Origin of the sequence: Pantoea sp. EKM103V, from assembly GCF_011800365.1 — a bacterium.
Taxonomy (GTDB): domain Bacteria; phylum Pseudomonadota; class Gammaproteobacteria; order Enterobacterales; family Enterobacteriaceae; genus Pantoea; species Pantoea anthophila.
This window is the reverse complement of record NZ_JAALFQ010000005.1, coordinates 173,014-230,684: the sequence shown is the minus strand read 5'-3', so window position 1 is coordinate 230,684 and position 57,671 is coordinate 173,014. Positions and strand designations below refer to the sequence as shown.

The following is a 57,671-nucleotide window of genomic DNA, read 5'->3' as shown; positions in this document are numbered from 1 at the left end:
CCCGCTCTGCAGCAGGGTGAGCTGGATGTGGTGCTGACCTCCGATATTCTGGCGCGCTCCGGCCTGTTCTACTCCCCGATGTTTGATTATGAAGTGCGGCTGGTGCTGGCAACGGATCATCCGCTGGCGCAGGTGGAGCAGATTGCCCCGGAAGATCTGGCTGATGAGGTGTTGATGATCTATCCGGTGCAGCGTCAGCGTCTGGATATCTGGCGTCACTTCCTGCAGCCTGCTGGCGTCAGCCCGGCACTGAAAAGTGTCGATAACACCCTGCTGATGATTCAGATGGTTTCCGCGCGCATGGGTATCGCGGCGCTGCCGCACTGGGTGGTGGAGAGTTTTGAGAAGCAGGGTCTGGTCGTGACCCGCACGCTGGGTGAGGGGCTCTGGAGTCGTCTTTACGCCGCCGTGCGCGAAGGTGAACAGCGGCAGCCGGTGCTGGAAGCCTTTATCCGTTTCGCCCGTCAGCACGCCTGTGAGCATCTGCCGTTTGTGCGTGATGCTGCGCTGCCCGGTGCGGTGTTGCAGCGGTAACCGGTCGGGCACAAACCTGCGCGAACGCTGGCAAAATCCCCTATAATGCGCAGCCTGTCGACTGACCATGAGAAGATCTCACCATGACTAATAACGATATTCTGCGCAGCGTGCGCTACATGCTTAATCTGAGCGATGCCGGAATGGTGAAGATTTTTGCGCTGGCGGAATGTGAGGTACCCGAGACGGATGTTCAGGCGTGGCTGAAAAAAGATGACGACGCCGCGTTCCGTCCCTGCCCTGATGTGCTGATGGGTTATTTTCTGAATGGCCTGATTTTTTACCGTCGTGGTAAAAGCGAAGAGGCGCCTGCCCCGTCGATCGAGCGCAAAATGAATAACAACATCTTTATGAAGAAACTGCGTATCGCGTTCGATCTGAAAACGACCGACATTCCTGACGTGCTGAAGCGCGCAAACTTTACCGTGTCGCAGGCGGAAGTAGGGGCGATTTTCCGCAAGCCTGACCATAAGAACTACCGCGAGTGTGGCGATCAGATTCTGCGTAACTTCCTGAAAGGGCTGGCGATGATCCAGCGTCCGAAGAGTGATAAGCCTGCCTGATAACGTGCCATCCAGTCGGAAATGGCGGGCTGCTGCGTAAAGACGGCGTGAATCCATCCCTGGAGCCTCGACCGCCGCATCCATGCGGCGGACGCTTTACTTCTCAGCCCGCCATTCCCTCCTTCATGCTCGCACTGAGCCACGCATTTAACAGCGATGAGCCACGCATTTAACAGCGATGAGGCTGTCACGCCTCATGGGCTGGCGCGTCAGAAGAGCGAAGCGTCCGGGCCAGGGATGGCCCGGCCGATCCACAGGGAGGTGAGATTCCTTCGCGATCGGACGCGCCAGCCCGGGAGGCCTCACCTGACCCACAGCCACTGATTAGGTGCGATTCTCCTTTAAGATCGGCTGCTGCGCCCCACCACCCAGCGCTTATGCACCCACAGCGAGGCGAGGATCACCAGCGCACCCGCAATAAAGCTCGGCCAGTGCGGTTTCTCCTGCCAGATTGCCAGATTCACCAGCAGCCCGGCGGGAACGTGCATGTTATTCATAATGCCCAGCGTGCCGGCATCGACCTGCGTTGCACCATAGTTCCACATAAAATAGCCCAGACCGGAAGCCGCAACGCCCAGCCAGACCAGAATACCCCACTGCAGTGAGGTGGTCGGTAACTTCTGCGGATTACCCCAGGCGCACCACGCGATCACGGCAATCACGACCGCACCCAGATAGAACCAGGAGAAGGCGGTGTGCTGCGGCATCGGACGGGTCTCCTGCAGACGCTTATACCCAACCATTCCCGCCGCAAAACAGATGTTTGCCAGCTGCACTAACAGCAGCCCGAACCAGAAATGATCGCTGACTTTGTCATAACGGATAATCGCCGCACCGGCCACCGCCAGCAGCGCACTGAACACATAACCGATGCGCAGCGGACGACGGCTGATCAGATCGTAAATCAGCGTCACATACAGCGGCGTCATCACCGTAAACAGCAGGAATTCTGAAACGCTCAGATAGAGATAGGCTTCAAAACTCAGCAGATACATCACCCCGAGCTGCAGCATCCCCACCAGCATATAAAGCAGCAGCGTTGAAGGGCGGTAGCCGCGCCAGCGCAGGAAAGGCAGGAAGACCAGCGCAGCCAGCGCCAGACGCATCAGCACGGAAAACCAGCTGTCCACCTGCCCGGCAAGGTATTCGCCAATCAGACTGAACGAAAAGGCCCACAGAATAGTGGTAATAATTAATAAGAACACGGTCATGACCCTGAAATTAACAGGCCGCCAGTGTAAACAATGTGCTGCCATCAGGCTGTGAAATCTGGTTGACATGTGACTATAAAACATTCGATCAGAATCTTTAGGCAGCAGACCGTTTACACAGACTGACATAACTGTCGACAGAACCGCTTTTCCGCCAGACAAAATGCGCGAAATGATCCATCAGGTGAACACTTTCGCTCTCAACTGTAATAAAACTGTAACAAATGTGTCATTCATCACAGTAACGCTGCGCAACTAACACTATTCTTTGCGCGAAATGGAACATCGGATGGCCATTTTCTCCTCTTTTCCTGCTTCAACCTGCCGGGAATTCAAAAACCATAATGTGCCCTGGAGGGCCTCACTGATGCTGAGCATTTTTAAACCTGCGCCACGCCAGCCACAGGTGGCAGAGGATCGTGTCGATCCCCTCTACCGTCGTCTGCGCTGGCAAATTTTCATCGGGATCTTCTTCGGTTATGCCGCCTACTATCTGGTCAGAAAAAACTTTGCGCTCGCGATGCCCTATCTGGTCGAGCAGGGTTTTTCGCGGGGCGACTTAGGGTTTGCCCTGTCGGGCATCTCCATCGCCTACGGCTTTTCAAAATTCATCATGGGATCGGTGTCGGACCGCTCAAACCCGCGCGTCTTCCTGCCGGCTGGCCTGATTCTGGCCGCGGCGGTGATGCTGATCATGGGATTTGTGCCCTGGGCGACCTCCAGCATCATGGTGATGTTTGTACTGCTGTTTATCTGCGGCTGGTTTCAGGGGATGGGCTGGCCGCCGTGCGGACGCACCATGGTTCACTGGTGGTCACAGAAGGAGCGCGGCCGGATCGTCTCGGTCTGGAACTGCGCCCATAATGTGGGCGGCGGTATCCCCCCGCTGCTGTTTCTGCTGGGCATGGCGTGGTTTAACGACTGGAAAGCGGCGCTCTACATGCCCGCTTTTGGCGCGATTGCCATTGCGATTCTGGCCTTTGCGCTGATGCGCGATACCCCGCAATCCTGTGGCCTGCCGCCGATTGAAGCGTATAAAAACGACTATCCGCCCGACTACGATGCCAGCCATGAAGAGGAGCTGACAGCAAAGCAGATCTTCATGAAGTACGTGCTGCCGAACAGGCTGCTGTGGTACATCGCGCTGGCCAACGTGTTTGTCTATCTGCTGCGCTACGGCATCCTCGACTGGTCTCCGACCTATCTCAAAGAGGTGAAACACTTCACGCTGGATAAGTCCTCCTGGGCCTACTTCCTGTATGAATATGCGGGGATACCGGGGACGCTGCTCTGCGGCTGGATGTCGGATAAGGTGTTCCGCGGCAATCGGGGGGCGACCGGGGTGTTCTTTATGACGCTGGTCACCGTCGCGACCATCATCTACTGGCTCAATCCGGCGGGTAACCCCGGCGTCGATATGGCCTGTATGATCGTGATTGGCTTCCTGATCTACGGTCCGGTGATGCTGATTGGTCTGCACGCGCTGGAGCTGGCCCCGAAAAAAGCGGCAGGAACGGCAGCGGGCTTTACCGGCCTGTTCGGCTACCTGGGAGGCTCGGTGGCCGCCAGCGCCATTGTCGGTTACACCGTCGACTACTTCGGCTGGGATGGGGGCTTCCTGGTGATGATCGCAGGCTGCGTGCTCGCCGTTATTCTGCTGCTCCTGACCATGGTCAGCGAACACAGACACAAACAGAAAATCGCCTGACGGCATAAAAAAAGGGCCGGATAACCGGCCCTTTTCATTCAACTACTTATGCGAGGTAGAGTGCGCGCAGCGTCTGCGGCACCGCATCATCCGCATTCGATCCAATCACTTCCAGCGCCGGCAGCGTATCTTTCAGCCGCTGATGAGCGTTCTGCATGATACAGCCCTTGCCCGCCATGCTCAGCATCTCCACATCGTTCATGCCGTCGCCGAAGGCGATACAGCTTTGCAGCGAATGACCCAGCTGCTTCGCCACGGCTTCCAGCGCATGCCCCTTCGACACGCCGCCCGCCATGACCTCCAGACAGGTGGGCAATGAGAAGCTGACGTTAACGCGATCACCCCAGCGCGCTTCAATGGCCTGCTCCATCGGGATCAGATGTTCAGGGTTTTCGCAGGTGAAGAAGACTTTGCTGATGTTATCGGTTGGCAGCAGACCTGGCTCATAGACCTGATAATTGAACACCGACTCGCGGAAGTAATCCTGTTCCGCCGGACTTGAGCGGCTGACAAACCACTCATCATCCCGGTAGACGTGAGTCAGGATTTCGTTGTGATGATATTGCAGGCCAAACAGATCGCTGGCGATGTCGGCATCCAGATTGTGACTGAAGACCAGTTCGCCCGCCGCGTTGTGAACGCGCGCGCCGTTTGAAGTGATCATATAAGCCGGAATCGCCAGGCTGTCGCGCATCTGTCCGACATCGATATGATGGCGGCCGGTCGCGAAAACGAAGTGGATATCTCTGGCGACCAGCTGCTGCAGCGTTTCGCGTGCAAATGGGGTCAGGCGATGTTCGGGAGAAAGCAGCGTGCCATCCAGGTCGGATGCAACGATGTGGTACATGAAAACCTCGGGTATCGGAGTCTGCCGGCTTTCGCCGGTCGGATAAATAACGTCAGTGATGCGCTGAAAAGAAGTCGACCACTGCATTGAGCGCTTCGGCACGCATCGCGTCTTTTTCAAACAGGATCTCATGACGCGCGCCGTTGATCACCCGCGGCGTGTTGCCCTCACACGGATGACCCGCCGCAGCCATCGCGGCACAAAACAGGTCCTGCGAACGGTTATCGACCACCCGATCCTCGCTGGCCTGTAACAGCAGCAGCGGCGTGGTGATCTTATCCACCTGGCTGATGATGTTGCGACCGGCATGGATGCCTTCGCGCACCCAGTGATAGGTCGGCCCGCCAACGCGAATCGCCGGATCATCAGCATAAAAGCGCAGGTTACGCCGGTAACGCTCAGCACTGTGCGTCAGCCGGTTGATGCCAAACGGATGCGCGCGCCAGCGTCCGGTGCCGAGCGCATAGCCATCGCGCACCGCCGGTCGTTTCTCCGCCCAGTCGAGTATCCGGTGGGTCAGGAAAGCAGGCAACGGCAGCGCAATACCAAACATCGGGGCCACCAGGGCAACCGCATGAAAAGCCTGCGGCTGCCGCGCCAGAAACAGCGTTAATATTGCGCCCCCCATCGAGTGAGCCAGCGCATAACGCTGCTGATAGTGACCGCTGACGATCTCTTTCAGATAGAGGGTTTCGAGATCGTCGACATAGTGGGTAAATTCCACCACGTGGCCGCGGTGTGAGTCCTCCAGCAGACGATCGGAGCGCCCCTGGCCGCGATGATCGAGGATCACCACATCGAAGCCACAGTGAAACAGATCGTAGGCCAGCTCGGGGTATTTGATGTAACTCTCGATGCGGCCGGGCACAATCAGGATGACACGCGTGTGTTTCGGTGACGTGAACCGGACGTAACGCAATGTCAGATTGCCGACGCCGGTAAACTCACGCTCTTCACGGCTGTGCCAGAAGTCGAGCAGCGGACCGGTTGCAAAGGCAGCAAAGGCTTTTTCGCGTCGCAGCCAGCTGGCTTTGTGTGGATTCATTCGCCCTCCTGATGACCGGATAAAGAGTCCCTGTTGCCGTACGCAGGCCGTAGCGCCGCGCTTATTTCTGGCGTATTGTGTCACACTTCCGCCCCTAAAGAGAGCGCAACCCATGACCATCGAATGGTGGCTGACCTATCTGCTCACCACCACAATTCTCAGCCTGTCGCCCGGCTCCGGCGCGATTAACACCATGAGTACCGGCATCAGCCACGGCTATCGCGGCACGGTGGCCTCCATCTCCGGCCTGCAGGTCGGGCTGGCGCTGCATATCGTGCTGGTAGGCATCGGGCTGGGGGCGCTGTTTTCCCAGTCGCTGCTCGCCTTTGAGATTCTGAAATGGGCCGGTGCGGCCTATCTGGTCTGGCTGGGTATTCAGCAGTGGCGCTCAGCGGGCGGTATCGACCTGGACGCGGTCGCTAAAGCGATGCCGCGCCGTCGCCTGTTCAAACGTGCCGTGCTGGTGAACCTGACCAACCCCAAAAGCATCGTCTTTCTGGCGGCGCTCTTCCCGCAATTTATTCAGCCGCATCAGCCACTCTTTATGCAGTATCTGGTGCTGGGCGTGACGACCGTAGTGGTCGATATCATCGTGATGATTGGCTACGCCACGCTGGCGACCCGCATTGCGGGCTGGATTAAAGGGCCAAAACAGATGAAGCTCATGAACCGTATTTTCGGCGGACTGTTTATGGCGGTCGGCGCCCTGCTGGCCAGCGCCAGGAAGATCGCCTGATCCTGACGCGCCGGCCCGCCAGGGCTGGCGCGATCGCTTCTCTCTCATCACACCGCCGGCACGGCACGCAGCACGATGATGCCCGGCACTGACCGCATATATTCCCTGAACGGCGCATCGACAACCCGGCGGTTTTCAGCCCGCGAGGAGGCGTTCCTGAACCACAACCGGCCATCGTGCCGGACGGCAATCCCCACATGTGAGACATCCAGCCCCGCCGCGGGCGTATAAACCCCGACATAATCGCCATTCTGAATCTGGTCAAGCAGCCGGGGCGTAAGGGCGCGGGCCGGAATGTAAGTGATCGGACGCGGCATCACGCCCAGACCCGGCACTTTTTCTGTTCCGCTGGCCTGACGATTGAGTGGTTTCATCACCGTCACCGCCGCCGGGCTCAGTGTGCGGGTGACGTCATCGGCAATCGGCGGGCTGTCAGCAGCCCAGTCAGAAAAAAAGTGGCGCCGTTTCAGGTAGCTGACCTCGCCATCCCGATAACGGGTGCGGATAAGGCTGGCTTCAAAGCTGGGGCGATCGTGGCTTTGGCTCAGCGCCTGCACATAATCCAGCAGCGTAAAGCAGTCTACCCCGTAGAGGTTGATCACCAGCGCTTCGGGCGTCGCAGGCGAGCCGATCAGCGTATGGGCCTGATAAGGTGTCCCGAGAAAAGCCGCAGAGATCCGGCTAATCCTGTCACCCTGCGGCAGGCCGGGCGCAGGAAGCTGCGCCAGCATCGACGTCACCTTATCCGTCCGGATCGACTGCGATGCCGGATAACGGGTCGCCGCCGGTGACGCGCAGGCGCTGATGCCCGCACTCATTAACAGCAGCAGCAGCGCTTTCATTCTCATCATCCTGTTCCTGCAAAAATATGCCCGGTTACCGACCTTACCAGAGGTGATGCCTCGGTAGATTAACACCGGGTGACGATTGAGTGACGGTTAAGGTAACGGGATAAACGGTGAAGCAGAGTGTGATCGCTGTCACATGAGGAAGAGACGATGGGAGGTGAGAGCCATGCCGGACGCGCCTCGTGCACGCCGGCATCCGCGATGCTTAGCGGGAGATAATCAGATGGATGCCGAAACCGGCAAAGAGTACCCCTGCCATACCATCCACCCATTTTGCCAGGCGCTGATATTTCGCACGCATCCACGGCAGGGCAAAGATTGCCGCCACCAGCGCAAACCAGGCAAAAGTTTCCGCGATGATCAGCAGGAACAGACCCCAGCGCTCCGTCGCGCCGACATCATCCCCGACAAACAGCGAGAAGACGCTGCCGAAGTAGATAATCGCTTTGGGATTTGAGAGATTCGTCAGCAGCCCTTTGAGGAAGCTCATGCCGCGTTTTGGCAGCTCGACCACCGGCTCATCCTGCTGCGGCTGTTTATGGCGCTGACGTGCCGAGCCCATCAGCTGCCAGCCCATCCACAGCAGATAGAGTCCGCCACCGACCATGATGATCTGATGCAGCCAGGCCATTTTCTCCAGAATCAGATGCAGCCCCATCAGCGCCACCCCCGCCCAGACAACGATACCGAGCGTAATGCCCAGCACGCCCATCATCGCCTCTTTGCGTGAGCGGCTGGCAGCCGTCTGTGAGACGAAAAAGAAATCCGGGCCGGGGCTCATCAGCGCCACCAGGTGTACCAGCGCCACAGTGGCAAATAACATCAGCATAATCAGTGTCCTTTACTCTTCATCGAGATGCTCTTTGATCATCACCAGGAAAGGTTTGCCAAAGCGCTCCAGTTTGCGGTGACCCACGCCATTGACGCTGAGCATCTCTGACGCGCTGACCGGCATCTGTTCTGCCATTTCAATCAGTGTGGCGTCATTGAACACCACGTAAGGCGGAATATTCTCTTCATCGGCGATCGCTTTTCGCAGCTTACGCAGCTTGGCAAAGAGCTTGCGATCGTAGTTGCCACCGTGAAACTTCGCCGGACTGCTGCTCTTCGTCTTCGCGGTAATCAGGCGTGGCACCGCCAGCATCAGGGGGACTTCACCGCGCAGCACCGGGCGGGCGGCTTCGGTCAGCTGCAGCGCCGAATGCATGGCAATGTTCTGCGTGACCAGCCCCAGATGGATCAACTGACGCAACACGCTGACCCAGTGCTCGTGACTCTGATCTTTGCCGAGTCCATAGACCGGCAGTTTGTCATGGCCCTGTTCCCGGATACGCTGATTGTTGGAGCCGCGCAGCACCTCCACGATATAGCCCATGCCGAAACGCTGTCCCACGCGGTAGATGCCGGAGAGCGCCTTCTGCGCCTCGACCAGACCATCATACCGTTTAGGCGGATCGAGACAGATATCGCAGTTATCGCACGGCTGCTGGCGCCCCTCACCAAAGTAGTTGAGCAGCACGAGGCGGCGGCAGGTCTGCGCCTCCGCAAACGCGCCCATGGCGTTGAGCTTATGGCGTTCAATATCCTGCAGCGGCCCCGGCACTTTCTCTTCCAGACACTTACGCAGCCAGGCCATATCTGCCGGGTCGTAAAGCATCATCGCCTCGGCGGGCAGGCCATCACGGCCGGCACGGCCGGTTTCCTGGTAATAGGATTCGATGTTGCGCGGGATATCAAAGTGAACCACAAACCGGACGTTGGGCTTGTTGATGCCCATCCCAAAGGCCACCGTCGCCACCACGATTTGCAGATCGTCACGCTGAAACGCTTCCTGCACTCTGGCGCGCTGTTCGCTGTCGATACCGGCATGATAGGCCCCGACGCTCAGCCCCCGGCTCTGCAGGCGCGCGGCGGTGTCTTCCACCTTCGCCCGGCTGTTGCAGTAGATAATGCCGCACTTGCCGCGCTGATCCTGAACGTAGCGCAGCAGCTGATCGGTGGGCTTAAATTTTTCCACCAGGGTGTAGCGGATATTGGGACGGTCGAAGCTGCTGATCTGGATCAGCGGGTCCTGCATGTGCAGCAGGTTAACGATGTCGTTACGGGTGGTTTCATCGGCGGTCGCGGTCAGCGCCATCACCGGCACCTCCGGGAAGCGTTCACGCAACCGGCCCAGCGCGCCATATTCCGGACGGAAATCGTGCCCCCACTGCGAGATACAGTGCGCCTCATCCACCGCCAGCATCACGGGCTGCCAGTGTGCCAGATTGTCGAGGAAGTTATCCATCATCAGGCGTTCAGGGGCGATATAGAGCAGCTTCACCCGACCGGTGCGGCAGTCAGCCATCACCGTCTGCTGCTGTTCGCGCGTCATGGTGGAGTTGAGACACGCCGCGGCTACGCCGTTTGCCAGCAGCTGATCGACCTGATCTTTCATCAGTGAGATCAGCGGCGAGACTACCAGCGTCAGGCCTTCGCGCACCAGCGCCGGGATCTGATAGCAGAGCGATTTACCGCCGCCGGTGGGCATGACCACCAGACAATCGCGCCCGCTCAGCGCCTGATTGATGATCGTCTGCTGACCGGGACGAAACTGCTGGTAGCCGAAGGTATCCTGCAATACCTGCTGCGCCAGCGCTTCCTGATTGAGAACTGCCGAGGTTGCCACGCGATTCCTGTCGTACGTTAGGGATTAGAACAAGTCGTTGAGCGTTACACCCACACCCAGACGCGTCTGGCGATGGTTGTAATCGATCAGTGATTCACCGTAGCCGCTGAACACCTGCGTATAGAAGCGGACATGCTCACTGATTGGGTAGCTCCAGGCCATCGTCGCACCGCCATAACCGCTGTTCCAGTTATAGTTGCCTTCAACGCTGAAGATACTGTCGCCCAGCTTATAGCCCAGCCGGGTGCGGTAATAACCCATATATTTGGTGATATCGGGGTTGTCGTCATTATTTGCCCCGTCCGGGATGCGATACCAGGGTTTGATCTCCGCCAGGAAGTTCCCGTTCTCCGCCATCAGCCGCGCATAAACGCGGTTCCAGCTGCGCGAAGTGGGATCGCTGCGTCCGTTAGACTCATGATTCAGACCCAGTTCGACATCCCGCAGTGTCCAGCCACCCAGCGAATAATCCGTGGCCCAGCCAAGGAAAATCTGCGGCTCATAATTGGTCTCACGGAAGGGCGAGGATTCACCGCGATTCGACAGCTGCCACCAGGAGCGCTGGGTGTAAGAGGCGGCCAGCACCGAGTTATCACCCAGAATACCGCGCCACAGCGGAAACGCCAGGCTGAGCTGGAATTTCACTTCATCTTTGCGGGCATTTTCTCCCCAGTTATAGGAGGAGATCGCCTCTTTATTCAGGTCGCTGGTGTAGGTGTAGAGCAGATAGTTGTTCTCGTAAGGATAGAGAACAAACGGATTATCATGCTTCTCCAGCAGGTTAGCAATGATGCTGCCCTGAACCTGTGGCGCGTCATGAACCTCTTTGATCTGAGCTTCATCTGCCTGCGCCAGCGCAGGAATTATCAACATTGCCGCCAGCAAGGCGCGATGCTTACGCATAAAATTCTCCGGTGAGCGCTGCGTATCAAAACAACTGAAAGGGTGTCGTAAAAAGCAGGCCATTCTACACGCAAATGGCAGTGAGCAAGAGTGCTGATTTCTTAAACTGGAAACCCCCTCGCAGGCGGCATAGAATACACAACTCATTCAGATTGCGCGCCCCTCTGGCCCGATTTTTTCAGGACACATCATCATGTCATCACCCGTGCTGACACCGCAGGACGCTCGCCAGCTGGTCGGCGAAATTTTCGTTTATCACATGCCCTTCAATCAGGCGCTGGGTCTGGAACTGATGCGCCTGGAGGCGGACTACGCCGAAATCAGCTTTGCCAACAAAACCATGCTGGTGGGCAACCAGGCACAACAGATCCTGCATGGCGGGGTGATCGCGTCGGTTCTGGATGTGGCGGCTGGTATGGTCTGCGTCAGTAACGCGCTGACCCGTCAGGAGAGCATCAGCGAAGCCGAGCTTCGCCAGCGTCTCTCCCGCATGGGCACCATCGATATGCGCGTTGACTATCTGCGCCCCGGACGCGGCGAGCGCTTTACTGCCACCAGCAGCCTGCTGCGTGCCGGTAACAAAGTCGCCGTGGCGCGCGTCGAGCTGCACAACCAACAGGGCGACTATATCGCCACGGCAACCGCCACCTATCTTATCGGCTAAGCACGCCATCTGGATCTCATATGGATACGCAACAAACCCGCCAGGGCGTGGGTTTCGCCCTGGGGGCTTACTTTATCTGGGGCATCGCGCCGGCTTACTTCAAACTGGTGAAGCAGGTTCCGGCCACGGAAATCATGACGCACCGGGTTATCTGGTCTGCGCTGTTTATGCTGCTGCTGATTACGCTGAGCCGCAGCTGGCCCGTCGTACGCAGCGTGTTATCTCAGCCAGCAAAAGTGCTGATGCTGGCGCTGACCGCGCTGACCATTGGCGGCAACTGGCTGCTGTTTATCTGGGCGGTGAATAATCAGCATATGCTGGAAGCCAGCCTGGGTTACTTTATTAATCCGCTGATTAATGTGGTGTTCGGCATGCTGTTTCTGCGCGAGCGTTTCCGCCGTCTCCAGTGGCTGGCGGTGCTGCTGGCCACCCTCGGCGTGCTGGTGCAGCTGTGGCAGTTCGGTTCGCTGCCGGTGATTGCGCTGGGGCTGGCGCTGAGCTTCGCCCTGTATGGTCTGGTGCGTAAAAAGATTCAGGTCGATGCTCAGAGCGGCATGCTGATTGAGACCCTGTGGCTATTCCCCCTGGCGGCCATCTATCTGTTCGGCTTTGCCGACAGCCCCACCAGCCATCTCTCCGCTAACCCGCTGAGCCTCAACCTCAGGCTGGTCGCGGCAGGGATTATCACCACCATTCCGCTGATGCTGTTTGCGGCGGCCTGCAGCCGGCTGCGTCTCTCCACGGTTGGCTTCTTTCAGTATCTCGGCCCGACCCTGATGTTTATCCTGGCGGTCGTTTTCTACGGGGAAACCATCACGCCAGACAAGATGGTCACCTTTGGCTTCATCTGGCTGGCGCTGCTGGTGTTTGTCTGTGATGCGGTGGCGTTTTCATTCCGCACCCGTGCGCGCGTAGCGTGAAATAAAGCGCGCCATCGCCGGACCGGTCAGCAGGATGGTGAACAGACGCAGCGTCTGTAACGCCATCACAAAAGCCATGTTGACCTGGGTGCCCGCGGCAATAATCGCCACCGTGTCCAGCCCGCCCGGACTGGTGGCGAGATAGGCGGTCATCAGATCGATATCCAGCATCTGCGTCAGCATCCACGCCAGCCCGCCACATAACAGCATCAGCCCGAAGATGGAGGCGAGCATCTGCGGCAGCGTGCGCAGCGCCAGCAGGAAAATCGGACGGGTGAACCGGAGCCCGACACTCCAGCCGATCAGCGCGTAGGCCAGAGCCAGCAGCCACTCCGGCACCTGGAGTACCGCAACACCGCTGCCGTTCAGTGCTGCCCCCGCCAGCGCGGGCAGCAACAGCGCCCCCGACGGGATGCGCAGCCGGGTGCCCAGCCACGCGCCCGCCAGCATCACTGCCAGCGTGATGACAAAGCCGCGATTCAGGGCGGGAAACCAGAGCAGCGAGACGCTGTGTGCCTCGTCCCCCAGACCGATACGTGCCACCAGCGCCGCCGCCGAGGCGACAAACAGCACCCGCAGATACTGCATGAACGCCACCAGACGCACGTCGGCCCCAAAGTCGCCCGCCATCGCCACCATGGCGGATGCGCCACCCGGTGACGATCCCCAGGCACCGGTCGGGCCAGGCAGCTGACTGAAGCGCACCAGCAGAAAGCCCGATACGCCGCTGGCCGCCAGGGTCAGCAGCAGCACCGCCAGCACCACCGGCCACTCCTGAATCAGCGGCGTCAGAATCGACAGCGACAGGCTCTGTGCAATCATGCAGCCCAGTACCGCCTGCGCCAGCAGGAACAACCGCCTGTCGATGCGCAGCGTTGCGCCTGATAACCCCATCACCACGCCGACCACCATCGGGCCCAGCAGCAGCGCCGCGGGCACCTGAAAGTGGTGCAGCAGCGTCCCCAGCAGGACCGACACCAGCAGCAGCAGCGCCCACTGCGCGCGTAAGGATAAAGCGTCCATAAAAGTTAATTATTTGTAAAAACAAGGGGGACAGAGTACGCAGAAATGGCGACCGGAGCCAGCAGAACGGGCCATCTACGATGGCCCGGAACGTTTTACAGCCAGTTTTTACGTTTGAAGTAGAGATAAGGTGCCAGGCCCGCCAGGATCATCAGGCCAATCGCCGCCGGATAGCCAAAGCTCCACTTCAGCTCCGGCATAAACTCGAAGTTCATCCCGTAGCTGGAGGCCACCAGCGTCGGCGGCAGGAAGACAACGGAGACCACCGAGAAGATCTTGATGATGCGGTTCTGCTCAATGTTGATAAAGCCCATCGCGGCCTGCATCAGGAAGTTGACCTTCTGGAACAGCGATTCGTTGTGCGGCAGCAGCGACTCGATATCGCGCAGGATTTCACGCGCCTGCTCCAGCTGGTTGCCCGGCAGACGCGCTTTGCGCACCAGGAAGTTCAGGGCGCGCTGGGTATCCATCAGGCAGAGACGCACTTTCCAGCCGATATCTTCCAGCTCTGCCAGGCGTGACAGCGCCTGATCGTACTCTTCGCCCTGCTGACCTTCCATAATCACCCGGCTGAGTTTCTCCAGCGCGCTGTAGATGTTTTCGATCTCATCCGCCAGCTGTTCGATTTTGGTCTCGAACAGGTCGAGCAGCAGCTCAAACGCGTTACCGTCGATCAGGGTCTGGTTTCGGGCGCGCATGCGGTAGAGACGGAAAGCGGGCAGTTCGCGTTCGCGCAGGGTATAGAGGCGGCCTTCACGGATGGTGAACGCCACGGTGGAGTTACCGGCGTGGTCGTCCGCATCTTCATAAAAGAAGAAGGAGTGGATGTGCAGACCATCTTCATCTTCGAAGAAGCGCGCCGACGCCTCGATATCTTCCAGCTCAGGTCGGGTTGCCAGGCTCTGGCCCAGCTCACACTGCACCCGGTCACGCTCGCCCTCTTCCGGCTCGATCAGATCGACCCAGACGGAGGTGGTCAGCTTGTCGTTTTCGTCTTCCAGCTCCAGTCGCGTCAGGCGGCTGTGGTCCAGTTTAAATGCGCTCAGCATAGCAATACTCCCCATTGCAGACTAAATGGGACAAGGCAATCCGCCGTTCCTCAACACAGAACGGGCGGCCTGAACACGGAAACAGAGTTTCAAAGGTAAATCAGTGCTGACTCGTGCGACGGGATCAAAAAGGGAGGTCGCTGATAACCGCTAAGGCTACCCGCGTAAAGAGGTAGCCTTAGATGTTATGCCTGGTATCCAGGTCATTGAGCCAGCATCGACTGGGCGTGTCCAAGGCGTTGTCCTCTCATGATAATAGTGGGCGCATGTTACGCTGAGACGAAAAAGCCGTCAACCGCACGCTAAAGCGTTTCCAGCTTCGCGTAAGCCGCCACCAGCCACTTGATTCCCTGCCCCTGAAACGCCACCTGCAGGCGGCTGTGCTCGCCGCTGCCTTCCAGGTTAATGATGGTGCCTTCACCAAATTTGGCATGATGAACACGCTGGCCCAGCGAGAATCCGCTGTCATTTTTGGTCACCGGTGCCCCCATCCGCTGATGGCTGACCGGACGACTGACGCTGGCGCGCAGCCGCACTTCTTCAATGCACGTTTCGGGCAGCTCACCGATAAAACGGGAAGGACGGTGATACACTTCCTTACCATAGAGTCGGCGGGTTTCGGCGTAGGTCAGCGTCAGCTTGAGCATCGCACGGGTGACGCCGACATAAGCGAGACGACGCTCCTCTTCCAGCCGGCCCCCTTCATCCAGCGACATCTGGCTCGGGAACATCCCCTCTTCCATGCCGACGATGAAGACCTGGCTGAACTCCAGCCCTTTTGCCGAGTGCAGCGTCATCAGCTGAACCGCATCCTGCCATTTGTCCGCCTGACCTTCGCCCGCTTCCAGCGCCGCATGAGATAAAAACGCCTGCAGCGGCATCAGATCTTCATCTTCGTCCTGATAGCTGAACTGGCGGGTTGCCGTCACCAGCTCCTCAAGGTTTTCGATTCGCGCCTGACCCTTCTCGCCTTTCTCCTGCTCATACATCAGCCACAGACCGGAATCTTTGATCACCCGATCGGTCTGCACATGAAGCGGTAATTCGGCGGTTTCGGTCGCCAGGGAATCGACCAGCTCACAGAAGCGTTGCAGCGCCGAGGCGGCCCGGCCAGCCAGCGCACGGGTTTGCAGCAGTTCGCGCGTCGCCTGCCACAGTGTCATCTGACGTTCGCGGGCAGTCTGACGCACCACGTCGAGCGTCCGATCGCCCACGCCGCGCGTCGGGGTATTGACCACACGCTCAAACGCCGCGTCGTCATTGCGGTTCGCGATCAGACGCAGATAGGAGAGCGCATCTTTGATCTCCTGACGTTCAAAGAAGCGCATGCCGCCATAAATCCGGTAGGGCATGCTGCTCTGCAGCAGTGCCTCTTCCAGCACGCGCGACTGGGCGTTGCTGCGGTAGAGAATGGCGCAGTCATTGAGCGCCCCGCCGTTCTCCATCCAGACCTTGATGCGGTTAACCACGAAGCGCGCTTCATCCAGCTCATTGAAGGCGCAGTAGATAGAGATCGGTTCCCCATCGCTGCCGTCGGTCCAGAGCTCTTTACCCAGCCGGCCATTGTTATTGGCGATCAGGGCGTTGGCGGCTTTCAGGATGTTATTGGTTGAGCGATAGTTCTGCTCCAGACGGATGGTTTCCGCGCCGGGGAAATCCTGCAGGAAGCGCTGAATATTTTCGACCTGCGCGCCGCGCCAGCCGTAGATCGACTGGTCATCGTCACCCACGATGATCACCCGGCCGCTGTCACCCGCCAGCATCCGAATCCAGGCATACTGAATGTTGTTGGTATCCTGGAACTCATCCACCAGCACGTTGGTGAAGCGTTCGCGGTAGTGATTCAGAATGTGCGGCTTGTTGAGCCATAACTCATGCGCGCGCAGCAGCAGCTCGGCAAAGTCCACCAGACCGGCGCGGTCGCACGCTTCCTGATAGGCCTGATAGATGCGCAGCCAGGTCTGCTCGATCGGATTGCCGTAGCTTTCGATATGCTTTGGCCGCAGGCCTTCATCTTTTTTGCCGTTGATGTACCACATGCCCTGACGCGCAGGCCACTGCTTCTCATCCAGGTTCATCGATTTAATCAGGCGCTTAAGCAGGCGCAGCTGATCTTCACTGTCGAGGATCTGAAAGTCCTGTGGCAGACCGGCATCAAGATGATGAGCACGCAGCAGGCGATGCGCCAGACCGTGGAAGGTCCCGATCCACATCCCGCCCTGGCTGGTGCCAATCAGCTGCTCAATACGGTGACGCATCTCCGCCGCCGCTTTGTTGGTAAAGGTCACCGCCATAATGGAATAGGGTGAACAGTTCTCTACCGACATCAGCCAGGCGATGCGATGCACCAGCACCCGCGTTTTGCCACTGCCCGCGCCTGCCAGCACCAGCAGGTTACTGCGCGGGGCCGCTACGGCCTCACGCTGATTGTCATTTAACCCATCGAGCAGTTCAGAAACGTCCATAAGCACCGGTTACCAAAGAGAAAACGCCGTCATCGCGCGCGATATTGCGCCTGCCATAGGCAAGGCGGGCGGCAAAGCTGAAAGCGGCAACGACTGGATAAATTTACAGCCATTATAGCAGTGAGGTGAGTGATGCCAACCGCGAAATTTCGACATGCGGCAACAGGCGCGCGTCCGGGATATGCATCAGGTTGCCCTGCCGCAGGTTAATCCAGCACGCCTGCAGCCCGCCGCGCAGCGAACCCGCCACGTCAGTGGTGAGATCGTCGCCCACATGCAGGATATGGTGGGGGGCGATGGCAAGACGCTGCGCCGCCAGCTGATACATATCCTGCCACGGCTTGGCGCGCCCGTCGGGCCCGGCGCGCAGAGTGAACTGAAAATAGCCGGCAATACCCATTTTTTCCGGGCTGGCGTTGCCGTTGGTGATCGCCACCAGCGGCACCTTCTCCGCCAGCGCTTTCAGCGTCTGATGGGTTTCCTCCGGCATCACAACCTGACTCCGCCACTGGTGGAAGACCGCCATCACCTCTGCCGCGCCCGCCGTGGCTTCCGCCGCAGAGAGGCCGATATTCAGCATCGCCAGCTCAACCGAACGGCGGCGCCACTCCGAAACGTCGTGAAAGATGTCGGGCTCTCGCTGCAACAGCTCATCTCGCAGTTGCTGATAATCCTGCGGCGTAAAGTCGCGCAGCGCCGGATGAAAAGCCTGTAACGCGGCATGAGACTCCAGCGTGGTGCGGCGGATCACCGGGTAGTTATCGTAAAGCGTGTCATCAAGGTCGAAAGTCATGGCTTTGATGGCCGACAGCGGACGATAAAACTTCATTCGTTCTTTCCTCGTTTGGCGCGGGGATGCGCGGCGTCATACACCGAAGCCAGATGCTGGAAGTCGAGATGGGTATAGATCTGGGTCGTCGACAGGTTCGCATGCCCCAGCAACTCCTGCACGGCGCGCAGATCGCCGCTGGATTCCAGCAGATGCGTTGCAAAGGAGTGACGCAGCTTATGCGGATGGATATGACTGGCGACGCCCTGGCGAATGCCCCATTCGGCGAAGCGCTTCTGCACGCTGCGCGGCGAGATGCGGTTGCCGCGCGTTGAAAGAAACAGCGCATCATCCTGACAGCCGAAGGTCTCACGCAGCGGCAGCCACTGTTCGATCCAGGTCACGGCCGTGCGGCCAATCGGCACCCGGCGCTCTTTACTGCCCTTACCCACCACCCACACCTCACCGGAATCGAGGTCGACGTGGCGGCAATCCATATTGACCAGTTCAGAGAGACGCAACCCGCCGCCATACATCACCTCCAGCATCGCCCGGTCGCGAACAGCCAGCGGATCGCTGAGATCGATCTCCAGCAGCTGATTCACTTCGTCAACGTCGATATTCTTCGGCAAATGGCGCGCTTTACGCGGCGTCATCACCCCTTTGGCGGGGTTAGCGGCGAGCATACCCTGACTGACCTGCCAGTCCAGGAAACTGCGCAGGGCTGAGAGACGCAGCGCAAGGCTGCTGGCCGAGAGTCCGGCGCGGCGGCTGCGCGCCGCCATACTGCGTACCTGGGCGGGCTCCAGCGCGGCCCAGCTGCTGAGCTTCATCTCATCCGCAATGGCGACCAGCGCAGCGAGCTGGCGCGCATAGCTGCTCTGGGTCAGCGGACTTAACTGACGTTCCACTTTCAGGAAGCGCAGAAATCCGTCAACGGCCTCCTGCAGCATGCTGCTCATGCGCGTTCAACCCAGCGCGACAGCAGACCTGGCATCATCTGTGACAGGTGCTGCAACAGCAGCGTTCCCATGCCTGACTGATAGTGCTGGCTGTCGCGGCTGCTGAAAATCAGCACGCCGAGGTCGCCCGCTTCGCCCATCAGCGACATCGCCACCGAGCCGATCGCTTTAGCCTGCGGCAGCAGCAGCAGCAGTTCCGGGCCGTTGATGTTGCCGAGATAGTGATGCTGATGACCGAAACGCTGAATACGCAGCGGTTCGAAGGCCTGACGTGACAGGCTCAGCTGGAAGAAATCGGAGGGGGCACCCAGCAGCCATTTATCGCTGAACAGCCGCACGTTGGCACCCGCCAGCCCCAGCTCTCGCGCCCAGCGATGCAGACGGTTGAGCATATCCTGCAGGGAGTCAGCCGCGGCCAGATGGCTCTCCAGCGACAGCAGACGATCAAACAGCTCATGGTTGGCGCTGGCCTGCTCCATCAGCAGCGTAATCTCCTCTTCCAGCCGCTGGATGTGGTTGCGCTGACGCGCCATATGCCACTCCACCAGCGAGACGCTGCCGCGAACCGGATGCGGCACGGCCATCTGTTCCACTTCGCGGGCGTTACGGATAAAGAAATCGGGATTCTGCCGCAGATAATCACTGACGGCCTGATCGTCCAGCAGAACCGAACTGTCAGCCTGCTCTTCGATATTTTTCATAGATGAATAAACCCATCGTAGACGTGTGTCGCAGGACCGGTCATGTAGAGCGGCTGTCCGGCCCCTTTCCAGGTGATATGCAGGGTTCCGCCGGGCAGATCGACACGCACTTTGGGTGCCAGAATGCCCTGCTGGATGCCGCATGCCACGGCAGCACAGGCGCCGCTGCCGCACGCCTGCGTTTCTCCCGCGCCGCGTTCGTAGACGCGCAGGCGGATGTGTTCGGGATTGATGATCTCCATGAAGCCCACATTGACCCGCTCCGGGAAGCGCTCATGGCTTTCCAGAATCGGGCCCAGCAGTTCAACCTGTGCGGTTTTCACACTTTCAACCTGAATCACGCAGTGCGGATTGCCCATCGACACCGCGCCCAGCATCACCGTCTGTTCGGCCACGCGCAGCAGATAGAGGTTTTCCGCTTTATTGGCACGAAACGGCACCTGCTGCGGCTCAAAGTTCGGTTCGCCCATGTTCACGCGCACCTGATCGTCCGGCGTCACGGTTAACACCATGCGGCCATTCTGGGTACTGACCCGGATATCGCTTTTATTGGTCAGCCCTTTCAGCTGCACAAAGCGGGCAAAGCAGCGTGCGCCGTTACCGCACTGAGCCACTTCGCTGCCGTCGGCGTTGAAAATGCGGTAGTGGAAATCGAGATCGGGATCGTAGGGCGGTTCAACAATCAGCAGCTGATCGAAGCCGATCCCCAGATGACGATCGGCCAGCCGGCGGATCAATTCCGACGAAAAGAAGACGTTTTGCGTCACCGCATCCACAACCATAAAATCGTTGCCGAGACCGTGCATTTTGGAGAACTGCATTTTTTGCTCCGCCGGGTAAGCCATCAGATTAGTTCGCTTTTACGCCTGAATTGCCGGTTACCAGCCCGCCCACATCGGCTTTAGAGGCGTCCGCTTTCTGGCGTTCGGTCGGCGCTTGTTGTTTCTTCGGCTGATCCTTCGGCGGGAAGTAAAGCGGCCCTTTCAGACCACAACCTGCAAGGCTGATTACTGCCAGTGTCATGGCAAACAGGCTTATCACTTTCTTCATTCTTTATGCTCTTCATGTCCTTTACCTGGATGCTTATCATCGCAGTTGAAGGTGGAAAAGCAACAGGAAATCCCCGCAAATAGCGTGAACCTGATAAGCGGTCAGGAAGCGCGCGGCCACCTGCTGAACGCAGGCAGCCGGTCGGCATCAGTGCACCTGATAGCGTGGCTGATAGTCGCTGTTGTCGTTGTCAGGCTGGCTGGTGCAGAGCTGAGTCAGCGTCTGACTGCGGAACGGTATCACCTGAAAACGCTCGCCGGTGTTCACTATCTGGTAGAACTGCGGCAGGTTAAAGTTGATGAAGCTCGACCCGTAGGTAAAGCGATCGTGCGAGGAGGAGTAGAACCGGCTGACGTCGCGCACCAGCTCCTCTTTGCTGCCTTCGCAGTGATGATAAACCTCAACCCGGTTGGACTCATCCAGGATATAGATATTGAAGCCCTGGTCGTCCGTCGTGTTCTCGAAAAAGAACTGAATAATGCCTTCGCTGGCATAGCCGTTGACCACCGGCGGCAGCGGCGTCTGGTTGGTTTCGACTTTGATCGACAGCCCGTGCAGCTTGTTATTGGAGATCGCGCCATAAAACTCCACCGCGTTTTCCAGCTTCTGCACGGAGACGCTCATGCGTTCAAAGAAGAGTCCCCAGGTCTGGCCAGCCATACGCAGGGCCTTGAAGCGGCCAGGCTCCTGACGCGTGCTGGAGAGGCGCAGCTCAATGCACTCGGACACCAGCTGCTGAACGCGCGTGCGAATCAGACCGCGCAGATGCTGGCTGTAGCAGAAGACCTCTACCGTGTCTGGCGGTGCGGCATCCTGGTGCATCTTGCCCAGAATGGTTTTCAGTCCCTCGATCATCGCCTGTTCACCGCTGAAGTGCAGGGTTCGCACCTCATTCCAGGAGTTACGGTAAAGCAGGTCAATGCTGCCAATCAGACACTGCTGCTGCTGACCGAAGCTGAAGACATCGAGTTTGCGGAAGTCAAAATGCACCACCTGATTGCGGAAGGCCGCCGTCGGATCGTGCTCAAGGTTCACGATAATCGCCAGGTGACGAATTTCACACGGGCTGTAGAGCGCTTTGGGCGTCGGCGCAGGCAGGCGCAGCGGGAAGTGGCTGGAGACGTCGTTAACCAGCTCCTGCAGGCGCGCCAAATCGCAGGTGTCATTGCCTTTGATATGCAGCCGGGTTTTGCGGGTCAGCAGGCCATTAAACCACGCCCACGCCACCAGCTTGTTCAGATAGCGGTTATATTCCAGCGGCTGATGGCTGATGATCGAATCCATATCCGGCGCCTGGTTATAGAGATACCAGCCGGAGCGGTTGGCACGGCCAGGCGGCACATGAATAAAGGTCAGGTTCGGCTCAGAGAGATCGGGTGAAATCTGCGGGTTCACCAGCGTCACTTTGCCCGGCAGCGCCTCAAAGGCGGCATACAATTTACGGGTCAGCACGCCGATATCCTGCGGGCTGGCGCTCACGCTTAAATTGTTACGGCGGGCAAAGCGGATCAGGTTGCGATAGCTCTGCATCATCGCATCCAGCAGTTCATTGTGGGCTTCACGCACGCGCTCGATTTTCCACCCGGCGCGGTTATCCAGGATAGCGAGCTTCTCATCGTTCCAGCCCCACTCTTTCACCAGCTGCGACAAAATTTCGCGACGCCAGCCGCTGCGCTGCTGATGATCGTCCGTGCTGAGCTTTTCGCACACTTTAAGATAGAAACAGCGCCGCACCAGGTCGAGACGCGGCTGATCGTCGATGCTGGTCAGATAGTGCGTCACGCGCTCCAGCATCATGCAGTAAGGGTCCAGGCCGAAGCAGATGATTTCGCCATCGTGCAGACGCTGTTTAATGTCCATCGCCAGCAGCTGGGTGTTCGGGTATTCCCAGCTGTAGGCTTCCAGCAGCAGGGTCTTCAGCACCGCTTTATAGGGCGAATCGATGCTCTTATAGAGCTGCCACAGGCTGGCACCGAAATACTCTTCCGCCGACAGGGTGCCAAGGCCGCCCAGATCGAGCCACTCGTTGGGCGTCAGCACCCCTTTGGCGTAGAGCGACATCACGTAATCGTCGTAGTGATGCTCCTCTTCGCCCGGCACCATATTCCACAGGAGGCGTTTACCCGCCATACGCACCGCGGTGCGGTAAAACTCATCCAGCAGGAGAATGTGTTGCGTTGAGCCACAATCTTCACCGCCCAGACTGCCGCTTTCGTTGTGACGGAAGCGGTTCTCGTCGATCAGGAAGAAGCTCACTTCCACGCCCATCGAGACGCACCACTTCTGCAGCAGCGTGCATTTGCGCTGCAGATTCAGGCGCTCTTCATTATCCAGCCAGGATTGATGGCAGACCCAGATATCGAGATCCGAGACGCTGTTCTGCCCGACAGAGGAGGTGCTGCCCATAGAGTAGATCGCCGTGATCGGCATTTCACCTTTCGGCGCATCGGCATGGCGCAGGTCGCTGTCACCGGTGAGATCGGCCAGCAGCTGACGCTGGTTTTCATCAGGCGTGAAAAAGCTGATGCCATGTGGAACGTTACCTTCAAGGTAACCCGGCATCTGCGGATGTTGATAATGTAATAAGGTTGGCAGCAGACTGTAGACGCGCTGAAAAGCGGGTCCCATGGCAGCCAGTGCACGATCAACGCGCAGCTGGTTGATTGCATCCAGTCTCTGTTTCAGTGTCTCAATGTAGAGGTACAAGACGTTTCGCCTGATTGTCCCAGTGTTTAAGCACCCTGTTTCCCCGCTCTGCCGCTTATAAAAGTAAAAAAGTGGGCAGATAATTGCTGGAAACGTGATCAATCTAACACCCGGCAGATTGACCGTAAAGAAAGTTGCGCTACTTAACAGTTTAGCACGTTCTTACCAGCTTCCCGCCTTTTCAGCACTGGTTCCCACGTGATGGCTTGATAAACCGGGCCTGAAACCGCTCACAGGCCGTTTTCAATCCGTTGAAACTGACAGTATTCACCCAGAGATGATAGGATATTCAGTGAACGATAAAAATGGTTAACAGCATGTTAGACAAAATTTTCAGAATTGCTACAAGACAAAGCCCGCTCGCATTATGGCAGGCACATTATGTACAGCAACGCCTGATGAGCGCCCATCCGGGACTGCGCGTTGAACTGGTGCCAATGGTCACCAAGGGTGACATTATTCTTGATACGCCGCTGGCAAAAGTCGGCGGTAAAGGGCTGTTTGTCAAAGAGCTGGAACTGGCGATGCTGGATGGCCGGGCCGATATGGCGGTGCACTCAATGAAAGATGTGCCGGTCGATTTCCCTGAAGGTCTGGGCCTCGTAACCATCTGCGAGCGCGACGATCCGCGCGATGCGTTCGTTTCTCATCATTATGACAGCCTGGACGCGCTGCCTCAGGGTGCTATTGTCGGTACTTCCAGCCTGCGTCGTCAGTGCCAGATTAGCGCTCGCCGCCCGGATCTGGTGATCCGCTCTCTGCGGGGCAATGTGGGCACCCGTCTGAGCAAACTGGATGCCGGTGAATATGACGCGATTATTCTCGCCGTTGCCGGGCTGAAACGTCTGGGGCTGGAAGATCGTATTCGTCAGGCCCTGCCTGCTGAAGTCTCCTTACCCGCCGTGGGCCAGGGCGCAGTCGGTATTGAATGCCGTCTGGATGACACAACCCTGATCGGCCTGCTGCAGGCGCTGAATCACGACGACACGGAAGTCTGTGTCAGAGCGGAACGCGCCATGAATACCCGTCTCGAAGGGGGGTGTCAGGTGCCTATCGGCAGTTTCGCCGTGCTGGAAGGCGATGAACTCTGGCTGCGCGGCATGGTCGGTGCACCGGATGGTCATGTGATGGTCAGCGGCGAGCGTCGTGGTCCGCGGGATCAGGCCCGCGAGATGGGCATTTCACTGGCCGACGAGCTGCTGGACGGTGGCGCCCGTGAGATTCTGCAGGACGTTTACCAGGGGCAGCCACCGGCATGACCATTCTGGTGACGCGCCCGGAACCCGCCGCGGCAGAGCTGGTGTCACGCCTGCATGCCCTTGGCAGGCAGGCGTGGAGCCTGCCGCTAATCGAGTTCGCACCGGGCGCGGATCTCCCCTTTCTGCCTCAGAAGCTCGCCGCCCTCCGCCCGGGGGACCTGGTTTTCATTCTTTCTCAGCAGGTTATTCACTACGCGCAGCACGCGATCAAAGCATGGCCCGGCGAGCTGGACTATTATGCAATTGGTCGCAGCACTGCGCTGGCGTTTCACACCGCCAGCGGCCGGCAGGTAACATGGCCCCATGCTCATGAAACCAGTGAAGAACTGATTCAGCTGAATACGCTGCAGCAGATTGCCGGTAAACGTGCGCTGATCCTGCGCGGCGACCCCGGACGCGAATTGCTGGCAGATACATTAACCCGGCGTGGTGCTGAGGTGACGTTTGCTGCCTGTTACCAGCGCTGTCAGAAGCATTACGACGGGCCGGTCGAAGGCCGCCGCTGGCGCGATCGCGGCGTCTCGGTACTGGTGGTCACCAGCGGTGAAATGTTACAACAGCTCTTTTCGCTGTTCCCCGCAGTCGATCGCGAGGAATGGCTGCTCAACTGCCGACTGATTGTCGTCAGTGAACGTTTGGCTACCCTGGCTGCAGGATTGGGTTGGCAGGATATTCAGGTAGCCGATGGTGCCGATAACGATGCGCTGCTGCGCGCGTTACGATGAACTTAACAATGGGATGTGCCACATATGACGGAACAAAAAGATTCCTCCGCCATGGTTGAAGAAACCACCCCAGCGGTCGACCGCTCTCTCTCCAGCAACGACACGCCTCCGCGCAATGCGAATAAAGGTGGCATGGCGCTGGGGGCAGTGGCGATCGTCATTGCGCTGGCGATGGGTGCAGGTTTATACCTTTACGGGAAACATCAGGCTGATTTACAGGCACAAACCAATCAGAAGCTGAGTGACCAGCTGAGTGCGCTGCAGCAGCAGGCCAGCAGCGACAAACAGCAGCTGACCCAGCAGCTGAGCGGCGCTGAAACCGCACTGCAGACGGCACAGGCCCAGCAGAACGCGTCAGCCAAAGAGCTGGAAACCCTGCGTGAAAAAATGGCCGTGATTTCCGGCAATGACGTGCGCAGCTGGTTGCTGGCCCAGGCCGATTATCTGGTGAAGCTGGCTGGCCGCAAGCTCTGGAGCGATCAGGATGTCACGACCGCCGCTGCGCTGCTGAAAAGCGCCGATGCCAGCCTGGCCGACATGAACGATCCCAGCGTAATGAACGTGCGTCGCGCCCTGACCCAGGACATCAGCAACCTCTCCTCCGTCACGCAGGTCGATTATGACGGCGTGATCCTCAAGCTGAATCAGCTGTCGAACAACGTCGATAATCTGCGTCTGGCAGACAACGACAGCGATGATGCGCCGATGGACAGCGATGGCGGCGAACTGTCGGGTTCCGTGCGCGAGTGGCGTCAGAACCTGGTGAAGAGCTGGCACAACTTTATGGATGACTTTATTACCATCCGCCGCCGCGATAACACCGCGCAGCCGCTGCTGGCGCCGAATCAGGATGTCTATCTGCGGGAGAATATCCGCTCGCGTCTGCTGATCGCAGCGCAGGCTGTGCCGCGTCATCAGGATGAGATTTACAAACAATCTATCGATACCGTCTCCGCCTGGGTTCGTGCCTGGTATGACACTAACGATGCGGCAACGAAAGCCTTCCTTGCCCAGCTGGATGAGCTGAGCCAGCAGAACATCAATATGGATCTGCCTGACACGCTGGAAAGCCAGCCGTTGCTGGAACAGCTGATGCAGACCCGTGTGCGGAACCTGTTAGCTCAGCCCTCTGCCGCTGCCACTCAGCAGGGAGGCTAAGCATGCTTAAGGTATTTATCCTCTTTATCCTGCTGATTGCGGGCGTGGTACTGGGACCGATGATTGCCGGTCATCAGGGCTATGTGCTGATTCAGACTGATAACTGGAATATTGAGACCAGTGTCACCGGGCTGGTGATTATCCTTATTCTCAGCCTGCTGGTAATTCTGGCCGTGGAGTGGCTGCTGCGTCGCGTGCTGCGAACCGGCGCACGCACCCGTGGCTGGTTTACCGGACGTAAACGCCGCCGCGCCCAGCGTCATACGCAGACTGCGCTGATGAAGCTGGCGGAAGGTGACCACCGTCAGGCGGAAAAACTGCTCTCTAAAGATGCCGATCACGCGGATGTGCCGGTAGCAAACTACCTGCTGGCTGCGGAGGCCGCGCAGCAGCGCGGTGATGAAGTGCGTGCCAATCAGCATCTTGAACGCGCGGCAGAGCTGTCCGAAAACAATACTATTCCGGTAGAAATTGCCCGCGCACGTATTCAGCTGGCGCGCAATGAAGATCACGCTGCACGTCACAGCATCGATCGTCTGCTGGAAGTGGCACCGCGTCATCCTGAAGTGCTGCGTCTGGCTGAACAGGCCTATGTCCGTACCGGCGCCTGGAGTGCGCTGCTGGATATTCTGCCTGCGATGCAGAAAGCGCAGGTCGGCGACGACCTCCATCGCGACGCGTTGCAGCAGCAGGCCTGGCTGGGCCTGATGAATCAGGCGATGGCCGATCAGGGCAGTGACGGTCTGAAGCGCTGGTGGAATACGCTGAGCCGTAAGACCCGTCAGGATACCACGCTGCAGGTCGCCATGGCGGATCACCTGATTGAGTGCAACGATCATGACACCGCGCAGTCGATCGTGCTGGAAGGCCTCAAGCGTCATTATGACGATCGTCTGGTGCTGCTGATGCCCCGCATTAAAAGCGGCAATCCGGAAGCACTTGAGAAGGCCTTACGTCAGCAGATCAAACAGCATGGCGCAACGCCGCTGCTGCACAGCACGCTGGGGCAGTTGTTGATGCGTCATGGAGAGTGGCAGCAGGCAGCGGATGCTCTGCAGCAGGCGCTGGCACAGCGTCCTGACGCATTCGATTATGCGTGGCTGGCGGATGTGTATGATCGTCTGCATCGTCCGGAAGAGGCCGCTAAGATGCGCCGTGAAGGCTTACTGCTGACGCTGAAAAATAATCCTGGCGCCTGACAGGCGCAAAGCTAACTAAGCCGGGCTCGCCCGGCTTTTTTGTGCCCGCAATCTGCCGCTCCTTCTCCTCAGGCAAAAAAAAACACCTGCCAGTGGCAGGTGTAAGATCAGGTCGGTAAGACAACCGGGAGGTACCCGACTCAACGTGGTGTCTGGTAATCCTGTAAGGCTTTCGCGATACAGGCAGGCAGACAACAGGTACCTAAAATTGGCTCTGCATCATTCCCAGGTTTATGCAGCATCAGCAGACATAAGAGGTGGAATGAGCATCTACAGCAGGAGTATTGCACATGCCGTGCCAGTTTGAAGGTTATTTTAAAAAGTATTTTAAATCATTATGTTATCGAAGAGGCTGAGTGCTTCAGCGGAGCAGATGGCGGGTAAGTGTCGGTATCCGGCGACAGCAGACCTTTTCTCTGTCTCAGAATGGAGACAACAAGGTCAATCTCTCTGTTAACGTAACAATAACAATGATTTATTTGTCTGCGATTCCCGACGCTGCTCAGACTGTTGGCCATATAAAAGCAGAGTAGCTTTGGTTGCCACCGCACCGCCCGCTCTCACCACAGTGCGGGCTTCAGGGAGTATACGCCTTTCGCAAAGACGCAAAAGACGCCATCCATGGCAGGCTCAGCGCGGGCCATCCCTGGCCCGCTATGCTTTGCTACAGGCGTATGCTCCCTTCGCTTCACGTATGGCAGACGCATCAGATACTTACAAGGAAGCTTTGGACTAATGACAGATCTAAACCCGGATGCATCTAACCACAGCGCATAAGCTCAACGCGCAGGGAACACGGTCAGAAGAGGAAAGCGTCCCGCCGCCCGGATAAAAACGCCGGGAGCGTTTTTGAACAACGCAACGCGTTGGCCCATTTACGGGCGCACCTCATGGATGAGGTGCGTAATCGCGTGGGCCGAGCGGCCATGGATGGCTTAAGCGACTTTTCGATCTGACCGGGTTACCTTCGCAGGCTCGAACTGACAGCAACATTGTTACACCGCACCCACCCGGTCTGGCCCATATCTCCCGCAGACATTCAAATCCACTTTTCTACAGACGAAAAAAAACCTGTCTTTTCAGACAGGTTTCTAAAAATGGTCGGCGAGAGAGGATTCGAACCTCCGACCCACTGGTCCCAAACCAGTTGCGCTACCAAGCTGCGCTACTCGCCGATTTTTTTAACTGTTTTGCCTGGTGCGAAGAGAGGGACTTGAACCCTCACGTCCGTTAAGACACTAACACCTGAAGCTAGCGCGTCTACCAATTCCGCCACCTTCGCGTATCCCAGCAAAATCTGGGGTGGCTAATGGGACTCGAACCCACGACAACTGGAATCACAATCCAGGGCTCTACCAACTGAGCTATAGCCACCACTGTACTTAATGTTACAAGTCAAAGACCTGCAGCATGTAAATCTTTACTGCCAACCGCGGTAAATCAACCACCGAAGCTCATGCGCACAAACGATATGGCGCGCCCGACAGGATTCGAACCTGAGACCTCTGCCTCCGGAGGGCAGCGCTCTATCCAGCTGAGCTACGGGCGCGTAGCGCCGTTGCGGATGTGCATACTAGAGATAAGCGCCCATCGTGTCTAGTGCTTTTTAAATAAAAAGGCGCGTTTGATTACGCTTTGTGCATTTCGTCGACAAATAGTACATTTCCGCGCTCACCGTGCGTAAAAATGCGGCATTTATCAGCGATATCAGAGATCGCCGCGCCAGTGATAGCGCAAATATTTAAGCAGTTTTAACTGCCTGCGCAGGCGGCTCGGCTGCCGAATCAGACGGTAGAGCCACTCCAGCCCCAGCCGCTGCCAGATTTTGGGCGCGCGCTTCACATGGCCGGTGAAGACGTCGTAGGTTCCCCCTACCCCCATATAAAGCGCATCCGGCCAGTGTGCGCGGCACGCCAGCATCAGCAGCTCCTGACGGGGCGACCCCAGCGCCACGGTCACCAGCTTTGCGCCGCTGGCGGCAATCCGGGTAAACAGGGCATCCTGATCCGCTGGCGCAAAATAGCCATCCTGCGCCCCGACAATATTCACATTCCACTGACGACGCAGCTTCGCGCAGGTCTCATCCAGCACCTGCTGGCGACCGCCGACCAGAAACACCGGCGTCCCTTCCCGCCCGGCACGTTCCATCAGCGCCTCCCATAAATCCGCACCGGCAATACGCTGCACTGACGCCTGCGGATACTTTTTACGGATCGAGCGCACAATGCTGATGCCATCGGCATAGGCATACTCCGCCTGCGCCAGCAGCGTGCGTAATCCCTCATCCCGCTCGGCGGTCAGGATCTTCTCCGCATTGATCGCCACCAGAATGCCGCTGCGTACGCTCTGCGGCGGCATCAGAAAGCTCACCGCCGACGACATATTTTCGAAGCCATACAGGTCAACGCCGCGGATCCGGTACTGCGGCGTATCCGTTAACTGTGTCATATCTTCCGTTAATCCCAGAGGTTAATCAGAGCGGGCTGTGTAGCACCCGTCCACTGCGGTCGCGAATTAAACCTGCGCGATCCAGTAACCAGAAAAGTAATTTAGCCAGGCCAAGACAGGCAGCAAAAATGATGCAGAAAAACACCACGCGTGAACCGAAGGCATCCAGCCCTTCGCGTGCCAGCACGATCATGTTAAAGACCGCACCAAAACAGAAGCTTTGCAGGATAGCACCGCTGTAGCGGTTGGCCTCACGGCAGCCACGCTGGTAGATCGCATCGAAGGCTTTAATAATCATCCCCACCGCCACGGCACCGATCGGAATCGCCCAGACGCCGCCCATGACCACCAGCGAGCCGATCAGCGTCGGGGAAATGGCCAGGCCCGAATGGTTATCCAGCACTTCCCAGGTGAAGTAGTTCGCGCTGTTCAGCACGGTCAGCGGCCGATCCGGCCACAGCCAGGTGGGAATAAACACGTAGAAATCGCGCCACAGCGGTGCCAGCCCCTGAAACTCTATCCTGGCGTAGTTATCCAGCAGCAGGGCCAGATTCTCCCACGGTGAGAACGTATCCCGCGTCAGATAAAGGAAGGTATAAAACGCTTCATCGCCCATAACGTCCAGGTTATAGCGGCGCAGCGCCAGCCAGAACATTCCCGCGATAGCCATCACCCCCGCCGTTGCCAGCATCCACAGGGTGATCCAGCCGCGCGTGATACCGATAAACAGGAACAGCGCAAACGCAATAATGATATTGGCGCGAGTCCCGCCCACCAGCGCGTAGGTCAGCAGGCCAAAGGCCACCGTCACCACCAGAAACAGCAGCCAGTTGCGACGCGTCGGACGCAGAAAATAGGGGATCAGCATCGCCGGAATAAAGAAATAGAAGAAGCGCTTCAGCGCCACGCCCGACACTTCGCTGGAGAAGATCTGGTTATAGGCCGTCAGGCGGAACAGCAGAAAACCGTTGTGAATAAAGAACACCGTAACGGTGCCCAGCGCCACCAGCGCCAGAATCACACAGGTCAGGTGGGTTTCGACCCGGTTCATCTGCAGCCAGGGCTTTGCAGGCGGTGCATTAGCTGGTTTCAGCCGCACCTTATAACTGACGTAATAGATGGCATAAAACGCCGTGGCCGAGAGCAGCGCCTCCAGCAGGTTTTCCACCGGCACCACCTCAACATGAAACCGGAACACCAGCAGGGAGGTCAGCGGAAAGCCAAAGTAGAAGGTCAGTAAAAACAGCAGCGTGAAAAAGAGGTGGAAGTTAAAACGGACACGCTTAAACTCCCGCCAGGTCAGGGTCAGAATGAAACCCAGCGACAGCAGATAGACTACCAGCAGGCCGCCAAACTGCATAAGACTCATGACTTTTCCCCTTCGCTGAGCTGTAACGCTGCCCGCCAGCCTGCCAGATAACCGGGAGCGAAAAAGGCGATCGCCGCTTTATCACAGGTCATAAGCTGGCGACGCGCCTCGGCGATAACAGCAGGCGACAGCGTATCTTCGCTGAACAGGACCGGCAACTGCTGCTCTGCCACATCGCGCCAGAATGGATTTTTGCGGGTCAGCACAAACGGCACGTTCGCCTGGATCAGCAGGCAGAGTGTGCCTACCCCCTGCTGACGTTCAAACATAAAATAGCCGACGTGGCAGCGCGCCAGCAGCGCCAGATAGGCTTCAAACGCCATATTTTCACGTATCAGGTTCACCTGCCCCTGCGGGAACAGCGTATCCGCTGCGGCCTGAATCTGGCTGATATAAGCCTCATTGCCCGGCGGATAACCCAGCGGCACCTCAATACGCACCTGCTCACCAAACTGCGCGTGAATCGCTTTTAAACCTTCAATATGGCGGTTACTGGGATCCCCCGAGTTGCCCAGCAGCAGCGTGAACGGTTCCGTCGGATCGGCCTGCACCGCGGCGGCAGGCATTCGGGTCGGGAAATAGAGCAGTGAACCCGGCACCCGGCGATGACGCTGCTGAAAGTGGTGCAGATCCCCACGGGTGGCAAAAACCTGTGCCACCCGTCGCTGAGCTAACCGGCGAATGTGATAGAACAGGCGGAACTTCAGGCTGCGTGAGTCTTCATAAAGATCGGCTCCCCAGACATGCCAGAACAGCTGTGAACGGCGTAGCTTACCGCTAAGCAGTGCCAGCCAGATCCACGGGTTAAACTGGCCGTGACAGAAGAAACGCTGCTGACGATTTTTTGCCCGCTGCACTACCGCCTGCGCCAGCGCTTTCTTGCTGGCAAAACAGTCGATCCGCAATGCTGTGAAGGGGGCCAGACTCTCGGGCTGCCCGGTCACCACCATAAAATGGCGTGGCGAAGCCGCAGGCTGCTCAACGCTGAGAACGTCGTTGAAAAAACGCAGCACCGTAAGGTTGTGGTGGGGAATATCCGATCCCAGAACGTGAATTAAACTCATTTTTTCCGACAGTAAACAATAAAAGCGCCACAACACAGGGCAAAGTAAGCCATGTAGGTCAGCATATAGGCCTGTGCGGCCCCCGTTGCGCCATGTAACGGGATCAGCCAGCGTGAGAACAGGGTCAGTAACAGAAACTGGCTGATCTCAGTCAGAACATAAAAGCGCAGCGAGGCTTTGGCGATAACCAGATATCCGAAAACATAGGCGCCAACTTTAAAAACATCGCCGCACAGTTGCCAGACAAAGAGATCGCGCATCCCGCGAAAGGCTTCGGAGAAGAGCAGGCTGATGGCGAAATCGCGCAGCACCCAGACAGCCAGGCTGGCGACGGCCACGGCAGGCAGCACAAAGCGCAGCGCCCGGCCAATCTCCCGCGCGATGTCGCGCTTGTTATCGAGCCGTGCCAGGGTCGGCAACAGCCAGACGCTGAAGGTGGCGGTAATAAACTGCAGATAGGCATCGGAAATGCTGGTCACGCCCTGCCACAGGCCGACCTGCGCCCAGCCCTGCTGCTCTGCCAGCAGGTTACGCATCAGCACCCAGGCCACCGGCAGGGTTACCGCCGTGATCAGCGCCATCAGGGTATATTTCGCCAGATTACGCGCCAGCTCAGGATGCCATTGCGGACGCAGCCAGCTCAGCGGCAGCGGCGCGCGGCGTTTCAGCATCACCAGTGCCGGCAACAGCAGCAGGGCCGGCACCAGCGCCAGGCCGGTCAGTGCACCCTGATAGCCACCCAGCCACCAGCAGACCAGATAGCCCATGACCCCAATCAGGCTGCCAGCGATCAGCGCCAGCGCATTGCCGCGCGCGTCGCGATACCCCTTCAGCAGCGCCAGCGTAAAGTTGGCCCAGGCGATGCCGAGCTGAAGGAAAGCGACCACGCGGATAACGCCCTGATAGCGGTCATGACCAAACAGCGCCGTGCTGATCGGGGCCGCCGCCAGCAGAAACAGCAGCGCCAGCGCGCCGGAAAAGCCCAGCACCATGGCCGACGCCGTACCCACCAGCGCCCGTAGCTGGCCGGGCTGCTGCTGATACTGCGCCACATACGTGGTGACACCGTTGAAGATGCCCGCCCCGGCCAGTACACCCAGCACGGTAATCAGCTGACGAAAGTTCCCCGCCTGCCCCACACCTTCAGGACCGAAGCTGACCGCCAGCAGTTTCACCACCAGCAGACCAGACACAATTTTTACCAGCGTGGACGACGCGGTCCACACTGAGGCTCTGGCTAATGACATCAGGAAAAGAAGCTCAGCAGTGAGCTGATAACCGTGCTCTGATTATTATCTGACAGGTTATAAAACAGCGGCAGGCGCAGCAGGCGTTCGCTTTCCGCTGTGGTAAAGCGATCCTCCCCGACAAACTGCGAGAAACGCTCACCGGCGGGCGAACTGTGCAGCGGAATATAGTGGAACACCGTCAGTATCTCGGCTTCTTTCATCCAGTTAATCAGCGCCTGACGATCATCCTGATCGCGCAGCTTGATGTAGAACATATGGGCATTATGTTCGCAGCTGGCAGGGATCACGGGCAGGTCAATGCGTCCCTGTGCCGCCAGTGGCTGAAGCGCCTCATAATAACGCTGCCAGATACGTAAACGCTGCTGGTTAATGCGTTCAGCCGCTTCCAGCTGTGCCCAGAGGTAGGCCGCCTGCAGATCGGCCATCAGGAAGCTCGACCCCATATCGCGCCAGGTGTATTTATCGACCTGACCGCGGAAGAACTGGCTGCGGTTCGTGCCCTTTTCCCGCACGATTTCGGCGCGCTCGACCAGACTGGCGTCGTTAATCAGGGTTGCCCCCCCTTCGCCACCCGCCGTGTAGTTCTTGGTTTCATGAAAGCTGAAGCAGCCGATATGACCGATGGTACCCAGCGCACGGCCTTTGTAGCGTGACATCACACCCTGCGCCGCATCTTCGATGACAAACAGCTTATGTTTTGCCGCCAGCGCCATGATGGTGTCCATTTCACAGGCGACGCCTGCGTAGTGCACCGGGACAATGGCACGGGTTTTTTCTGTGATGGCCGCTTCAATCAGGGTCTCATCAATATTCATAGTGTCCGGGCGGACATCGACAAAGACAATACGCGCGCCGCGCAGCACAAAGGCATTGGCGGTAGAGACAAAGGTGTAGCTCGGCATGATCACTTCATCGCCAGGCTGCAGATCGATAAGCAGCGCCGCCATCTCCAGCGAAGCGGTGCAGGAGGGGGTCAGCAGCACTTTTTTACTGCCGAAACGCTGCTCCATCCACTGCTGGCAGCGGCGGGTAAAGCCGCCGTCGCCGCACAGCTTGCCGCTGCTCATCGCCGACTGCATATACTCAATTTCTGTGCCCACCACGGGCGGCGCATTAAATGGAATCATGACCTTTCCTGTAAAACCAGTAGGCGGTGCTGTCGAGCCGGGCACCGCTGCGTAAATAGAGGCGCATCGCCGTAAGATTGCTGAGCTGAGTCGCCACCCGAAGCTGCGCGAGCTGCCTGACCCGCGCCCAGTCCGCCGCCGCCAGCATCAGTCGCTGACCCAGCCCCTGTCCCTGTGCGTCGGGCAGGACGCCGAGCAGGCCGATGCGGGCATCGCCCTCCACCGCACGCAGCGAAACAAAGCCCTGCACTCCACCCGCGGCATCGCAGGCGACCAGGCACTGATCGTCAAACGCCCCGCGCACCGCATTTTCAATCCACTGCGCATAAAAGCGACCGCTGGCGTCCGGCGCATACCAGGGCGCACGAAAGCGGCTCTGACTGAAGAGCTGCGACGCGGCGTCACGCAGAGAGGGGATCTGTGCCTCACGCGCAATGCGAATGCCCGCCTGCCGCTCCGTCTGGTCAATCGCCAGCGTCAGATCGGCCTCGCCCTCCACCAGCTGGAACTGATGCTGCTGCAGCGTATCGATCAGCGCCGTTTCACCCGCAGCGACTTTCATCTGCATCAGTGCACAGGGATGGCGCAGCGCCTGTTCCAGTGGGGTGTCGCCTTGCAGCTCCAGCCGCACCGTCTCAACACCGAAGAATGCGCTCTCCCAGCTGAGGGGATTAATATTGACGTGGACGGGCATGTAATAAATCCAGCAGGTATTGGCCGTAGCCGGTTTTCGTCAACGCGTCACCCGCGGCGCGCAGCTGCTCGTCACTCAGCCAGCCGTTACGCCAGGCGATCTCTTCCAGACAGGCAATTTTAAAGCCCTGCCGTTTCTCCACGGTCTGCACAAACATGCTGGCTTCTACCAGACTGTCATGGGTGCCGGTGTCCAGCCAGGCAAAGCCGCGTCCCAGCAGTTCGACTGTCAGCTCCCCCCGATCCAGATACATCTGGTTAATGGCGGTGATTTCCAGCTCGCCCCGCGCTGAAGGCCTGACCTGTTTCGCAAACTCAATCACCTGATTGTCGTAAAAATAGAGTCCGGTTACCGCCCAGCGCGACTTCGGCTTTTCTGGCTTCTCTTCAATCGAGATCGCCTTAAAGCTGTCGTCAAACTCCACCACACCGAAACGCTCCGGGTCCATGACCTGATACCCGAACACCGTTGCGCCCTGATTCTGTTCCACGACTTTCCGTAGCTTAGGACTGAAACCCTGGCCAAAATAGAGGTTATCACCCAGAACCAGACAGCAACTGTCATCACCGATAAAGGATTCGCCGATAATAAACGCCTGCGCCAGCCCGTCAGGACTGGGCTGCACCGCATAACTGAGGCGTATCCCGAATTCGCTGCCATCGCCCAGCAGACGTTCAAACTGCATCCGATCGTCCGGTGTCGTAATGAGCAGGATGTCGCGAATCCCCGCCAGCATCAGCACAGAGAGCGGGTAATAGATCATCGGTTTGTCGTAAACCGGCAGAAGTTGCTTCGAGACTGCACGCGTTATCGGGTGTAACCGCGTACCCGACCCGCCCGCTAAAATGATGCCTTTCATCGCTGCTCCTTACGCGGATTTATTGCGATAAGCCGAGACGTTCACCCTGATAACGGCCATCAAGAATAGCCTGCCACCAGCTGGAATTGGCCAGATACCACGCCACGGTCTTACGCATACCGCTTTCAAAGGTCTCCTGCGGCTTCCAGCCAAGTTCATGCGCAATTTTACTGGCATCAATGGCGTAGCGCAGATCGTGGCCCGGACGGTCAGTGACATAGGTAATCAGATCGCGGAAATGCGCCAGCCCTGCAGGTTTTCGTTCTGCTGCCAGCTCTTCAAGCAGACTGCAAATCGTCTCAACGACCTCAATATTACGACGCTCGTTATGGCCGCCGATATTGTAGGTTTCGCCAGGTTTGCCCTGACTCACCACCTGATAGAGCGCGCGGGCGTGATCTTCGACGTAGAGCCAGTCACGAATCTGCTGTCCGTTGCCGTAAACCGGCAATGGTTTACCGGCCAGTGCATTGATGATGGTCAGCGGGATCAGTTTTTCCGGGAAATGACAGGGACCGTAATTATTTGAACAGTTCGTGACCAGCGCAGGTAACCCGTAGGTTCGCAGCCAGGCCCGCACTAAATGGTCGCTGCTGGCTTTACTGGCCGCGTAAGGACTGCTGGGAGCATAAGGCGTGGTTTCGGTGAAGTAAGCCTGGCTGTCATGCAGGTCGCCAAACACTTCATCGGTCGAGATATGGTGGAACAGAAAGGCGTTTTTGCGCGCATCATCCAGCTTCTGCCAGTAGAAACGTGCCGCTTCCAGCAACTGATAGGTCCCGACAATATTGGTTTCGATAAAGGCCACCGGGCCATCTATTGAACGATCAACGTGGCTCTCAGCCGCAAGATGCATTACGCAGTCTGGCTGATAACGGGCAAAAACCTGATCGAGCGCCGGACGATCGCAGATATCCACCTGCTCAAAATGAAAGCGCGGTGAGTCGGCAACACTGGCAAGTGAGGCCAGATTTCCGGCGTAACTGAGTTTATCAACCACCACTACCTGATGATCGGTTTCTGCGATCAGAAAGCGCACCAGTGCCGAACCGATAAACCCGGCACCACCGGTGATCAGAAAACGCCTCATCGCCACACACCTTTGGTGTCGACAATCCATTGCTGCTGTACCTGAGCGGCATCGATGGCGCGGAAGGCGCGATGATCCACCAGCATCACCAGAATATCGGCCTGGGCCAGCGCCTGCTCGCCCGGGACCAGTTCAGCTTTGCCTGCCAGCGCGTCAGCGATCTGCGCAATGTGAGGCTCAACCACCCAGGTTGTGCCGCGGTGCCACTCCGCAATCTTCTGCGCTACGCCCACCGCCGGGCTTTCGCGCAGATCGTCAATATTGGGTTTAAAAGCCAGGCCGAAGCAGGCGATGGTGATATCGCTGGCGCGCTTGCCGGTCTGGGTCAGGCACTCCGCCAGCGCGGTTTTTACCTGGTCCAGCACCCACTGCGGCTTGGCATCATTGACCTCGCGCGCGGTGCGGATCAGGCGGGCTAATTCGGGATTCTGCGCCACGATGAACCAGGGATCGACGGCGATACAGTGTCCACCGACGCCCGGCCCTGGCTGCAGAATGTTGACGCGCGGATGGCGATTCGCCAGCGCAATCAGCTCCCAGACGTTGATCCCCTGATCGGCGCAAATCAGCGACAGCTCATTGGCAAAGGCGATGTTCACATCGCGGAAGCTGTTCTCAGTCAGCTTGCACATCTCGGCGGTGCGGGCGTTGGTTTCCACACACTCGCCTTTCAGGAAAATGCGATACAGCTCGCTGGCGCGAGCTGAACAGGCGGGTGTCATGCCGCCGATGACCCTGTCATTATTGATCAGTTCGACCATCACCTGACCCGGCAGCACGCGCTCCGGGCAGTAGGCGACGAAGACATCGGGCGTCTCACCGTGCTGCGGGAAACGCAGATCGGGACGCGCCGCCGCCAGCCAGTCGGCCATCTGTTCCGTGCTGCCAACCGGCGACGTCGACTCCAGAATCACCAGGTCGCCCTTCTTCAGCACGGGGGCCATCGACTCCGCGGCGGCTTTCACAAAGCGCAGGTCGGGCTGATGGTCATCTTTGAACGGAGTCGGCACGGCAATAAGAAAGGCGTCCGCAGGCTCAGGCTGGGTGGTGGCACGCAGGTCGCCACGCGTGACGGCAGCATGTACCACCTGATCTAAATCGGGCTCCACGATGTGGATCGCGCCACGGTTGATGGTTTCCACGGCGCGCGCGTTGATATCCACGCCCACCACTTTTTTTCCCTTTGAGGCAAAAACGGCTGCCGTCGGCAGCCCAATGTATCCCAGTCCAATCACGGAGATGGTTTCAAAACTCATAATTCGGCTCGGTTATCTTTTAAGGCTTGTAAAATACGACCGCAGGCTTTGCCATCGCCATAAGGATTATGGGCATGGCTCATCGCCTGCCAGGCCTCATCGTCGCTCAGCAGTTCGCTCACGCTGGCCACGATAGTGGCGACATCGGTTCCTACCAGTTTCACGGTGCCGGCATCGACCGCTTCCGGCCGCTCGGTGGTGTCGCGCATCACCAGCACCGGTTTACCCAGCGACGGCGCCTCTTCCTGGATACCGCCGGAGTCGGTGAGGATTAACCAGGCGCGGTTCATCAGCCAGACAAAAGGCAGATACTCCTGCGGTTCAATCAGAATGATATTTTCAATGCCGCTGAGTATCCGGTTAACCGGTTCGCTGACATTGGGATTGAGGTGCACCGGATAGACAATCTGCGCTTCCGGATGCTGGCGGGCAATCTGCGCCAGCGCGCTGCAGATCCGTTCAAACCCGCCGCCAAAGCTTTCACGACGATGACCGGTGACCAGCACCAGTTTCTTCTCCGGATTGAGAAACGGATAGCGCGCGGCCAGCTGCGCATTCAGATTGGTGTCATCCAGCACCCGATCACGTACCCACAGCAGCGCGTCAATAACCGTATTGCCGGTCACGATAATGCGTGAGTCGGCGAGATTTTCCTGCAGCAGATTCTGTCGCGAGCGCGAGGTCGGGGTGAAATGCAGGCGGGCGAGATGGCCGGTCAGCTTACGGTTGCCCTCTTCCGGCCACGGCGACGCGAGATCGCCGGTGCGCAGCCCGGCTTCCACATGGCCAACCGGAATCTGATGATAAAAGGCGGCCAGACTCGCCGCCAGCGTGGTGGTCGTGTCGCCGTGCACCAGCACGATGTCGGGCCGGAAGTCGAGCAGAACGGTTTTCATGCCCTCCAGGATGCGACAGGTGATCTCCGTCAGCCCCTGCTCAGGCCGCATGATGTTGAGATCGTAGTCCGGCTGCAGTCTGAACAGACGCAGCACCTGATCGAGCATTTCGCGATGCTGGGCGGTAACGCACAGCCGTGATTCAAACGCGGGATCCTGCGCCAGCGCCTGAACCAGCGGGGCCATTTTTATCGCTTCGGGGCGAGTACCAAATACGGTCAGAACTTTCACACTGTTTCTCTCAATCATGCGTGTCTGACATCAGACGCGGACGACGTGCCAGCGCCACACCCGCGCCGGTTAATGCCCCAACGGCACCCCACATAATCATCATGAACAGACGTCGCGGGCTGTCACGTGATACCGGCTCTTCCGGCGTACGCAGATAACGGTAAGTCTGGAACTGGCTGTTCAGTTTGGGTCCGGTCTGCAGCGTGGCCAGCATAGCTCTGTTTTGATCATAGCTGATATCGAAGCTGGGACCGGTGGCACGCAGGGTTTCAAGCTGTCCCTGCAGCACGGGCTGGCCCAGCAGGAAGAGATCGCTGTCCGCCAGATTTTCACCCGCTTCGCGCGTCTGTTTCTCGTTGATACCCTGCTGACTGGCGATCTTCAGCGCCTGCTCCAGACGGTGCTGCTGGCGCTGGAACACGGCGTTCGCCACATCTTCCTGACGTTTTACCTGCGCCTGCAACTGATCGGTGCGCGCCTGCCAGGCCCCTTTTAACTCATCGTTCAGATGACGTGCGGCACGCTCGCTGGCGTAGGCAATATACTGACGCAGCAGGTTGTTGGCGTCGCCTGCGGTTTCCGCTTTGAGTCTGACGTTGTCCGGCAGGTTATGTGCCGCGTCCGCCGGGGTGAAGAGAATGTTGCCGATCATGTCGTCAAGTAGCGCGGCATCGTTGTGCGCGTTGCCGGTTTTACGACTCTTGTAGTAGTCGGTTTGCTGCCAGAACTCGCGACGCGTATCCCACGAGGCGAGCTGCATGACGAACTCCTGATAGACCTCATCCATCACCGTTGGCGAGGGCGCCGCCAGGGTTAACGCGTTGTTCCGCACATCCAGGTTGGTCAGAAACTGCTGCTGTGCATAGTAGGAGCCCAGCATATTTACCGTCGGACGATCGGTGATCGCCGTGGTGCTCCAGACCTGTTTCAGCAGCAGCGTCGCCAGCCAGGCGACCAGGGCAAACAGCAGGGCCAGCCCCACAATCCAGCGCTTGCCACGCCATAACCGGCAGCCTAAGCCGCGAAGATCCAGTTCGTTGTCCACAACGTCAGAAGGCATGGCAGAGATATCCTTTAATCAGCATCGGGTTCATTTATTTTTTGCTTCGCGATGATGGCTCAGACGGCGCTTGATGCGACGGATACGCCGCGCCACGCGCCATGCATGTTTCAGGCAGTAGCCATAAACCATGAACGCGCCCAGGAAAAGCAGCAGCATCACCCACTCAGGGATAAACGCCAGATACTCACCCAGCACCCCGATACCGGCGAGAATCGCGGCCGCCACGGTAATCAGCACAAAGGCCTGACGCGAGCTGAAGCCGGCGCGCATAATCAGATGGTGGATGTGCTGACGGTCAGCCGAGAACGGGCTCATGCCTTTGCGCAGACGGCGATACATGATCGCCACCATATCCATCAGGGGAATGGCGATGAGCCAGAGGGCGGTCACCGGCGTGATGGGGTGACTCAGACCCTGGGTGGTTTCCAGCAGAATCCAGATGATGGTGAAGCCGATCATGGTGCTGCCGGCGTCACCCATAAAGACTTTAAAGCGGCGGCCAAGAAAGCCCAGGTTGAGCAGAATATAGGGCAGCGTGGCGGCGATCATCGCAAAGCACCACATCGCCAGGCTGGTCTGGCCGTCGAAATAGAGGATGATGCCCATAGCGGCAAAGGTCACTGAGGAGAGGCCGCCCAGCAGACCGTCGATGCCATCCACCATATTAAAGGCGTTAATCGCGGCCCAGACGGCGAACAGCGTCAGCACATAGCCAAAGGGGCCCACGATCAGCTCGAACGGACCGACGATAAAGCCCAGACTCAGCAGATAGAGTTTTGCCCCCACCATCATGACGACAGCGACCAGCGCCTGAACCACCGCGCGGATTTTAACGCTGATATCAAAGCGATCGTCGAGCGCCCCGACCAGCACCAGCACACCGGCACAGCCCAGATAGAGCAGCGCGTGTGGCAGATAGTAGTTGGTAATCGCGAACGTGAAGCAGATCCCTGCGAACACGGAAATGCCGCCCACCAACGGAATCGCGCCATGATGGCGTTTACGTGAGTTAGGCTTATCAACTAAACCAATTTTTTTAGCTGCTTTTCGAGCAAAAAAGAGGAAAGCCAGTGAAAAGAGAAAAATTAAACCAAGCTCAGTACTCATAGTGAGTAAATTCACGTTAAACGCTCTCAGCTAACATCCCGCACAACAATACGCGAAAAAGCGCGTTTATCGCTGTGTCGGATTCCGAATTCTGCATCAAGAGACAGACGAACGGTCAAAAATTCGCCATCACTACCACAGTCATTATAAATGCTCCTGCCAGTGTTCAATCCTATAGCTCACAAATGAAAAACGCCACGTCGGGACGTGGCGTAAGGGCGATTTTCTGCGAATCTGGATTAAAAAAGCCGAATCAGTGGTCCGGCCTGGCCGTATCAGATTATGAACGCTTCATCATGTCGAAGAATTCATCGTTGGTTTTCGTCATCGCCAGTTTGTTGATGAGGAACTCCATTGCGTCGATTTCGCCCATCGGGTGAATGATCTTACGCAGGATCCACATCTTCTGCAGCTCTTCCTGAGAGGTAAGCAGCTCTTCTTTACGTGTACCGGAGCGGTTGTAGTCGATCGCCGGGAAGACACGTTTTTCAGCGATTTTACGGGCGAGATGCAGTTCCATGTTACCGGTACCCTTGAACTCTTCGTAAATCACTTCGTCCATCTTCGAACCGGTATCAACCAGCGCGGTGGCGATGATGGTCAGGCTGCCGCCCTCTTCCACGTTACGTGCAGCACCAAAGAAACGCTTTGGACGATGCAGGGCGTTGGCATCCACACCACCGGTCAGGACTTTACCTGACGCCGGCACCACGGTGTTATAAGCACGCGCCAGACGGGTGATGGAGTCGAGCAGGATGATGACATCTTTCTTATGCTCAACCAGGCGCTTGGCTTTCTCGATGACCATTTCCGCAACCTGAACGTGGCGTGACGCCGGCTCATCGAAGGTTGAGGCAATGACTTCACCTTTGACCAGACGCTGCATCTCGGTCACTTCTTCCGGACGCTCATCGATCAGCAGGACCATCAGCACGCAGTCCGGGTAGTTGTACGCCAGGCTCTGCGCGATGTTCTGCAGCAGCATGGTTTTACCGGCTTTTGGCGGTGCAACAATCAGACCACGCTGACCACGACCGATCGGTGACGCCAGGTCCAGAACGCGGGCCGTTAAATCTTCCGTTGAACCATTACCCCGTTCCATACGCAGACGCTTGTTGGCGTGCAGCGGCGTGAGGTTTTCGAACAGAATCTTATTACGCGCGTTTTCCGGCTTGTCGTAGTTAACTTCGTTAACTTTGAGCAGCGCAAAATAGCGTTCACCTTCTTTCGGTGGACGGATTTTGCCAGAGATGGTGTCACCAGTGCGGAGGTTGAAGCGGCGGATTTGGCTGGGGGAAACGTAGATATCATCAGGGCCGGCGAGGTAGGAGCTGTCTCCGGAACGGAGGAATCCAAATCCATCCTGAAGAATCTCCAGCACGCCATCACCGAAGATGTCTTCGCCGCTCTTCGCGTGCTGCTTCAGGATTGAAAAGATAATGTCCTGCTTGCGCATGCGAGCCTGATTTTCCAGCCCCATATTTTCGCCGAGAGTAATCAGCTCAGCAACCGGCGTATTCTTTAATTCGGTAAGATTCATAGTGATGGGTTCTTAAACTCGGGGTAATACTCGGAATGTTTGTCGTGAATGGTATGGCAACTAATCCATGCCGTTAATGGCTCTTTTCGGCTCTTCCCGACGATCATCGAATGGAATGGCGATCGGTATGCAGGGAGATGTCCGAATGTAATGCCAGAGTTGGAGCTAACCGTAAGATTGCTGAACCGTTCTATCTTTATAAGGTACAGGGCGAATGGGTTCAACAAGGGAAAACTTTAGATGCTAACTACAAGGTAAGTTCGTAATGCAGTGTGAGTAAATTAGCACGCCTGAAAGCGAACGTCCAGCAGCAGGAGATAAATTCACCACTGCCAGACATTCAGTCCTGCATTAAGCCAGGTTGGCGTTCAGGAACTCTTTCAGCTGGCCTTTAGACAGCGCGCCCACTTTGGTCGCGGCGACTTCGCCATTTTTGAACAGCAGCAGCGTCGGGATACCACGAATGCCATACTTCGGTGCCGTGCCTGGGTTATCGTCAATATTCAGCTTAGCGATGGTCAGCTTGCCATCATACTCTTCTGCAACTTCATCAAGGATTGGCGCGATCATTTTGCAAGGACCACACCATTCAGCCCAGAAATCTACCAGTGTAACGCCGTCGGCTTTCAGCACGTCGGTGTCGAAACTGTCATCAGTCAGATGAACGATTTTATCGCTGCTCATGTTTTACTCCACAAGATTATGCCTGGCGAATTGGCGTAATATATACCAATGTTGGTTGACTTTATTTCATCGGATACGCTTTCGTAAAGCGATAGTAAGCTGATATTCTACCACACTATGAGCAAAACACACTTAACTGAACAGAAGTTTTCCGACTTCGCCCTGCACCCTAAAGTGGTTGAAGCCCTTGATAGTAAAGGCTTTCAATACTGCACGCCGATTCAGGCGTTAGCTCTGCCTTTTACGCTTTCAGGGCGTGATGTTGCAGGCCAGGCGCAAACCGGTACCGGCAAAACGATGGCGTTTCTGACGTCAACGTTTCATCATCTTCTCTCTTATCCTGCGGCGGAAGGTCGTCAGGTTAATCAGCCACGGGCACTTATTCTTGCGCCAACGCGTGAACTTGCTGTGCAGATTCATGCAGATGCCGAACCCCTTACCGCCTCAACCGGCCTGAAACTGGGTCTCGCCTATGGCGGAGACGGTTATGATAAACAGCTGAAAGTGCTGGAGCAGGGCGTAGATATTCTGGTGGCCACCACCGGTCGCCTGATCGACTACGCGAAGCAGAATCACGTTAACCTCGGTGCCATCCAGGTCATGGTGCTGGACGAAGCCGATCGCATGTTCGATCTCGGCTTTATTAAAGATATTCGCTGGCTGTTCCGCCGTATGCCGCCTGCCACGCAGCGCCTGAGCATGCTCTTCTCGGCAACGCTCTCTTATCGCGTTCGTGAACTGGCGTTCGAGCACATGAACAGCGCGGAATATGTGGAAGTGGAACCGGAGCAGAAAACCGGCCATCGCATTCAGGAAGAGCTTTTCTATCCGTCTAACGAAGAGAAAATGCGCCTGCTGCAGACCCTGCTGGAAGAAGAGTGGCCGGATCGCGCCATTGTCTTCGCAAACACCAAGCACCGCTGTGAAGATATCTGGGGCCACCTGGCCGCTGATGGTCACCGCGTTGGCCTGCTGACCGGCGATGTGGCACAGAAGAAGCGCCTGCGCATTCTTGATGACTTCACCAAAGGGGACGTGGATATTCTGGTCGCGACTGATGTTGCTGCCCGTGGTCTGCACATCCCGGCGGTCACCCACGTCTTTAACTACGATCTGCCTGATGACTGTGAAGATTACGTTCACCGCATTGGCCGTACCGGTCGTGCAGGTGCCAGCGGACACTCTATCAGCCTGGCCTGTGAAGAGTACGCGCTGAATCTGCCATCGATTGAAGAGTACATTGGCCACAGCATCCCGGTCAGCAAGTACAGCAGCGAAGCCCTGTTAACCGATTTACCGCCGCCTAAGCGTCTGCAGCGCAGCCGTTCCGGCAATGGCCCACGCCGTGGAGGCAATAACGCTAATCGTCGCGGTGCGCCACGCAACAACAACCGTAAACGTTCAGGTTAGGCCACCATGCTCAGCGCGTCGTCACTTTATGCAGCGATTGATTTAGGGTCTAACAGCTTTCATATGTTGGTGGTGCGCGAGGTCTCTGGCAGTATCCAGACCGTGGCAAAAATCAAGCGCAAGGTTCGCCTTGCCGCCGGTCTGGATGCCAGTAATCAGTTGTCAGCCGAAGCCATGGCGCGTGGCTGGCAATGCCTCCGGCTCTTCTCTGAGCAACTGCAGGATATTCCCCCCGATCAGATTCGCGTGGTGGCGACCGCCACGCTGCGTCTGGCCGCGAATGCGCAGACCTTCCTCGATACCGCCCAGCAGATTCTTGGCTGCACCATCAACGTCATCAGCGGTGAAGAAGAGGCGCGCCTGATTTATCAGGGCGTGGCTCACACCACGGGCGGCTCCGACCAGCGTCTGGTGGTGGATATCGGTGGCGGCAGTACCGAGCTGGCAACCGGCGATGGTTCGCACGCGTCGGTGTTGTTCAGTCTGTCGATGGGCTGTGTCACCTGGCTGGAGCGCTTCTTCAGCGATCGTCATCTGGCAAAAGAGAATTTTGACCAGGCGGAGCAGGCTGCCCGTGAGATGATCCAGCCTGTCGCCGCGCAGCTGCGTCAGCAGGGCTGGCAGGCCTGTGTCGGTGCGTCCGGCACGGTACAGGCGCTGCAGGAGATTATGGTGGCGCAGGGCATGGATGAGCGCATCACGCTGAGCAAGCTGCAGCAGCTTAAACAGCGCGCAATCCAGTGCGGCAAACTGGAAGAGCTTGAAATCGAAGGGCTGACACTGGAACGGGCGCTGGTGTTTCCCAGCGGTCTGTCGATCCTGATCGCCATTTTCCAGACGCTCAGTATCGATAGCATGACCCTGGCGGGCGGCGCGCTGCGTGAAGGGCTGGTCTACGGCATGCTGCATCTGCCCGTTGACCGCGATATCCGCACCCGCACACTTCACAACGTCCAGCGCCGGTTCAGCATTGATGTTGAACAGGCGGATCGTGTGCGTCAGCTGGCGGAGAGCTTCTTCCGTCAGGTTTCCACCTCGTGGAAGCTGGATCAGCGCTGTCGTGAGCTGCTGCTCAGCGCCTGTGCGATCCACGAAATCGGCCTCAGCGTCGACTTCCGGCATGCGCCACAGCATGCGGCTTACCTGGTGCGTCATCTGGACCTGCCTGGCTTCACCCCGGCGCAGAAGAAGCTGCTGGCCTGCCTGCTGCAAAACCAGAGCGGCAGCATCGATCTGGCGCTGCTGACCCAGCAAAACGCCCTGCCGCCGCGTCTGGCGGAACGGATGTGCCGTCTGCTGCGGCTGGCGATTATTTTCTCAACCCGCCGCCGCGATGACACCCTGCCAGCGGTACGACTCCAGGCGGACGATGATGCCCTGCATCTGACCCTGCCCGCTGGCTGGCTGGAAGCGCATCCACTGCGCAGCGAGCTGCTGGAGCAGGAGAGCCACTATCAGTCCTATGTCCACTGGTTGTTAACCCTGTCGTAATACCTGCGTCTGAGGCGAATCGCCTTCGCCTCTCCGCCCGACGCGCTTACCCTTTTCTGGCTTTATCCAGCATCGCCCGCAGACCGGCAACCCGGCTCTGCCCGGTTTTCATCCGCTCCTCGGCACTGACCACTTTGCGTTCCGTCTCCCACTGCAGATCGTCCTGCGGCAGCTCCAGCAGAAAACGGCTCGGTTCCGGTCGCACCAGCTCGCCATATTGCCGCCGTTCACGGCAGAGGGTAAAGGTCAGCTCTTTCTGTGCCCGCGTGATGCCGACGTAGGCCAGACGACGCTCCTCTTCGATATTGTTCTCATCGATGCTGCTCTGATGCGGCAACAGCCCCTCTTCCATGCCCACCAGGAACACATAGGGGAACTCCAGCCCTTTGGAGGCGTGCAGCGTCATCAGCTGCACCTGATCCAGCTCTTCATCACTTTCACCGCGCTCCATCATGTCGCGCAGGGTAAAGCGCGTGACCACCTGGGCCAGCGTCATCGGCTCGTCGATATCGCTGCCCTCCAGCATTTCGGTCATCCACTGAAACAGCGTGTTGACGTTCTTCATCCGCATTTCTGCGGCTTTCGGACTGCCGGAGGTTTCGAACAGCCAGCTTTCGTAATCGATGCCGCGAATCAGATCGCGGACCGCGTTGACCGGCTCGCGTTCGGTCAGCTGGATGATCTCATTCAGCCAGTGAGTAAAGCGCTGCAGATGCTCCAGGCCACGTCCGCTGAGCGTCTGACCCAGCCCGACATCAAAACTGGCATGAAACAGGCTCTTGCTGCGCAGATTCGCCCATTCACCGAGCTTCTGCAGCGTCGCCGGACCAATCTCGCGACGCGGTGTGTTGACGATGCGCAGGAACGCGCTGTCATCCTCAGGGTTAGTCAGCACGCGCAGATAGGCGAGCAGGTCTTTAATCTCCGGCCGTGAGAAGAACGAGGTGCCGCCAGAGATGCGATAGGGAATGCGGTTCTGCATCAGAAACTTTTCAAAGGTGCGTGACTGATGGTTACCACGGTAGAGAATCGCGTAATCTTTGTACTGCGTTTTGTTGATAAAGTGATGCGCAATCAGTTCGCCGGTGACCCGCTCCGCTTCATGCTCTTCGCTGTTGGCGGTCACCACTTTGAGTTCGCTGCCCTGCCCCAGTTCGGAGAAGAGCCGCTTTTCAAAGACGTGCGGATTATTGGCAATTAGGATGTTCGCCGCTTTCAGGATGCGCTGCGAGGAGCGGTAGTTCTGCTCCAGCTTCACCACCTCCAGCGCCGGAAAATCCTGACTCAGCAGCACCAGATTCTGAGGCCGCGCGCCGCGCCAGGAGTAGATCGACTGGTCATCATCACCCACCACCGTGAAGCGCGCCCGCGCGCCAACCAGCAGTTTAACCAGCTCATACTGGCTGGTGTTGGTATCCTGGTACTCATCCACCAGCAGATAGCGGATACGCTGCTGCCAGCGTTCACGCACCTCCTGATTACGCTGCAGCAGCAGCGTCGGCAGCAGGATCAAATCGTCAAAATCGAGGACGTTGCACGATTTGAGATGCTGACTGTAGAGGCCATAGCAGTGGGCAAAAATATTCTCCTGCTGTGAACGCGCCTGCGCGGCCGCGCCCTGCGGATCGATCAGGTCATTTTTCCAGTTTGAGATGGTGGAGATGAGCTGCTGCAACAGCGTCTTATCCTCCTCCAGCCACTCTCTGGTCAGCTCTTTCAGCAGGGCGAGCTGATCCTGATCGTCGAACAGCGAGAAGTTGGACTTCATGCCCAGCGCCGCCGTTTCACGCTTGATGATCTCCAGGCCCAGCGTGTGGAAGGTGGAGATCAGCAGCCCGCGCGCCTCTTTGCGACCCAGCGTCTGCGCCACACGCTCTTTCATTTCGCGCGAGGCTTTATTGGTGAAGGTCACCGCAGCGATGTGTCGCGCCTGATAGCCGCACTCACGAATCAGATGGGCGATTTTATTGGTAATTACGCGGGTTTTGCCCGATCCCGCGCCCGCCAGTACCAGACAGGGACCGGTAACAAATTCGACGGCACGTTGTTGGCTGGGGTTTAAACGCATATAAGAAATCGCCTGATTGAATCAAAAGAAAGGGGTTTATACTGGGCGGCAATTATACACAACCGAGATACCAACATGGCGAAAACCGCGGCGGCTTTACACATCCTGGTCAAAGAGGAAGCGCTGGCAAAAGAGATTCTGGCGAAACTGGCGAAGGGCGGCAATTTCCAGCAGCTGGCGAAGAAGCATTCGACCTGTCCTTCCGGCCGTAAGGGGGGCGATCTGGGCGAGTTTCGGCAGGGACAGATGGTACCGGCCTTTGATAAAGCGGTCTTTACCTGCCCGCTGCTGACGCCTTACGGGCCGGTAAAGACCGGCTTTGGTTATCACATTATCAAAGTGCTCTACCGCAACTAGTTACTTCTTCTGCTTCATCTGCTGCAGAACGTTGCTGCACTGGTTGTCTTCGTTGTCGCTGGGGGAGATCAGTGCCAGCAGCGCCGCTGCCGGTCCCACGACCGCACCCAGCGCCACGGCAGCGGCCCCACGGGCCAGCAGTGGCCCCGCTTTCACGCCCGCATCCGGATTCTTAAAGGTGCCGCGCACGTAGAGCGGGGAGCGCAGCGTGACGATGCGCACACCTTTACTCTCCGGATTGATCGACAGGTCCAGTCGCTCACTGGCGAAGTTGGCGTTCCCTGACACATTGATAATCGCGTTCTCGGTATCAAACACAAACAGGTTCGGCGTCGCCAGACCATTCTGCAGTCTGATATCGGTGGCCGCACAGTTGATGCGCACCTGATCGTCGCCAAAGAGTTTGCCGACTACGTAGTTACCCACGTTAAGTCCGGCGATCTCCATCAGATTGCGGCTGATCAGCCCGTCATTCATCAGCAGCTTCAGCTGACCGTTGCTGGTCGCCAGCAGGTCGGCGACCGAGTTGCCGGTGCCGGTAAAGCTGGCATCACCGTTGAGCTGACCCAGGCTGTTCTTCATCGCCTGCACATCCGGGAAAAGCTGACGCAAACGCAGCTTGCGTGCATGCAGGTCAACCCGGCCACGCATCGGTGAGCGATCGCCCTCCAGCCGGATAGTGCTATTAAGATTGCCGCCCGCGATACCAAAGCGCAGCGGGTCCAGCAGCAGATCGCCGTTTTTGAGCTGTAAGTGGGTATAGAGATCGCTCAGCGGCAGTGAGTTGCTGTGTTCGATACGTTTGCCGCTGAACTTCACGTCGGCATCCATCACATCCCAGCTTTTGGTTTCAAACCTGTCGTGCGGCAGTACACGGTCAGCAGGCTGATTCGATTTCTCACCGCGCCGGGCTTTGGCCTGGGCGGTCTTCTCACTCCCTTTGCCGGAGTTCACACCAATCAGCGGCCCCAGATCGGCCATGCGCAGTTGCTCAGAGGTGAGTTCCCCGGTGAGGGTGGGACGCGGTTTGCCCTGCGTGTAGATCAGCGAGCCATGAATATCGCTGTCGCCGATATGACCGTTAAATTTCTCATAGCGGTAGACCGCGCCCTTTTCCCCGCTGAATTTCGCGATCAGATGGCCGTCCGTTTCATAAGGCGGGGTATCAGGCAGCAGAACGCCGGTCAGGCCATAGAGGTTCGCCAGCGTATCGCCGGAGAAGCGCAGACGCACATTCAGTCCGCCCAGGTTCATCGGGTCCTGCACGCCCCCGGTTACCTGAACCCGCGTGGTGCCGTTTCGCACATCGGCCTGCACCGGGAAAGGGGTGTTCTGGCTGCGCAGCGAGAGCATGCCGCCAATCCTGCCTTCACCGCTGAGCTTTTCATTGTTGTAGGTGCCACTGGCCTGCCAGCCAAAGACGAAGTCTCCCGCGCCCTTCTGCTGATCGTCACCACCGGCAATCTGCGCATAGGGCACCGGTTTGCCCAGCGGATTCACCTGTACCGTGACATCTGCGCGGTTAACCGCATCGCGATAGCGGATTTGCCCCTGATCAAACAGGATATTATCCAGCCGGAAGGACCAGGCCGAGGGCGCGCTGTCCTTGTCATCCTTGTCACTACCGGCGAGATCGAACGTCCAGTTATTCTTTTTATCCGCCGTCTGAATCAGGCGCGCATCGGGTCGCTGCAGCTTAATCCACGGGATGAAAAGCTCTTTGTGCAGCAGCGACAGCGGTGCCAGCGTCGCGTCGGCCCGTTGCAGATGGACCATGGTGACATCAGGAATGCCGGGCGGGTTACCCAGCATGATATCTTCGGCGTGTATCTGCGGCCACGGCACCCAGCGCCGCCAGCCCGACTCGTCGCGATGGCGCACCCAGTCGATCCCCAGATCCCCGCGGATGGCAAAAGGACGATTGAGTTCGGTTGAGACTTTCTGATTGATGGTGGGCTTCAGGCGGTTCCAGTCAAATGTCGCGATCACCACAATAATCACCACAATCAACAACACCAGAATGCCTGCAACCCAACTGACGATTTTCCCGGTACGCGACATGTCGCTTTCTCCTTGCTCTTTCACGGCCTGCGTTAAAGATAGTCGAGACGGCGGGCAACGGCATCAGGGAAGCTGGAGAGTCAGATGATTCAGTTCAGAAAATGGGACAGGCCGCGAAAAGTAGTAGCCCTGAGCCGCGATGGCCGGGGAATGCCTGACCTGCTGCCACTGCTCTTCCGTTTCCACGCCCTCGACAATCACACCGTTACAGTAGCGATTGATGAGCGCCAGCAGCATCGAAAAGAGGCTGCGCCCTTCATCAGAACTGCCCAGCAGAATAAACAGGTCGCGCGACAGCTTGATGTAGTCATATTTCAGTTCGGTCAGCGCGGAGAAATTGGCCATGCCAGAGCCAAAATCATCCAGCCACAGCGGGCCCAGTTCCGGGATCTTAGCGACTCTCTCCGCCTGCGGCAGCGCATGATGCTCTGTCAGCTCAAAGCGGATCCAGGGCAGGCGGGCGATCAGGCGACGAATGGCGGGCCGGTGCTGAATGGAGAGCAGCGAGGGGCCATCGATGTTGACCGACGCGACCACACCGTTGCGCTCAAAGAAGGCGGACCACTGCGTCAGCAGTTCCAGCTGCTCATAGATCACATTAAGGCGCTGGGCGATATCGAGCCCGGCAAACCAGGCCTCGGGTGACAGATTCCGTTCCGGCTGGGCAGGATGAGAAACGGCGGTCAGCAGTTCAATGGCGAGTAACCGACCGGTTACCCGATAGATAGGCTGGAACCGATAGCGCCGCTGGCACTGTTGCCAGAAAAGCGGGGTTTCCGTTTGATAATCAGGGTCAATTGAAGACGGCAGCCATTGACTAATACTCTCCATCACCATGGTATTTTCCTGGTTGATAATATGTCCCCAAAACGGGTGACGCAGCTGCGATTATCGTGAGTGTCTGTGGTAAAGAGATGAACGACCCGGCCACAAAAAGGGAAAGTCTATCAGCTGCGTCGCCCGCATAATCGGTAAAAAAAGCCGAAATTAGCGCCTCTTATCCGCCAGATTAGCCCTCTCCTGCACCTTAAGCTAAATCAAAACAGCGTTTTAAAAGCGTTGACGACTGCCATACCAGACGCGAGACTGAGCACTCTACCACTACGGGTTGCAAACCATGACGCAGAAGAAAATTGCCATTATCGGCGAATGCATGATTGAGCTGTCGGAAAAGGGTGAGAACATCAAACGGGGTTTTGGCGGCGATACGCTGAACACGGCGGTTTATCTCGCCCGCCAGGTGGATGAGCAGCAGTTACGGGTCGATTACGTCACGGCGCTGGGAACGGATTCGTTCAGCGATCAGATGATAACCGCCTGGCAGCAGGAGAAGGTCAACACCGGCCTGATTCAGCGTCTCGATAATAAAATGCCAGGCCTGTATGTGATTGAAACCGATGCGGAGGGCGAGCGCACCTTCTGGTACTGGCGCAGCGACGCTGCGGCCCGCTACTGGCTCGACAGCCCGCAGTCAGAGGCGATCGCCGACCAGCTGGCGCACTATGACTATCTTTACCTCAGCGGCATCAGTCTGGCGATTCTGCCCGCTGCCAGCCGGGAGAAACTGATGCAGCTTCTGTCCCGCTGCCGGGCAGAGGGCGGCAGGGTGATTTTCGATAATAACTATCGCCCGCGTTTATGGGCCGATCGGGCCAGTGCGCAGAGCGCGTATCGCGCCATGCTCAGCTGTACGGACATCGCCTTTCTCACCCTGGATGATGAACATCTGCTGTGGGGCAAGCAGCCGCTGGAGGAGGTTATCGCGCGAACCCGCGAAGCAGGCGCCAGCGAAATTGTGATTAAACGGGGTGCGGAGGCCTGCCTGGTCGCCACGGGTGATGCGCCGCTGATTGAGGTGCCTGCGGTCCGGCTGGCGAAGGAGAAGGTGGTGGATACGACGGCCGCGGGCGATTCGTTCAGCGCCGGATATCTGGCGCGCCGCCTGACCGGCGCATCGGCTGAAGCCGCCGCACAGCGCGGGCATCTGATCGCCAGCACGGTGATTCAGCATCGTGGCGCGATTATTCCGGCAGAGGCGATGCCTGACTGAACTGCATCTGATAAAGCCGGGCATAAGCGCCGTTCTGCTGCAGCAGCTGCTGATGCGAGCCGCGCTCAACGATCCGGCCCTCTTCGATGAGCAGGATCTCATCGGCTTTCTCAATGGTTGAGAGCCGGTGCGCAATAATCAGCGTGGTGCGGTTCTGCTGCAGCGTCTCCAGCGCAGACTGAATCGCCCTTTCTGAGCCGGTATCGAGGGCCGAGGTCGCTTCGTCGAGGATCAGAACGGGACTGTCGCGCAACAGGGCGCGGGCAATGGCAATGCGCTGGCGCTGTCCACCCGACAGCAGCACCCCATTCTCCCCAATCATCGTATCCAGCCCGTTCTCCATCTTATTGATGAATTCCATGGCATGAGCCATCTGCGCCGCCTGTTCGACCGCGGCGCGGCTGAAGAGATCACGACGGGCATAGGCGATATTGTTGGCGATGGTGTCATTGAACAGATGAACATGCTGAGAGACCAGCGCCATCTGCTCGCGCAGCGAGGCCAGGGTGTAGTCACGCAGATCGTGCCCATCCAGCAAAATTTCGCCGCTGTCGATATCGTAAAAACGCGTGAGCAGGCTGGCGAGGGTCGATTTACCTGAGCCGGAACGGCCTACCAGGGCGACCGTTTTCCCTGCCGGTATATCAATATTGATTGCGTTCAGGGCCGGCGTTTCCGAACCGGGATAGGTGAAGCTGACGTTGCGGAACGCGATATGACCGGCGGCGCGTCCGATAACGCGGGTGCCCTCATCTTTTTCCTGCTCAGTATCCAGAATCGCAAACAGTGTCTGGCAGGCGGCCATGCCGCGCTGGAACTGCGCATTGACGCTGGTCAGGGACTTTAACGGACGCATCAGCATCAGCATGGCGGAAAAGACCGCGCTGAGGGTGCCCGCTGTCAGCGTCGTCATTACCGACGGAAAACTGGCCGCATAGAGCACAAAAGCCAGTGCGAAAGAGGCGATCAGCTGGATAAGCGGATCGGACAACGCGGTGGCCGACACCATTTTCATCCCCTGGCGACGCATCCTGTTGCTGACCTGCCCAAACCGCTCTGTCTCCACCCGCTGACCGCCGAACATCAGCACCTCTTTGTGCCCTTTCAGCATCTGCTCAGCATGGGAGGTGACCTGCCCCATTATGTCCTGCATGTTCCTGCTGATACGGCGAAAGCGCCGGGAGACGATGCGGATCGCCAGCGACACCACGGGCGCCAGCACCAGCAGGATCAGGGAAAGCTGCCAGCTGTAGTAAAACATCATGACAAACAGGCCAAGGATAGAGGCACCTTCACGCACCACCGTGACCAGCGAGCCGGAAGAGGCGGAGGCGACCTGCTCGCAATCGTAGCTGATGCGGGAGAGCAGCGTGCCGGTTGATTGCTGATCAAAGAACGCCACCGGCATCCCCATCATATGGCTGAAGAGGCGACGGCGCAGGCTCATCACCACTTTACCGGAGACCCAGGAGATACAGTAACCGGAGATATAGCCGCTGACGCCGCGGATCAGGATCAGCCCGATAATCACCAGCGGCATCCACAGCAGCATCCCCGCATGCCGCCTGCCCATCACATCGTCCAGCAGGCTTTTCAGCAATGTCAGCATAAACGGGTCTATGGCGGCGTTGACGATGAGGGCTATCCCGGCGACTACCAGGCCCAGCCTGAAGGGTGAAATGGTGGGCCACAGTCGCGTAAACGTCTGTCTGGCAGAGAGTGTGGGTTCAGACATGGCATGCATCTTACCGTTGTGTAGGAACGGATGATGATATGTTAAACCGTATCAACCAACCGGAAACTGCCCTGTCGCCATGAATCATAAACAGTCTCAAATGAGACTGGTACTTCTCCCCTGCCTCCAGGCCCGGATCTGGCGGGGATAAAATCATTATCGCCTCTTAAGCGCCCGCAGTGTGATATCCGGTAAATTGCGGCTAGTAAAGCGAGCCATGCCGCTCATTTCCCTTACGCTGAAAAATTGTGGTTAATCGCACAGGCGACCCGGCCATCCCCTTCAATCAGACTTATAATTTATTGAATAAAATTAGCCAGTTATAACCAACCGAGCGCCACCAGGCATAGTCCGAATCTGCCCGATTCGGCCCTTTTCGGATGGACGTTCGCCGTAAAAAAGACCATCTTTTAATCAACAACAGCAGGACGCTGTGCTCTCCGGCCATGAACAAAACAACTAAAATATTCTCCGCATCAGGACCTATTTATGCACACAGAAATCATTAATATCTGGCCACACGGTGATGCGCCAGGTGCCAGCGATTCGCGGGCACAGCCGCAGATCGTCGATATGGCAAAAGAGTATGAGCCTTACGATCGCGCCGCCACCGGTGTACGTTGCCCGGAGATGGCGATCTGGCATCCGGTCGAATCCAACGGGATCACCCTGCTGGTCGCGCCAGGCGGAGGTTATCAGCGTGTGATGATCGACCGTGAAGGCAGCGCCCTGGCGACCTTCTTCACCTCAATGGGCTACACCCTGGCGGTCATGACCTACCGCCTGCCCTATGATGGTCATCATGAAGGCCCCGATGCGCCGCTGGCCGATGCACAGCGCGCCGTGCGTGTGCTGCGTGAACGGGCGCAGCGCGGCCTGAATGGAAAGTACATTGTGATGATGGGCTTTTCGGCGGGTGGCCACGTCGCGGCCAGCCTGGGCACACGCTTCGCGGAAAAACTCTATCCGGTGCAGGATGGCGCAGAAAACTTCTCACCTCGCCCGGATGCAATGATCCTGGTCTATCCGCTGATCAGCATGCGTGATGGCATTGCCCATGAAGGCGCCCGAACCCGCCTGCTGGGTGCCTGGCCCGATCAGAAAACGATTGAGGCCTACTCCCTGGAAACCCGGGTTCACCCGCTGGTGCCGCCAACGCTGTTGATCCACGCCGCCGACGACGAAGCCGTTTCGGTGAATCACAGCATGGCGTTTTTCAGTGCGTTGCGGGAGCATAAAGTCCCGGCAGAGGTGCATTTCTATCAGAAAGGCGGGCACGGATTTGGTATCCGCGGTGTGGCAGATTTGCCCCTCGCCAGCTGGCCGATGTTAGTGACCGAGTGGCTCAGGGCAAAGACCTGATCTTAAGCCGCAGGCGGCACGTCTTTGACGTTGCTGTCCGGCGGCGTGGCTTCATTGCTGGCCGCCGGTGCCGCTGACGGTGCCATCACTTTGTCCCAGCTGTTTTGCAGGCTTTTCACGTTGGTTTCCGCTTCGCCTTCCGGCTGGATCAGAACCATCATCAGTTCCTGGGTCAGCTGCTGGCGCAGCTCCTGGTTTAACTGCTCGCGGGTCAGACCCGCCAGGAAGGCCTGCCGCAGCTTCTGATACTGCTCAGGCGCAATATCGACCACCGCGTTCTGCTGGGAGCGCAGCCGCTGGCTCATCAGCACATCGGTGTCAGTGCGGGCATAGGTGGTGAACAGCTTATTCAGCTCCAGCAGCTTCTGCGCCATCAGCGCATCAAACTCCTCCTGCGGTAAGCCTTTATCGCGCACATTAGCCAGCTCGCGAGCCACCAGATTCATATTCTGCGCCAGACTGTCGTTGCGTCCATCCAGATTGATCGAGCACTGCGCACGCTGATAGAGCACGCGGCAGTCAAATCCCACCTGTATGCCCTGCGCTTTGCTGTCACTGAGCGCGCGCTGAACGTGCCAGAACAGCGCTTCACGGGCCAGATCGCCCTGCCAGTAACGCTGCAGATTCTGCGAGTCACGAATCGGCTGCCACGGCGTATCCCACACCAGTGAGAGGCGATCCTGCGTCATGTTGCTGCTGACCAGATTCACTGGCTCGTGCGGCAGCGGGGAGAGGGTGGGCAGTGG

Annotated in this window: 51 protein-coding genes and 4 tRNA genes (2 of these 55 only partly in view); 15 read left to right on the top strand and 40 right to left on the bottom strand. The window is 57.9% G+C overall.

The window, feature by feature from the left end:
* Together metR and HFD97_RS13295 are read left to right on the top strand one after the other, a co-directional pair.
* Positions 1-534 carry the 3' portion of an HTH-type transcriptional regulator MetR gene (metR, locus tag HFD97_RS13300; protein WP_111208476.1) on the top strand. 393 nt of this gene lie to the left of the window's left edge, so 534 of the gene's 927 nt are visible here — the last part of the coding sequence; its start codon lies beyond the left edge, outside the window; it ends in the stop codon at positions 532-534.
* Between the two features lie 83 nt (positions 535-617).
* Positions 618-1,097, top strand: coding sequence for a DUF1456 family protein (locus HFD97_RS13295; protein WP_009088484.1), 480 nt, complete (start codon positions 618-620; stop codon positions 1,095-1,097).
* Positions 1,098-1,438: 341 nt separating this feature from the next.
* On the opposite strand, the gene HFD97_RS13290 is transcribed toward HFD97_RS13295, so the two are convergent.
* Positions 1,439-2,302: a carboxylate/amino acid/amine transporter gene (locus HFD97_RS13290; RefSeq protein ID WP_033736487.1), complete on the bottom strand. Its 864-nt coding sequence runs from the start codon at positions 2,300-2,302 to the stop codon at positions 1,439-1,441.
* Between the two features lie 373 nt (positions 2,303-2,675).
* Here HFD97_RS13290 and glpT point away from each other — a divergent pair, with 373 nt between their 5' ends.
* On the top strand, positions 2,676-4,016 hold the full coding sequence (gene glpT / locus HFD97_RS13285) for a glycerol-3-phosphate transporter (protein WP_167432015.1): 1,341 nt from the start codon (positions 2,676-2,678) through the stop codon (positions 4,014-4,016).
* Positions 4,017-4,062: 46 nt separating this feature from the next.
* On the opposite strand, the gene yigL is transcribed toward glpT, so the two are convergent.
* A complete protein-coding gene (yigL, locus tag HFD97_RS13280) occupies positions 4,063-4,863 on the bottom strand; it encodes a sugar/pyridoxal phosphate phosphatase YigL (RefSeq protein WP_009088476.1) in 801 nt (266 codons plus the stop codon).
* Between the two features lie 52 nt (positions 4,864-4,915).
* Positions 4,916-5,908, bottom strand: a complete 993-nt coding sequence (gene pldB / locus HFD97_RS13275) for a lysophospholipase L2 (RefSeq protein WP_009088474.1) — start codon at positions 5,906-5,908, stop codon at positions 4,916-4,918.
* Positions 5,909-6,020: 112 nt separating this feature from the next.
* On the opposite strand from pldB, the gene rhtB reads away from it, so the two are divergent.
* Positions 6,021-6,644, top strand: coding sequence for a homoserine/homoserine lactone efflux protein (rhtB, locus tag HFD97_RS13270; protein ID WP_003854387.1), 624 nt, complete (start codon positions 6,021-6,023; stop codon positions 6,642-6,644).
* A 47-nt stretch (positions 6,645-6,691) separates the two neighbouring features.
* Here the strand turns inward: rhtB and HFD97_RS13265 are convergent, their stop codons facing one another.
* From HFD97_RS13265 to pldA, 4 genes are all read right to left on the bottom strand, one after another.
* Entirely contained in the window at positions 6,692-7,492 is an 801-nt protein-coding gene (locus tag HFD97_RS13265) for a DUF1460 domain-containing protein (protein WP_167432073.1), read from the bottom strand.
* A gap of 205 nt (positions 7,493-7,697) precedes the next feature.
* Complete coding sequence (rhtC, locus tag HFD97_RS13260; protein ID WP_009088470.1) at positions 7,698-8,321, bottom strand: threonine export protein RhtC; 624 nt, start codon at positions 8,319-8,321, stop codon at positions 7,698-7,700.
* Between the two features lie 12 nt (positions 8,322-8,333).
* Positions 8,334-10,160, bottom strand: coding sequence for an ATP-dependent DNA helicase RecQ (gene recQ / locus HFD97_RS13255; RefSeq protein ID WP_009088468.1), 1,827 nt, complete (start codon positions 10,158-10,160; stop codon positions 8,334-8,336).
* A gap of 24 nt (positions 10,161-10,184) precedes the next feature.
* The gene (gene pldA / locus HFD97_RS13250) at positions 10,185-11,063 is read right to left on the bottom strand and encodes a phospholipase A (RefSeq protein ID WP_009088467.1); all 879 of its coding nucleotides are present in this window, start codon (positions 11,061-11,063) and stop codon (positions 10,185-10,187) included.
* Between the two features lie 193 nt (positions 11,064-11,256).
* On the opposite strand from pldA, the gene HFD97_RS13245 reads away from it, so the two are divergent.
* Together HFD97_RS13245 and rarD are read left to right on the top strand one after the other, a co-directional pair.
* Positions 11,257-11,727, top strand: coding sequence for a thioesterase family protein (locus tag HFD97_RS13245; RefSeq protein ID WP_009088464.1), 471 nt, complete (start codon positions 11,257-11,259; stop codon positions 11,725-11,727).
* A gap of 20 nt (positions 11,728-11,747) precedes the next feature.
* Positions 11,748-12,647, top strand: a complete 900-nt coding sequence (gene rarD, locus HFD97_RS13240; protein WP_167429402.1) for an EamA family transporter RarD — start codon at positions 11,748-11,750, stop codon at positions 12,645-12,647.
* Here rarD and HFD97_RS13235 read toward each other — a convergent pair.
* The 10 genes from HFD97_RS13235 to HFD97_RS13195 form a co-directional block, all read right to left on the bottom strand.
* The gene (locus tag HFD97_RS13235; RefSeq protein WP_111208478.1) at positions 12,618-13,670 is read right to left on the bottom strand and encodes an AbrB family transcriptional regulator; all 1,053 of its coding nucleotides are present in this window, start codon (positions 13,668-13,670) and stop codon (positions 12,618-12,620) included. The genes rarD and HFD97_RS13235 overlap by 30 nt on opposite strands.
* A 95-nt stretch (positions 13,671-13,765) precedes the next feature.
* Positions 13,766-14,719, bottom strand: a complete 954-nt coding sequence (corA, locus tag HFD97_RS13230) for a magnesium/cobalt transporter CorA (RefSeq protein WP_009088458.1) — start codon at positions 14,717-14,719, stop codon at positions 13,766-13,768.
* A gap of 178 nt (positions 14,720-14,897) precedes the next feature.
* The gene (gene ysgD, locus HFD97_RS22490) at positions 14,898-14,954 is read right to left on the bottom strand and encodes a YsgD/CorL family protein (protein WP_350769477.1); all 57 of its coding nucleotides are present in this window, start codon (positions 14,952-14,954) and stop codon (positions 14,898-14,900) included.
* A 67-nt stretch (positions 14,955-15,021) separates the two neighbouring features.
* On the bottom strand, positions 15,022-17,184 hold the full coding sequence (gene uvrD / locus HFD97_RS13225; protein WP_009088456.1) for a DNA helicase II: 2,163 nt from the start codon (positions 17,182-17,184) through the stop codon (positions 15,022-15,024).
* 112 nt (positions 17,185-17,296) lie between these two features.
* Positions 17,297-18,013: a 5-amino-6-(5-phospho-D-ribitylamino)uracil phosphatase YigB gene (yigB, locus tag HFD97_RS13220; RefSeq protein ID WP_009088454.1), complete on the bottom strand. Its 717-nt coding sequence runs from the start codon at positions 18,011-18,013 to the stop codon at positions 17,297-17,299.
* Positions 18,010-18,915: a tyrosine recombinase XerC gene (gene xerC / locus HFD97_RS13215; protein WP_167432016.1), complete on the bottom strand. Its 906-nt coding sequence runs from the start codon at positions 18,913-18,915 to the stop codon at positions 18,010-18,012. The genes yigB and xerC overlap by 4 nt, the downstream gene beginning before the upstream one ends.
* The gene (locus tag HFD97_RS13210) at positions 18,912-19,616 is read right to left on the bottom strand and encodes a DUF484 domain-containing protein (RefSeq protein ID WP_009088449.1); all 705 of its coding nucleotides are present in this window, start codon (positions 19,614-19,616) and stop codon (positions 18,912-18,914) included. Before HFD97_RS13210 ends, xerC begins: the two co-directional genes overlap by 4 nt.
* Entirely contained in the window at positions 19,613-20,437 is an 825-nt protein-coding gene (gene dapF, locus HFD97_RS13205; protein ID WP_167432017.1) for a diaminopimelate epimerase, read from the bottom strand. The genes HFD97_RS13210 and dapF overlap by 4 nt, the downstream gene beginning before the upstream one ends.
* A gap of 28 nt (positions 20,438-20,465) precedes the next feature.
* Entirely contained in the window at positions 20,466-20,666 is a 201-nt protein-coding gene (locus HFD97_RS13200) for a lipoprotein (protein ID WP_009088446.1), read from the bottom strand.
* A 147-nt stretch (positions 20,667-20,813) separates the two neighbouring features.
* Positions 20,814-23,372: a class I adenylate cyclase gene (locus HFD97_RS13195; RefSeq protein WP_167432018.1), complete on the bottom strand. Its 2,559-nt coding sequence runs from the start codon at positions 23,370-23,372 to the stop codon at positions 20,814-20,816.
* Between the two features lie 317 nt (positions 23,373-23,689).
* On the opposite strand from HFD97_RS13195, the gene hemC reads away from it, so the two are divergent.
* The 4 genes from hemC to hemY are packed head-to-tail and all read left to right on the top strand — an operon-like array spanning position 23,690 to position 27,713.
* Positions 23,690-24,631, top strand: a complete 942-nt coding sequence (gene hemC / locus HFD97_RS13190; RefSeq protein WP_111208493.1) for a hydroxymethylbilane synthase — start codon at positions 23,690-23,692, stop codon at positions 24,629-24,631.
* Entirely contained in the window at positions 24,628-25,356 is a 729-nt protein-coding gene (gene hemD, locus HFD97_RS13185) for a uroporphyrinogen-III synthase (RefSeq protein WP_167432019.1), read from the top strand. Before hemC ends, hemD begins: the two co-directional genes overlap by 4 nt.
* A 24-nt stretch (positions 25,357-25,380) precedes the next feature.
* Entirely contained in the window at positions 25,381-26,514 is a 1,134-nt protein-coding gene (gene hemX / locus HFD97_RS13180) for a uroporphyrinogen-III C-methyltransferase (RefSeq protein WP_009088438.1), read from the top strand.
* Positions 26,515-26,516: 2 nt separating this feature from the next.
* A complete protein-coding gene (gene hemY / locus HFD97_RS13175; protein ID WP_009088436.1) occupies positions 26,517-27,713 on the top strand; it encodes a protoheme IX biogenesis protein HemY in 1,197 nt (398 codons plus the stop codon).
* Between the two features lie 1,098 nt (positions 27,714-28,811).
* Here hemY and HFD97_RS13170 read toward each other — a convergent pair.
* From HFD97_RS13170 to trxA, 18 genes are all read right to left on the bottom strand, one after another.
* Positions 28,812-28,888, bottom strand: a tRNA-Pro gene (locus HFD97_RS13170).
* Positions 28,889-28,908: 20 nt separating this feature from the next.
* A tRNA-Leu gene (locus HFD97_RS13165) sits at positions 28,909-28,995 on the bottom strand.
* A 16-nt stretch (positions 28,996-29,011) separates the two neighbouring features.
* Positions 29,012-29,087 (bottom strand) — tRNA-His (locus HFD97_RS13160).
* 98 nt (positions 29,088-29,185) lie between these two features.
* A tRNA-Arg gene (locus HFD97_RS13155) sits at positions 29,186-29,262 on the bottom strand.
* A gap of 158 nt (positions 29,263-29,420) precedes the next feature.
* Positions 29,421-30,161 (bottom strand): lipopolysaccharide N-acetylmannosaminouronosyltransferase, encoded by a 741-nt coding sequence (wecG, locus tag HFD97_RS13150; protein ID WP_167432020.1) that lies wholly within the window; start codon positions 30,159-30,161, stop codon positions 29,421-29,423.
* 25 nt (positions 30,162-30,186) lie between these two features.
* Positions 30,187-31,530 (bottom strand): ECA oligosaccharide polymerase, encoded by a 1,344-nt coding sequence (gene wzyE, locus HFD97_RS13145; protein WP_058958101.1) that lies wholly within the window; start codon positions 31,528-31,530, stop codon positions 30,187-30,189.
* The gene (locus HFD97_RS13140) at positions 31,527-32,594 is read right to left on the bottom strand and encodes a TDP-N-acetylfucosamine:lipid II N-acetylfucosaminyltransferase (RefSeq protein ID WP_167432021.1); all 1,068 of its coding nucleotides are present in this window, start codon (positions 32,592-32,594) and stop codon (positions 31,527-31,529) included. The genes wzyE and HFD97_RS13140 overlap by 4 nt, the downstream gene beginning before the upstream one ends.
* On the bottom strand, positions 32,591-33,841 hold the full coding sequence (wzxE, locus tag HFD97_RS13135) for a lipid III flippase WzxE (RefSeq protein WP_140029655.1): 1,251 nt from the start codon (positions 33,839-33,841) through the stop codon (positions 32,591-32,593). Before wzxE ends, HFD97_RS13140 begins: the two co-directional genes overlap by 4 nt.
* Positions 33,841-34,971, bottom strand: a complete 1,131-nt coding sequence (rffA, locus tag HFD97_RS13130) for a dTDP-4-amino-4,6-dideoxygalactose transaminase (RefSeq protein ID WP_009088429.1) — start codon at positions 34,969-34,971, stop codon at positions 33,841-33,843. The genes wzxE and rffA overlap by 1 nt, the downstream gene beginning before the upstream one ends.
* On the bottom strand, positions 34,958-35,665 hold the full coding sequence (gene rffC / locus HFD97_RS13125; protein ID WP_009088428.1) for a dTDP-4-amino-4,6-dideoxy-D-galactose acyltransferase: 708 nt from the start codon (positions 35,663-35,665) through the stop codon (positions 34,958-34,960). The genes rffA and rffC overlap by 14 nt, the downstream gene beginning before the upstream one ends.
* The gene (gene rfbA / locus HFD97_RS13120; protein ID WP_167432022.1) at positions 35,643-36,524 is read right to left on the bottom strand and encodes a glucose-1-phosphate thymidylyltransferase RfbA; all 882 of its coding nucleotides are present in this window, start codon (positions 36,522-36,524) and stop codon (positions 35,643-35,645) included. The genes rffC and rfbA overlap by 23 nt, the downstream gene beginning before the upstream one ends.
* A 19-nt stretch (positions 36,525-36,543) precedes the next feature.
* The gene (gene rffG / locus HFD97_RS13115) at positions 36,544-37,614 is read right to left on the bottom strand and encodes a dTDP-glucose 4,6-dehydratase (RefSeq protein WP_154929011.1); all 1,071 of its coding nucleotides are present in this window, start codon (positions 37,612-37,614) and stop codon (positions 36,544-36,546) included.
* Entirely contained in the window at positions 37,611-38,870 is a 1,260-nt protein-coding gene (gene wecC / locus HFD97_RS13110) for a UDP-N-acetyl-D-mannosamine dehydrogenase (RefSeq protein WP_167432023.1), read from the bottom strand. The genes rffG and wecC overlap by 4 nt, the downstream gene beginning before the upstream one ends.
* Positions 38,867-39,997 (bottom strand): non-hydrolyzing UDP-N-acetylglucosamine 2-epimerase, encoded by a 1,131-nt coding sequence (wecB, locus tag HFD97_RS13105; protein WP_167432024.1) that lies wholly within the window; start codon positions 39,995-39,997, stop codon positions 38,867-38,869. The genes wecC and wecB overlap by 4 nt, the downstream gene beginning before the upstream one ends.
* A 10-nt stretch (positions 39,998-40,007) precedes the next feature.
* Positions 40,008-41,057 carry an ECA polysaccharide chain length modulation protein gene (gene wzzE / locus HFD97_RS13100; RefSeq protein ID WP_167432025.1) on the bottom strand — a complete coding sequence of 350 codons (1,050 nt, stop codon included), beginning with the start codon at positions 41,055-41,057 and terminating at the stop codon, positions 40,008-40,010.
* 30 nt (positions 41,058-41,087) lie between these two features.
* Positions 41,088-42,167 carry a UDP-N-acetylglucosamine--undecaprenyl-phosphate N-acetylglucosaminephosphotransferase gene (gene wecA, locus HFD97_RS13095; RefSeq protein WP_033736131.1) on the bottom strand — a complete coding sequence of 360 codons (1,080 nt, stop codon included), beginning with the start codon at positions 42,165-42,167 and terminating at the stop codon, positions 41,088-41,090.
* Positions 42,168-42,447: 280 nt separating this feature from the next.
* The gene (gene rho / locus HFD97_RS13090; RefSeq protein WP_003851960.1) at positions 42,448-43,707 is read right to left on the bottom strand and encodes a transcription termination factor Rho; all 1,260 of its coding nucleotides are present in this window, start codon (positions 43,705-43,707) and stop codon (positions 42,448-42,450) included.
* A gap of 351 nt (positions 43,708-44,058) precedes the next feature.
* Entirely contained in the window at positions 44,059-44,391 is a 333-nt protein-coding gene (trxA, locus tag HFD97_RS13085) for a thioredoxin TrxA (protein ID WP_003851963.1), read from the bottom strand.
* 117 nt (positions 44,392-44,508) lie between these two features.
* Here trxA and rhlB point away from each other — a divergent pair, with 117 nt between their 5' ends.
* Together rhlB and gppA are read left to right on the top strand one after the other, a co-directional pair.
* On the top strand, positions 44,509-45,801 hold the full coding sequence (gene rhlB / locus HFD97_RS13080) for an ATP-dependent RNA helicase RhlB (RefSeq protein WP_009088417.1): 1,293 nt from the start codon (positions 44,509-44,511) through the stop codon (positions 45,799-45,801).
* A 6-nt stretch (positions 45,802-45,807) separates the two neighbouring features.
* Positions 45,808-47,292, top strand: coding sequence for a guanosine-5'-triphosphate,3'-diphosphate diphosphatase (gene gppA, locus HFD97_RS13075; RefSeq protein WP_009088415.1), 1,485 nt, complete (start codon positions 45,808-45,810; stop codon positions 47,290-47,292).
* A gap of 46 nt (positions 47,293-47,338) precedes the next feature.
* Here the strand turns inward: gppA and rep are convergent, their stop codons facing one another.
* A complete protein-coding gene (gene rep, locus HFD97_RS13070) occupies positions 47,339-49,360 on the bottom strand; it encodes a DNA helicase Rep (protein ID WP_046100946.1) in 2,022 nt (673 codons plus the stop codon).
* A gap of 75 nt (positions 49,361-49,435) precedes the next feature.
* Here rep and ppiC point away from each other — a divergent pair, with 75 nt between their 5' ends.
* Positions 49,436-49,717 (top strand): peptidylprolyl isomerase PpiC, encoded by a 282-nt coding sequence (gene ppiC / locus HFD97_RS13065; protein WP_009088412.1) that lies wholly within the window; start codon positions 49,436-49,438, stop codon positions 49,715-49,717.
* On the opposite strand, the gene HFD97_RS13060 is transcribed toward ppiC, so the two are convergent.
* A complete protein-coding gene (locus tag HFD97_RS13060) occupies positions 49,718-51,778 on the bottom strand; it encodes an AsmA family protein (RefSeq protein WP_140923933.1) in 2,061 nt (686 codons plus the stop codon).
* 63 nt (positions 51,779-51,841) lie between these two features.
* Positions 51,842-52,615 carry a cyclic-guanylate-specific phosphodiesterase gene (pdeH, locus tag HFD97_RS13055; RefSeq protein ID WP_009088409.1) on the bottom strand — a complete coding sequence of 258 codons (774 nt, stop codon included), beginning with the start codon at positions 52,613-52,615 and terminating at the stop codon, positions 51,842-51,844.
* A gap of 280 nt (positions 52,616-52,895) precedes the next feature.
* On the opposite strand from pdeH, the gene HFD97_RS13050 reads away from it, so the two are divergent.
* Positions 52,896-53,828, top strand: a complete 933-nt coding sequence (locus tag HFD97_RS13050; protein ID WP_154929016.1) for a sugar kinase — start codon at positions 52,896-52,898, stop codon at positions 53,826-53,828.
* On the opposite strand, the gene msbA is transcribed toward HFD97_RS13050, so the two are convergent.
* Complete coding sequence (msbA, locus tag HFD97_RS13045; protein ID WP_370528417.1) at positions 53,800-55,563, bottom strand: lipid A ABC transporter ATP-binding protein/permease MsbA; 1,764 nt, start codon at positions 55,561-55,563, stop codon at positions 53,800-53,802. The two genes, HFD97_RS13050 and msbA, sit on opposite strands and share 29 nt — an antisense overlap.
* A 489-nt stretch (positions 55,564-56,052) precedes the next feature.
* Between msbA and HFD97_RS13040 the strand changes: the two genes are divergently transcribed.
* Complete coding sequence (locus tag HFD97_RS13040) at positions 56,053-56,925, top strand: alpha/beta hydrolase (protein WP_009088404.1); 873 nt, start codon at positions 56,053-56,055, stop codon at positions 56,923-56,925.
* A 2-nt stretch (positions 56,926-56,927) separates the two neighbouring features.
* On the opposite strand, the gene HFD97_RS13035 is transcribed toward HFD97_RS13040, so the two are convergent.
* A protein-coding gene (locus HFD97_RS13035) for a pitrilysin family protein (protein ID WP_009088402.1) crosses the window boundary here: on the bottom strand, positions 56,928-57,671 show its 3' end. Its footprint extends 750 nt past the window's final position; 744 of the gene's 1,494 nt are visible here — the last part of the coding sequence; the start codon falls outside the window, past its right edge; the stop codon is at positions 56,928-56,930.

Coding starts and splice junctions, on each gene's coding strand:
- HFD97_RS13295 (WP_009088484.1), top strand. CDS start 618: ATGACTAATAACGATATTCTGCGCAGCGTGCGCTACATGCTTAATCTG.
- glpT (WP_167432015.1), top strand. CDS start 2,676: ATGCTGAGCATTTTTAAACCTGCGCCACGCCAGCCACAGGTGGCAGAG.
- yigL (WP_009088476.1), bottom strand. CDS start 4,863: ATGTACCACATCGTTGCATCCGACCTGGATGGCACGCTGCTTTCTCCC.
- pldB (WP_009088474.1), bottom strand. CDS start 5,908: ATGAATCCACACAAAGCCAGCTGGCTGCGACGCGAAAAAGCCTTTGCT.
- rhtB (WP_003854387.1), top strand. CDS start 6,021: ATGACCATCGAATGGTGGCTGACCTATCTGCTCACCACCACAATTCTC.
- HFD97_RS13265 (WP_167432073.1), bottom strand. CDS start 7,492: ATGAGAATGAAAGCGCTGCTGCTGCTGTTAATGAGTGCGGGCATCAGC.
- rhtC (WP_009088470.1), bottom strand. CDS start 8,321: ATGCTGATGTTATTTGCCACTGTGGCGCTGGTACACCTGGTGGCGCTG.
- pldA (WP_009088467.1), bottom strand. CDS start 11,063: ATGCGTAAGCATCGCGCCTTGCTGGCGGCAATGTTGATAATTCCTGCG.
- HFD97_RS13245 (WP_009088464.1), top strand. CDS start 11,257: ATGTCATCACCCGTGCTGACACCGCAGGACGCTCGCCAGCTGGTCGGC.
- rarD (WP_167429402.1), top strand. CDS start 11,748: ATGGATACGCAACAAACCCGCCAGGGCGTGGGTTTCGCCCTGGGGGCT.
- HFD97_RS13235 (WP_111208478.1), bottom strand. CDS start 13,670: ATGGACGCTTTATCCTTACGCGCGCAGTGGGCGCTGCTGCTGCTGGTG.
- corA (WP_009088458.1), bottom strand. CDS start 14,719: ATGCTGAGCGCATTTAAACTGGACCACAGCCGCCTGACGCGACTGGAG.
- uvrD (WP_009088456.1), bottom strand. CDS start 17,184: ATGGACGTTTCTGAACTGCTCGATGGGTTAAATGACAATCAGCGTGAG.
- yigB (WP_009088454.1), bottom strand. CDS start 18,013: ATGAAGTTTTATCGTCCGCTGTCGGCCATCAAAGCCATGACTTTCGAC.
- xerC (WP_167432016.1), bottom strand. CDS start 18,915: ATGAGCAGCATGCTGCAGGAGGCCGTTGACGGATTTCTGCGCTTCCTG.
- HFD97_RS13210 (WP_009088449.1), bottom strand. CDS start 19,616: ATGAAAAATATCGAAGAGCAGGCTGACAGTTCGGTTCTGCTGGACGAT.
- dapF (WP_167432017.1), bottom strand. CDS start 20,437: ATGCAGTTCTCCAAAATGCACGGTCTCGGCAACGATTTTATGGTTGTG.
- HFD97_RS13200 (WP_009088446.1), bottom strand. CDS start 20,666: ATGAAGAAAGTGATAAGCCTGTTTGCCATGACACTGGCAGTAATCAGC.
- hemC (WP_111208493.1), top strand. CDS start 23,690: ATGTTAGACAAAATTTTCAGAATTGCTACAAGACAAAGCCCGCTCGCA.
- hemD (WP_167432019.1), top strand. CDS start 24,628: ATGACCATTCTGGTGACGCGCCCGGAACCCGCCGCGGCAGAGCTGGTG.
- hemX (WP_009088438.1), top strand. CDS start 25,381: ATGACGGAACAAAAAGATTCCTCCGCCATGGTTGAAGAAACCACCCCA.
- hemY (WP_009088436.1), top strand. CDS start 26,517: ATGCTTAAGGTATTTATCCTCTTTATCCTGCTGATTGCGGGCGTGGTA.
- wecG (WP_167432020.1), bottom strand. CDS start 30,161: ATGACACAGTTAACGGATACGCCGCAGTACCGGATCCGCGGCGTTGAC.
- wzyE (WP_058958101.1), bottom strand. CDS start 31,530: ATGAGTCTTATGCAGTTTGGCGGCCTGCTGGTAGTCTATCTGCTGTCG.
- HFD97_RS13140 (WP_167432021.1), bottom strand. CDS start 32,594: ATGAGTTTAATTCACGTTCTGGGATCGGATATTCCCCACCACAACCTT.
- wzxE (WP_140029655.1), bottom strand. CDS start 33,841: ATGTCATTAGCCAGAGCCTCAGTGTGGACCGCGTCGTCCACGCTGGTA.
- rffA (WP_009088429.1), bottom strand. CDS start 34,971: ATGATTCCATTTAATGCGCCGCCCGTGGTGGGCACAGAAATTGAGTAT.
- rffC (WP_009088428.1), bottom strand. CDS start 35,665: ATGCCCGTCCACGTCAATATTAATCCCCTCAGCTGGGAGAGCGCATTC.
- rfbA (WP_167432022.1), bottom strand. CDS start 36,524: ATGAAAGGCATCATTTTAGCGGGCGGGTCGGGTACGCGGTTACACCCG.
- rffG (WP_154929011.1), bottom strand. CDS start 37,614: ATGAGGCGTTTTCTGATCACCGGTGGTGCCGGGTTTATCGGTTCGGCA.
- wecC (WP_167432023.1), bottom strand. CDS start 38,870: ATGAGTTTTGAAACCATCTCCGTGATTGGACTGGGATACATTGGGCTG.
- wzzE (WP_167432025.1), bottom strand. CDS start 41,057: ATGCCTTCTGACGTTGTGGACAACGAACTGGATCTTCGCGGCTTAGGC.
- wecA (WP_033736131.1), bottom strand. CDS start 42,167: ATGAGTACTGAGCTTGGTTTAATTTTTCTCTTTTCACTGGCTTTCCTC.
- rho (WP_003851960.1), bottom strand. CDS start 43,707: ATGAATCTTACCGAATTAAAGAATACGCCGGTTGCTGAGCTGATTACT.
- trxA (WP_003851963.1), bottom strand. CDS start 44,391: ATGAGCAGCGATAAAATCGTTCATCTGACTGATGACAGTTTCGACACC.
- rhlB (WP_009088417.1), top strand. CDS start 44,509: ATGAGCAAAACACACTTAACTGAACAGAAGTTTTCCGACTTCGCCCTG.
- gppA (WP_009088415.1), top strand. CDS start 45,808: ATGCTCAGCGCGTCGTCACTTTATGCAGCGATTGATTTAGGGTCTAAC.
- rep (WP_046100946.1), bottom strand. CDS start 49,360: ATGCGTTTAAACCCCAGCCAACAACGTGCCGTCGAATTTGTTACCGGT.
- ppiC (WP_009088412.1), top strand. CDS start 49,436: ATGGCGAAAACCGCGGCGGCTTTACACATCCTGGTCAAAGAGGAAGCG.
- HFD97_RS13060 (WP_140923933.1), bottom strand. CDS start 51,778: ATGTCGCGTACCGGGAAAATCGTCAGTTGGGTTGCAGGCATTCTGGTG.
- pdeH (WP_009088409.1), bottom strand. CDS start 52,615: ATGGTGATGGAGAGTATTAGTCAATGGCTGCCGTCTTCAATTGACCCT.
- HFD97_RS13050 (WP_154929016.1), top strand. CDS start 52,896: ATGACGCAGAAGAAAATTGCCATTATCGGCGAATGCATGATTGAGCTG.
- msbA (WP_370528417.1), bottom strand. CDS start 55,563: ATGTCTGAACCCACACTCTCTGCCAGACAGACGTTTACGCGACTGTGG.
- HFD97_RS13040 (WP_009088404.1), top strand. CDS start 56,053: ATGCACACAGAAATCATTAATATCTGGCCACACGGTGATGCGCCAGGT.